Genomic DNA, 57,361 nt, shown 5'->3' on the forward strand with positions numbered 1-57,361 from the left:
GGGCACGGGCACGGGCACGGGCACGGGCACGGGCACGGGCACGGGCACGGGCACGGGCACGGGCACGGGCACGGGCACGGGCACGGGCACGGGCACGGGCAACGACACCATGCGGAGCGCGGCTCCCGGCGGGCTGTCGGCGCTCGCCGGGCATCCCGAGGCGTACGAGAGTCTGCGGGCAGCCTATCCGGGCCGGTGACGAGGTGGTCGTCTTCCACGCTTCCGCCCACCGTTCGGCGGGATCAAGTCCCCTCATGTCCGCCTGACATGAGAACCTGAAGACCTGAGAGGGTTCGGACGTAGCCGTCGAGGTATGTGCCGACAGGGGGTCCTCGTTGTTCGGGCCAGAGTTGTTCACCCAGACCGCTGCCGCCGCCGCGGGCACGATGGTCGGGCTGATGACCACGGATGCCTGGCAGGCTGCCCGGCACCGGATCGTGCGGTTCCTGCGGCGGGAGGACGTGGAGCGGCTGGACCGGGCGCGGGCGGCGCTGGACGCCGCGCCTCCCGGTCGGCAGGAGATCATCCTCCGGCAGCAGCGGGAGGAGTGGGACACGACCCTGCGCGGTCTGCTGGCCCAGCAACCGGCACTGTCCGATGTGCTGGCCGAGTTCGTCCAGGAGTTCTCCGGTCTGGCGCGGCCGATCCTCATCCAGGTCCAGCAGACCCCGGTGCTGGAGGCCGCCCGCACCCCGGGCGCGCTCACCGTGGCCCCGCCGCTGGGCCGCCTCGACCGCCGGGTGCGCGGCCGTGAACCGCTGCTCGGCACGCTCAAACAGCTGGTGGGCAAGCCGACTTCGGGTGTGCAGGTGCTGCACGGCATGGGCGGGGGCGGCAAGACGACCGTGGCGCTGGAGATCGCCGCGTACGCCGCCGCCCTGAACGTCGACGTGTGGTGGGTGACCGCGAAGAACCCCGCCACGCTGAGCGCCGGAATGCGCGAGGTGGTGGCCGCGCTCGGCACCCCCGCGGATCTCATCGACCGTGCCTGGTCGGGGCGTTCGAGCGCGACCGACCTGCTGTGGCGGCGGCTCTGCGACACCGCGAGCCCCTGGCTGCTGGTCGTGGACAACGCCGACGAGCCCGAACACCTTGCCCCGCACGGCCGGTTGGCGGAGGGCACGGGCTGGATCCGGCCGGCCGCGGAGCTGCCCGGCCTGGTGCTCATCACCAGCCGGGACAGCAGCCCGACGACCTGGGGACCCTGGGCGAAGCTGCACCCGGTGGACGCGCTGGAGGAGCGGGACGCCGCCGAGGTGCTGTGGGACCTCGCCGGGGAGCGGGCCGGCTCCCGCGAGGACGCCCGGCTGCTGGCCCGGCGGCTCGGCGGGCTGCCGCTGGCGTTGCGTATCGCGGGCTCGCATCTCGCGGCGGCCTCGGCGTTCCCCGCCTGGCCGGGCACGACGACCGTGCGGACGTACGCCGACTATCGCGCGGCCCTCGACGAGCGCTTCACCGAGCTCCTCGACGCGAACCCGCCCGGGCGGCCGGGCAGCGACTACTCCGTCCCGGTGACCGGCACATGGGAGCTCTCCCTGGACCTCCTGGAGCGGCGGGGCATCGGCAAGGCCAGGCCGCTGATGCGACTGCTGTGCTGCCTGGGCGAGGCTCCCGTGCCGCTGGTCGGCCTGTTACGCCCCGACCGGCTGGCGGACTCCTCGCTGCTGCCCGGTGTCACGCCCCAGGAGCTGTTCACCGCGCTCACCTCGCTCGCCGACTTCGGGCTGATCGAGCTGCACACCCCGCGCGGCGGCGACGACCACACGCGCACCCTGCTGATGCACCCGCTCGTCCGGGACGCCGGCCGGCTCCAACGGGACCTCGCCGAGCACATGGCGGAGTACGCGGCGGTCGTCTCCGACCTTGTCGTCTCCGCCACCGCCGAGCTGAGCGAGGACGATCCGCGGGACTGGCCGCGATGGCGGCTGCTGCTGCCGCACTGCGACGCCCCGCTGGCCCTGATCGGCGACCCGTACGAGGCGGACGACGACCTGGTCTCGAAGGCGCTGCGGGCGGCGGCCGCCGGGGCCCGGCATCTGATCCGCAGGGGCTGGCTGGACCGGGCGGAGGAAGTGCTGGAGGCCTGCGAGCCGATCGTGCTCGCCTGTGGGCCGCGCGATCCGGACGCCCTCGAAGTCCGGTCCGCCGCCGCCCACTTGCTCCACTTGCGGGGCCGGTTGCCGGCGGCCGAGTCGCTGCTTCGTTCCGTGCTGGAGGACACGCGAGCCCTGTTCGGTGACGCGGCCGGTGAGACCGCCGACGTCCGGTACGCACTCGCGAACCTGCTCAACGGCCGGGGCCGCCCTGTCGAGGCGGCGACCGAGTACCGCGCGGTCCATGCCACACGCCGGACCCTGCTGGGCGAGCGCGACCCCCGGACCCTCGCGGCCCGCAAGGGCGTGGCCTGGATGGCGCGCTACCGAGGGTTGCTCGCGGAGGCCGAGGAGGACTACCGCCTGCTCCTGGAGGCCTACCGGCAGACCCTCGGCGCAAACCATCCCGACACCCTGGTCACCCGGCACGAGATGGCCCAAGTGCTGCACGAACGCGGCATGTTCCGGCAGGCGGAGGAGGAGCTGCGGGAGACGCTCCGGGTGTGCGCGGACGTACTGGGCGAGCGCCACCCGAGCACCCTCGCCGTGCGCCACGACCTCGCGGACGTCCTGCGCGACCGCGGCCTGCTCGTGGAGGCCGAGCACGAGTTCCGTGCGGTGCTCGGGATGCGCGCGGACGCCTACGGCGAGGACCACCCGGAGACCGTGGCCGCCCGGCACGGCCTGGCCACCGTGCTGCGCGACCGGGGCTGGCCCACCGACGCGGAGACCGAGTTCCGGGAGGTCTTCGAGGTCCAGCGCAGACTGCTCGGCGACATGCACCCGCACACCCTGGTGGTCCGCCACAACCTGGCCGACCTGCTGATGGAGCGCGGCCAACTGGAGGCGGCCGAGGCGGAGTTCAGGGAGGTGTACGCGGCGCGCCGGACCGTTCTCGGCGAACAGCACCTGCTCACCCTCTCGGTACGGCACGGCGCCGCACACGTGCTGCACCTGCGGGGCCGCACGGACCGGGCCGAGACCGAGTACCGCACCGTCCTGGCGGACTGCGTCGACACCCTCGGCCCCCGCCACCCGGGCACCCTCGCGGTCCGCCACAACCTCGCCGACCTGCTCAAGGACCAGGGCCGACTCGCCGCGGCGGAACAGGAGTTCAGAGAGGTCTACGAGGCCCGGCGGACCGTCCTCGGCGAACAGCACCTGCTCACCCTCTCGGTACGCCACGGCGCCGCGCACGTCCTGCATCTGCGCGGGCACGTCGAACAGGCGGAGGCGGAGTACCGGACGGTGCTCGCGGACTGCGTGGCGACACTGGGCCCCCGGCATCCGGGGACGCTCGCGGTACGGCACAACCTGGCCGACCTGCTGTGCCTGAAGGGCGAACTCACGGCCGCCGAAGCGGAGTTCACGGAAGTCCGGGTTGCGTGCGAGGAGGTCCTGGGGCTACGGCATCCACGCACCCTGGCCGCCCAGAACGCCCTCGCCCGCCTGCGCTCGGAGGATCAGGCGCCCAGTGATCCCGACTCGGCCGCCGCCGGTTCGTAGCCCGGGAAGCGGGCCGGGATCTGCCCGAGGTCCCACAACGCGAGCGACTTGTCGTCGTAGAAGTCGTCGGACTCGTCGTCGCCGATGACCTGCAGCGGTTCGGGCAGCCCGAAGGGGGCGAGCCGGAGGTTGATCGGCCGCCACCAGCCGGTGACGATGTCCGTGTTGGCCGGCGTCCGGGAGAAGGTGGTGGTGAGCAGATAGCGCGAGCCGCTCTCCCGGAACCGGGTCAGCGCCTCCACCACATGCTGGTAGGAGAAGTGCACGAGGGCGTCCCGGCACACGATGAGGTCGACGCGCGGCACCGGTTGCGCGGTGAAGTCGAGTAGCTGGAACTCCCGCCCGGACCCCGGGTGGTTGGCCCGGTTGGCCTCGACGAGCTCCGCGACGACGTCCCCGCCGAGGTAGGAGGCGCCGTCCAGTTCGACATACCGCATCCAGTTGAAGTCTCCGCACGGCGCGTCCAGCACCGACCGGACACCCAAGTCCTTGATGAGACCGCCGAGTCGGGCGATCACCCGCTTCATGCGCTGCAGCTCGGAGCCCGGTCCTGAGCGGGTCTCGTCGGAACCCCAGCGGTTGGTGCGGTAGATGTCCGTGAACACGTCGTGCAGGTCCGCGTCGTCACGGGCGTCCGTGACATCGACATAGCGCCGTGCGTCCACGTCGTAGACGGGCTCCCCAGGATTGCTCAGGTACCGCGGGGTCAATGACGTCCTCTTTCGCTGCCCGTCGGCGGGACGTATGGCAGCCCACCGGTACAAGTCGGCAGCATAACGCTCCTCAGGGCCGGACCTGGATGAGCGCGTGGGTCCCACCGGTCCGCCAGCGCTGCCCCTCCGCGGCGACCAGCGCGGCCTCCGTACGATCGTCGAGCCCGGTGATCACATCCGACTTCAGCGTGCGCAGGGCGGCGACCGGCCCCGGGAAGTACGCGGTCACGTCGGCGAAGGACGTGGTCGGCGCCCACCACCGGTCCCCCACCAGCCGCCGGTAGTTGAGGTCCCCCTTCAGCACGGTCAGTGCGGCCCCGCCGATCTCCGTACGAAGGTCGTCGGGCATGTCCGAGTACGGCAGCGGAGCGCAGGAGTACGGGTGCGCACGCACTTCGAGCCGCCCGTCGGCCATGGCCTCCCACAGCCGACGCCCGTACGCCGCGGCCTCTCCCGGGGCCCGCACGAGCCGGCGCAGCGCGTCGACCACGTCGGCGGTGGTCGCGTCGGAGACGTAGTAGGGGTAGGGCTTCACGTGCAGAACGGCCCGGTCGATACGGGCGTGTTCGAGCAGGTGGGAGATGAGCAGCAGATCGGGAATCAGCTCCCGGCCGGCGTTGTCGGCGATGACACAGAGGGTGCCTCCGCCGTCGAGCAGCGACCAGAGCCGGTCACTGTCGTCGGCGACCAGATCGGGTACGGCGTCGCGCCCCTCGGCCTCACCGTCGGAGAGCCGGAACCCGAGGTCGGCGCGGTTGCCCCACAGCGACCCGTGCAGCAGGGCCGCGCCCCGCTCCTCGACCGACCGCGAGGCGAGCTCGTCCAGCGCCTTCAACTCCTCGTCCGTCTCCGGGGATTCGAGCTCGGCGAGCTTGGAGGGCCGGAACGGATCGATTCCGCGCCAGGGTCCGTCTCCGAAGTACCCCACGGCGTCCAGAAGCCGCCGATAGAAATAGCTCTCGGACCACAGCCAGGGCACGTCGAACCAGGGCTGCCCGACGTAGGTGTCGATCCCCCACTCGTCCCACGCCCCGCCGGGGAGCGGTTCGATCACACCCTTGGTACAGCTGTCGAGCAGTGCGTCGAGCGCACGGTGCTGTTCGGGACCGTACGGAAAGCTCTCCCGCACCTGCCGGATGATCGCGGGATGCCGCTCGGCAAGCACGCTGTACGGAAAGGACCCGGGTTCATTGCCGAAGATGACATCCGCACGGAAGGACATGCGCCGACTGTAACCACCTCAGGGGCGCGGGGCCGTATCGATCTGCGGCTACCGCCGCGCGGGCGCGACCGGCCACAGCGAACCCGCACCCCGCAACGGCGCTCACCCACCGCCCCGGGACTCCTGCTCCAGCTGGCTGACCAGCGCCAGATACCGCGCCCGCCGAGGCACCGGCACCAGTCCCCGGATCATCACGTGCCACATCTCCGCGAGCCGCCGCGGCTGCCGCCCCACCGGCTCCAGATGCCGGCCCACCACCCGCGTCCCGACGAAGAAGCACACCAGCGAGTGGGCAACCGCGTCCACATCGGTCTCCGGATGAAGGTCGGCCTCCTTGACCGCCCCCGACAACTTCCCCGTGGCAAGCTCCAGCCACTCCGTGAACGGATGCCGGAGCGGCGGCCGCACCTCCACTCCGCCCGTGGCGAGCCTGAGCCCGGCCCGAAGCACGGGCCCCTCGACCGAGAGGCGCGCTATCTGGAAGGTGATCCGGACCAGCGCCTCCAGCGAGGTGTACCCGCGGGCGTCCATGTCCCCCGCCACCTGTCGCGACGCCCGCGACTGGATCTCCATGATCGCGTGGGCGAGATCGTCCTTCGCGGCGAAGTGGAAGTACAGCGCGCCTTTGGTGACCTGAGCATGTTCGACGATGTCGCTGAGACTCGTCGATTCATAGCCGCGGCGGTCGAACAGATCGGCGGCGGCGCTGATGATCGTCGCTCGGGTCTGTTCAGCGCGTAACTGCCTCGGCATCGACTGCACACTCCTGGTACGGAAAAGAACGGGTCATGCCGTTTGTTTCTTACTCCCTGTACACGATATCTCACCCTGCGACGGCGCCCACACGGCACTCGAAGGCCACCGATTCCCCTTGCAGCGCGACGACTTGTACGTCTGCGCCGTCCTCGTCGCTCACCTCGATCCAGACCGGTCGGTCGAGCTCGGCGTACTGGTGAAACATGGCGCGGAAGGACACCGGCACCCGCCCGGCTCCGCCTTCACGGGCCCGCACGGCCTGCCGGGCGGCCTCCAGGAGGAGCATGCCGGGGATGTGGTCCAGTGGATGATCGAAGAAAACAGGATGCGCGGTATCGACCCGAAGACGCCAGCGGCCCGGGCGGGTGTCGGGCGCCAGGAGCACGTCCACGCTCAGGGACCGTCCCACCGTGTCGGCGGGTAACACCTGCGGCAGCGGCCGCGGCAGCCGCAGGGCACCGACGTCGGCGGTACGGCCCCCTCGTAGTCGGCGGTAGACGGACTCGTTCGTCCAGCTCACGGCGATGCGGCCGGTCGCCACGCGTTCACCGCCCAGGTGTACGACAGCGTCGTAGCGGAGTGCGACCGGGCGGCCGGCCCGGCGGCGGACCTCTGCGACGGTGATGTCGACGACGGGTTCCGCGGGGGCGGCACCGACTGCGAGGTGCTCGGGACGGGTGTCGATGCACAGCTCCTGGAGGACGAACTGCTGACCGAGCGGGACCTGGTAAGCGGCGTGGGCGAGAAGCGCCCCGCACTGGCGGACCGTTTCTGCAACCAGCAGCGGCTCATAGGCGGAACGGTCTGCGGACACGTGTAACTGGTGGGCGCGCGGCCACTGTGCGGTGATGGTGAATCGGTCGGTGTCCGTCCTGGTCCAGCCGGTGAGGAGGATCTCCGCGACGGCCACTCGGTGCACGAACTCACGCGGGACGGTCGCCGTCAGCGGCCCTGGCCCGGCCGGGGTCTCCGTGAACGGCCGCAACTCTGGCATGTTTCCCCCTCGTTCCTCCGAAGCGATGACGGACGGCGAGGTGCTCGTGCCGGTGAGCGATAGAGTACGAGGGATTCCGGTCTGTTTTCAATGTGACCTGATCGAGACCGGACTGGATCCGACTCGGCTCATGGGAGGGGTTCTTGTGGCGAGACAGGAGCGCGCCATCAGGACACGCAGAACGATCGTGGAGGCCGCGGGCGCCGTCTTCGACGAGCACGGGTACGCCGCGAGCACCATCGCGATGGTGCTGGAGCGGGCCGACGTCACCAAAGGTGCCCTGTATTTCCACTTCCCCTCCAAGGAGTCCCTCGCCCAGGCGGTGCTCGACGAGCAGTTGTCGCTGGGGGCGGTCCCGCCGCATCCGTGCAAGTTGCAGGAGATCGTGGACATCACGTTCGTCTTCGGGCAGCGGCTGCGGAGCAACTCCCTGCTGAAGGGCAGCGTGCGGCTGACGGTGGAGCAGTGCGCGCCGCCCGGTGTCGATCACACAGGACCGTTCCGGCAGTGGAGCGAGCATCTGAGGTCGATGCTGCAAGAGGCCGGGGAACAGGGCGAGTTGCTGCCGATGGTGGAGCCGCGGGACACCGCGGATCTGCTGGTCGGGGCGTTCGCCGGGGTCCAGCTGATGTCACGGGCGCTCAGCGGGCGGGAGGATCTGGGGCACCGGATCTCCGTCATGTGGGCCCATGTGCTGCCGAGCATCGCGGTGCCGGGGCTGCTGATCGGCCTCGACAGCCGTCCCGACCGCGGGGCACGTGTGCTGGCGTCGGTGGAGAGCGGCGAGCTGGTGGGCGCGCAGTCGTGATGCGGGGCACCACACAACACGATGGGCCGGCCGGTGCCCTAACGGCACCGACCGGCCCATCTCCGTGGGGAAGTTGACTCAGAAGGTCAGCTTCCAGCTGTTGAGCGTGCCCGTGTCCTGCGCCGCCGTGTCCTGGACGCGGAGCTTCCAGGTGCCGTTGGCGGTCTCGGAGGAGGCGTTCACGGTGTAGGTGGTGTTGACGTTGTCGGCGGAGTCCGAGGAGCTCGCCGCCTTCAGGCTGTACACCGTGCCGTCCGGGGCGACGAGGCTGATCACCAGGTCGCCTCGGTAGGTGTGGGTGATGTCGACGCCGACCTGGAGCGTCGAGGGGGCGTTGCCGCTGCGGCCGCTGACGGCGATGGAGGACTCGATCGCGGAGGAGTTGTCCGGGATGGAGACGGCGGTCGAGTTGGAGAACGTCGTCCCCGTCGTCGTACCGCCGCTCACGGCCGCCACCGTCTTCGCCGCGTCCGCGAGGCCCGCGCCGCAGCCACCCGAGCAGGCACCCGGCAGAGCGCGGGCGTTGTTCTTGATGGCGGTCTCGATCTGCGCCGGGGTCAGCGAGGAGTTGGCCGACTTCACCAGCGCGACCAGGCCCGCGATGTGCGGGGTGGCCATGCTGGTGCCCTGGTAGTAGGCGTACGACTCCGAGGACGGCGTGGAGGCACCGGAGTTGAGCGTGGACAGGATGCCGTTGGCGGTGCCGGTGCTGGTCTGGCCGCCGGGGGCCGAGATGTCCACGAGGGAGCCGTAGTTGGAGTAGGAGGCCTTGGCACCCGCGCGGTTGGTCGCGGCGACCGAGATGATGTTGTTGCAGTTGCCCGGCGAGTGGCCGGAGACGTTCTCGTTGTCGTTGCCGGCGGCCACGACGACGGTCGTACCGCGGCTGACGGCGTTGTTGATGGCGGTCTGGGTCGCCGAGGTGCAGGCTCCGTCGCCGCCGAGGCTCATGTTGATGACCTTGGCCACATTGGAGTTGGCGGGCACGCCGGAGACGGTGCCGCCGGACGCCCAGGTGATGGCGTCGATGATGTCGGAGTCGTAGCCGCCGCACTTGCCGAGCACACGCACCGGGGAGATCTTCGCGCCGTACGCGATGCCCGCGACGCCCTTGCTGTTGTTCGTGACCGCGGCGATGGTGCCGGCGACGTGCGTGCCGTGCCAGGAGGAGCTGGAGGCCGGAATCCCGGAGCCGCACTCGTTGGCGGCGTAGTAGTCGCCCGGGTCGGCCGGGTTGCTGTCGCGGCCGTTGCCGTCGACGGAGACCGCGGTGTCGGAGATGAAGTCGTAGCCGCCGACGATGTTCGCGGCGAGGTCGGAGTGGGTGACGTAACCGGTGTCGATGACGGCGACGGTGACGCCGGTGCCGGTGGACTTGGTCCAGGCGCCGGGCACGTTCATGCCGGCGGTCGTCTCGAACAGGTCCCACTGCTTGGCGTACTCGGTGTCGTTCGGGTCGGCCTGCGGCTTGTTCAGGCGGTCCGGTACGACGTAGGCGACCTGCGGGTCGGCCTTGAACTCGGCGACGGCGTCGGCGACTTCGGTCTTGCTGGGGTCCGCGCCCAGGTCGACGAGGGCGGCACCGGTGCCGAGGCGGCGCTCGAAGTCGGCGTCCTTGGCGGCGGCGTCGGCCTCGGCGGCCTTGTTCGACGTGGCTTCGGCGGCGCCGGATCTGTAGCCGACGATGAGGCGTTCGGCCTGGATGCCGGGAGCGGCCTCGGTGAGTGCGGCCGGGACGGCGGCTTCCCGGACGGGGGTGTCCTGGGCGACGGCGACGGAGGCCGTACCGACCGAGAGCAGGGCGGCGGAGACGGCGGCGACGGATATCAGCTTCCGCCGGAGGGAGGGGGAGGTACGCAAGGGCTTGCCTTTCGTGGCCGTGCTCCGGGCAGCGCGGAGCGGCAGTCGAATCGCTTCGTCGATGAAGCGGCGGGGGGTGAAGCCAAGAGCGCAACGGCCGGCCAGACGGGGAGCATGACCCGTTCGGGGTTGCCTGTGGGTCAGCTGTGGTCGAACGATAGGCAAAGAGCAGGTCATGCGGATACAGGGGAAACCCTTGATCCGGCCGGGAACCCACCCTCTGCGATGGCCGGTTGACCGATGGCGGCTGCTTTGCCCTCGTCTGCGCGGAGGCGGGCACCTGGGTGCTCCGGTGAACGCGTGGGGCCCGTGTCCCGTACTGCACGGAAGCCCGTCTTTCCCGCGTCGCCCGAGGAGGCGTTCCGGATGGCCCGGATGCCCTGGACCACAGCCCGCCGTACGAGTGCGGCGGTCGCCGCCGTGACGCCCTTCCTGCTGACCGTGTTCGCGGCGGCGCCCGCGCAGGCCCATGGCGCCCCCACGGATCCGGTCAGCCGGGTCTTCGCCTGCTCCCCCGACGGCGACTCGTCGGGGACCGCCGCATGCCGGTCGGCCATCACGGCGAACGGCTCGCCCTTCACGGCGTGGGACAACCTGCGGGTCGCGAACGTGAACGGTCGGGACCGGCAGACCATCCCGGACGGCAAGCTGTGCAGCGGGGGACTTCCCGCCTATCAGGGCCTCGACCTGGCCCGCGCCGACTGGCCGTCGACACGCCTGTCCCCCGGCGCGACGCTGACCATGAAGTACGTCTCGACGATCCCGCACACCGGCACGTTCCGGATGTACCTCACCGAGCCCGGCTACGACCCCTCGAAGCCGCTGAAGTGGTCGGACCTGCCGGAGCAGCCGTTCGCTCAGGTGAAGGACCCGGCACTGACGAACGGCGCGTACCGGATCAGGATGACGCTGCCGAAGGACCGCACGGGACGGCAGGTGCTGTACACGATCTGGCAGAACAGCAGTACGGCGGACACGTACTACTCGTGTTCGGACGTGGTGTTCCCGGCGGCGGCCGAGGAGGACGGGAGCGGTGCGAGTGCCCCGTCGCCGACCCCGACGAAGGCCGTGAAGGAGGCCGCGAAGAAAAAGCCGGGGAAGAGTCCGTCGCCGACCGCCTCCGCCGCCGCTCCCACGCCGAGTCCGTCCGTGGCCCGTTCGGCGGGCACCGCCGCGGACTCCGCTCCGGTGGCCGCCGACGCCGAACCCGCCTCCGGCCCTTCCGCGCCCATGCTTGCGGGCGGCGCCGCCGCGGTGCTGGTGCTCACCGGGGGCGCCGCCCTGGCGCTTCGTCTGCGCCGGCGCTGAACTACCGCTTCACGCGGGTCAGTTCACGTAGACGGCCTCGCCGCCGGTGGTCACCTGGGCGTACTTCGCGGTCCAGTAGCCGCTGCTGGGGCACAGCGAGGAGCCGGACGTCCGGGTGAACTGCTGGTTGGTGAAGGCGATGCTGTTGTCGGTGTTGGAGGCCGTGCCGGCGAGGCTGCCGTTTGTCGCCTGGTAGACGCAGGTGACGCTGCCCAGCAGGGTGCTCAGCACGACGGTGGTCTGGATCGTGGAGCCGCTCGCCGGGGTCACGGCGACGGTGCCGTCGGAGGCCACGGTGGTGGTGTACGGCAGGTTGTTGACCGTGACGCTGGTGACGCCGAGGACCCCGACGTTGTTCGAGGTGCAGTTGGCGAAGGTGTGCGCGGTGAGCGACTCGGTGGCCGTGCCGGGAGCGGTCGGGTTGCCGCCCGTGCCGACCGTGGCGGTGAACTGCGAGGTGGTGCAGGTGATGCCGGTGGTGCCGGTCGAGCTGGAGTAGAGGGTGGCGGTGGTACCGCTGGCCAGGGGCGCGGTGATGGTCGCGCCGTCGGCGACGTTGGTGCCACCGACGCCGCCGGTGGTGAGGACCGCGATGTCGGCCGCCGCGGCGGGGGCGGACGCGGCCACGGCCACGGGCAGCGCGAAGGCGGCGGCAGCGGCGGTGAGGGAGACCAGGGAACGCATACGCATGCGGGATTGCCTCTTTCGTGAGGTGGGGGTGCGAGGGTGGGTGTGGGGGAGCGCGGACGCGCCTCGGCGTCCGCCGTTGCCGCCCCGTCACGCCTTCTCCGTACGTGACGGACCGGCAACGGCAGCCGGCCGGTGACCGGCCGGAGGCCCAATGGGGGAGGGCTCCGGCCGGGCCGGGCGGGAGGTGGCGAGCCCGCTACGGCCCAGGGGGGAAGCGGCCGTTTCGGGTGCCGTGGAAGATCGGACTCGAACGGTGAAGAGCCCGTGACGGACAGACGGTCCGGGAATGCGGGCAGGTGCCGCCCGGCGGCTTGGATCCGGCGCCACGGATCCGAAGAAGCCAGGGAGAGTTGTAGACCTGATCATCCGTCAACGTCAAGGCGCAGTAAGGCAGTTGATCTTCGAACGGCGCATTTCCACAGCCTTTTCCGACCGGCCGAACGTTGTTGATCACAACTGGAACATAATCAACACCCTTTACTCACAACTTGCTTGACCCATGGTCGTAACCGCCGGTAACTTCCGAGGCGTTACTGCGGAGTACGGGAAAGCCCTTGCACCCGCCGGGAGTTGCCGGGAGCTGTGCGCCGCAGCCACTGTCCGCGCCAGGACAACAAGCCAATGAAGCCGCACAATCCGCACGTGAGCCCCACTTGCGTTGACTATGCCCCTGGGAGCAGCACATGGCCTCGTCCGTCGGCACCACCTCTGAGACCCCCGACAGCGGTTCCGCACCCGAAGCCCCCGACGGCTCCGCGAGACGCGGTCGGGTCCGGGGGCGCCGGGCCGCGATCATGGCGGTACCGGCCGTCGCGATCACCGCGGGTCTCGCGATCATGACCGCCGAGGGCGCGCTGGGCGTCCAGTTCGCCATCTCCGGCATGCCCTTCACGGTCACCGCGACACAGCTCGACGGCACCGGGTTCGAGCAGTTCGGCGGGCTCGACAACATGGCCGACAACAGCCCGAACGCCGGCGACACCGGTGGCCAGGTGCTGGTCGTGACCTCCGCCATCAAGAACGCGACGCTCACCAAGCTGTGCCAGAGCGTCGACCTGGGCGGCACCAACCTGCTCATCAAGGCGGGCGGCGGGGACAAGAAGGTCGAGGCGACCGACCTGACCACGGACTCGACCGAGCTGACCGGTGACGCCTCCTTCGACAACATCGAGATCGGCAACGACGCCAGCACCCTCACCAAGGCGGGTGTGAAGGGTCCCCTCGGCGTCTTCAGCCAGCAGGCCGACACCGTGCACATCGCCAACCTGCGGCAGACCAACTACGCGACCACCGCAGCGGTGTTCAAGCTGCCCGGCCTCAAGCTCAGCTTCAGCAGCACGGGTTGCTGATGGAGGGCCAGGAGCCGGAGGGCGGGCACGGGACTCCGGGCGAACAGCAGTCCGTGGGCGGCCAGGACGGCTTCACCCGCTGGGTGTACGGACGGCCCTTCTGGGGCGGGCTGTGGCTTACCCTGGGCGGTGCGTTGACCCTGCTCACCATGAAGGCCTCGCTGAAGGTCGTCCTGCACGTCGGCATGCAGGGGCTGGCGGGTTACCTCCTGCCGACCCTGATGATCGTGCTGGGTCTGCTGATCCTCTTCAGCCCGGCCCAGCGCCTGTTCTACTCGATCGTCGGTGTCCTGCTCTCCCTGGGCACCTGGGTCACCTCGAACATGGGCGGCTTCATGATCGGCCTTCTCCTGGGGGTCGTGGGCAGTTGCCTGACCTTCGGCTGGATGCCCGACCAGGATCCTCATGTGAGCCGCCGGGAGCGGCGCAGGACGGCAGAGCGGGCGGCGCAGGACGGGCCGGCGACCGACACGGGACACCCCGGCACCGGAGCCGACACGGCCCAGGCCGGAATGACCGCCGGCACACCGCAGACCGCCCAGTGACCCGACTGCGCGGGCCGCTCTCGCAACCGGCTCGCGCACCCGCCTCCCGAGGCACGGACCGCGCAGGCACCGCCCGCTACACGCCGGGCAGCCTGCGCGGTTCCACGCGTTCCTCGACCGCCGTGTCGCCCTCGCGTGTGACGACGTAGGCACCCTTCCCGGGCAACTCGCTGACCGCCTCGACGAGTTCGGTGCCGCGGTACACCAGTCCCACCCCGTCGTCCGTGCAGTGGGTGACGGGCAGGGTGCCGTCCGCGACCAGCCGGTGGACCAGCGGGCGGCGGCCCGGATCACTGTCGTAGTGCACGCCGTTGCCGTACGGCAGAAAGCCCAACGCGTCGGTCAGCGGGCGGAGTTCGGGGCCGTACGAGTCGGTGGTGCCGCCCTCGAACCAGCACAGGGAGCCCGCGCTGACCCCGCTCAGTACCACGCCGGACTCCCAGGCCGCCCGCATGATCCGGTCGAGTCCATGGACCCGCCACACGGCGAGCAGGTTGGCCACCGAGCCGCCCATGACCCACACCACGTCCTGCTCACGTACGGTGCCCTCGATGTCGTCCAGGTTGGGCATGGGGAAGAGCTGGAGCGGGGTGAGGTCGAAGCCGGCGACCCGCGCCGCCTCGTGCATCCGCGCCGTGAAGTGCTCGGCGTCCCCGATGGCCGTGCCGACGTACATCACGCGCGGCCTGCGGCCGTGGGCGCCCGAGAGGTCGACGGCGTGGTGGACCAGGGCGTGGAACGACACCATGGTGCGACCGCCGGTGCGGTGTCCTCCGGAGGTGGCGACGATCGTCGGTTCTGGGGCCATTCGCGTGATCCTAGCCAGCGCTCGCGCGAGGAGATGCCGTACCCGCGGTCGTGCGCGGAGGCCGCGCTGCGGGTGGTGGGCCCTCATCGGGCGGCCGGTCACGGACGTGGTATCGGGGATTTACACCATCTCCGGCGCCCAGGCCGCGGAAAAACCCGCACCGTCTGGGCGACCCCCGGGTCGGAACAGAGTTGTCGGTGGGACGGTAGGTGCATGGAGTCAGACATCGACACCGGGAGCGCGCACTCCGCGCGGATCTACGACTACATCATCGGCGGCAAGGACCATTACCCGGCGGACCGTGAGGCGGGAGACGCCATGGTCCGTGAGTGGCCCGCGCTGCCGGTCCACATGCGGGCCAACCGCGACTTCATGAACCGCGCGGTGCGCCATCTCGCCGAGGCGGCGGGCATACGGCAGTTCCTCGACATCGGGACCGGCATCCCGACCTCCCCCAACATCCACGAGATCGTGCAGTCGGTGTCGCCCGACTCGCGCGTGGTGTACGTCGACAACGACCCGCTCGTGCTGCGCCTGTCCCAAGGACTGCTCAACAGCACACCCGAGGGCCGGACTTCGTACATCGAGGCGGACATGCGGGACCCGGCGGGCATCCTCGACGCGCCGGAGTTGCGGGCGACGCTGGATCCGGCCGAGCCGGTGGCGCTGTTGGTGATCGCGATCGTGCACTTCATGATGGACGAGGACGACGCCGTGGGAATCGTGCGCCGGCTCCTCGACCCGCTGCCGTCCGGGAGTTACCTCGCGATGTCCATCGGCACCGCGGAGTTCGCCCCGGACGAGGTCGGCCGGGTGGCCCGGGAGTACGCGGCGCGGGGCATGCCGATGCGGCTGCGCACCCACGCCGAGGCCGAGGAGTTCTTCACGGGTCTTGAACTCGTGGAGCCGGGCGTCGTGCAGGTGCACAAGTGGCATCCCGACGGCACCGGCACCGAGGTGATCCGGGACGCGGAGATCGCGATGTACGGGGTGGTGGGGCGCAAACCATGACGCATGCCGCGACACAACCCTGCTACCGTCACCCCCCACTGCCCGCTGACCTGGAGATCATTACGATGCGGAACCGAGAACTCACTACAAGGGGCTGATCACTTGACTACCGGCGGTCACACACGGTTGGCTCCTGGCAAGTGAAAGTTCAATCGGCCGACGCGCCCGCGTTCCGGCCACACTTTTGTGTTCCGCCTGCTCGGCCGCACAGCGAGGTGCCGCACCCATGAACACTCCTCCTCCACCTCGGGCTTCCTCCAGATCCGTACGCGTGACCGCCCTCACCGCCGTCGCCCTTCTGCTGCTCGTCGGCTGCTCCGGTACCGGCGGCGACTCCCGGCTCAGTACGGGCGCGGGCGCGGCGGACGGCGCGGGCACCGCCGGGCTGAAGATCGCCCTGATCACCCACGGCGGCGAAGGTGACGCCTTCTGGGAGCTGGTGCGGAAGGGAGCCGAGGCCGCCGCCGCCAAGGACGGTGTCGAGCTGTCGTACGCGAACGACTCCGACCCGGCGGGGCAGGCCCAGTTGGTGCGTGACGCGATCGGCGACCGGGTCGACGGCATCGCGGTGACCCTGGCCAAGCCGACCGCGATGAAGGCGCCGGTGGCCGCGGCCCGCGCGGCGGGCATCCCGGTGGTGGGCCTCAACTCCGGTATCGACGCCTGGAAGTCGCAGGGCCTGCTTGAGTACTTCGGCCAGGACGAGAGCGTGGCCGGCGCGGCCGTCGGGAAAAAGCTGAACGAGCTGAAGGCCAAGCACACGCTGTGCGTCATCCACGAGCGGGGCAATGTCGCCCTGGAGGCGCGCTGCGCCGGGGTGAAGAAGACGTTCGGCGGGGAGACCGAGAACGTGTACGTCGAGGGCACCGACTCCGAGGCCGTGAACACCGTACTCACGGCCAAGCTGCGCCAGGATCCCGGGATCGACGAAGTGGTCACCCTCGGCGCGCAGTTCGCGCTGGGCGCCGTGGGATCGGTGAAGGCGGCCGGCAGCAAGGCCAAGGTCGCCACCTTCGACCTCAACAGCGACCTGGTGAAGTCGGTCCGCGCCGGGAACGTACAGTTCGCCGTGGACCAGCAGCCGTATCTGCAGGGCTACCTCGCGGTGGACTCGCTGTGGCTGTACAAGACCAACGGCAACGTCAGCGGGGGCGGTGTGGCTCCGGTGCTGACCGGGCCCGCGTTCGTCACCCGCACGAATGTCGCCGCGGTTGCGAAGTTCGCCGCCGCCGGCACCCGTTGACCCTTTCCCAGGAAAACCGCTTCTCAGGAAAACCGCTCGCCAGGAACCACTCCCCCTGACCGCCCAAGGACGACCATGCCCGACCGGAAAGGTGCCCGGCGCCGCCTCGGCTCCATACGGCTCTCCCTCATCCTGCTGGCGCTGGTGCCCAGCGTCACCCTCGCCGCCATGTGGGGTGTGACGACCATGCAGTTGTTCTCGGAGGGCCTACGGCTGCGCTCGCAGACCGAGTTGAGCAAATCGACCGGCGCGATGGGCACCGAGACCACGCTCGCCCTCCAGGGGGAACGCGCGGTGTCCGCCGCCTGGCTGGCCAAGGTGCCCGGTTCCCGGGCCGCCCTGGACGAGAAGCGGGCGGCCACGGATGCGGCGGTCGCCAAGCTGGTCCAGCAGTCCGACGAGATCAAGCGGGCGCCCGCCCGCATCGCCGAGCAGTTGTACTCGGTCCTCGGCTCGGTGGGCAGCCTGGAGTACTACCGCGATCAGGTGGACCGCCCCACCGACATCACCGCCCAGCAGGCGCTGGACCAGTACACGTCGATCATCGACGACCAGATACACGCCTTCCAGCAGCTCTCGCAGGTCGACGACGGCGACCTCACCTCCCAGGCCGGGCCGCTCGTCGCCATCGAACACGCGGCGGAGCTGACGTCCCAGGAGGATGTGCAACTGACCCTGGACTGGCCGTCCGGGCATCTCGACGAGAATTCCTGGACCCAGTTCGTCCAGCTGGTGAACACGCGCCGGTGGCTCGTCGAGGACCAGATCGTGCCCGCGTTGAGCGGCAACGCGAAGACGCAGACCGAGCGGATCCTCGCGAGCGAGGACTGGCAGAACCTGATGGCCGTCGAGGACCAGGTGCTCGCCGCGCGGCCCGCCGACGGCACCGGGCAGGTGGCCCTGCCGGACGCGCGAAAGCGGTGGGCGGCCGCGATGCAGAAGGTGTCCGTCCGCTACACCACCCTGATCCGCCAGCAGACCTCCGAGTTGCTGACCCGCAGCGCGGACAAGGCGCACGAGCAGCTGCTGACGGCCGCGTGGCTCAGTGCGGGCGGGTTGATCGCGCTGCTGATCTGCCTCGTGATGTCCTGGCGGATCACCCGCTCGCTGTCCCAGCGGCTGCGGGGCCTGCGGGTGGCCACACTCAGTCTTGCCCAGGAGCGGTTGCCGGACGTCGTCGCGAGGCTGGAGCGAGGCGAGAAGGTCGACGTGGACAAGGCCGCGCCCGAGCTGGACTACGGCTCCGACGAACTCGGGCAGGTGGCCCAGGCATTCAACACGGCACAACGGACGGCCGTGGTGACCGCTGTCGAACTCGCCGACACCCGACGGGGTTTCCAGAAGGTGATCCTCGGGATCGCCCGCCAGAGCCAGAACCTGGTCAACCTGCAGCTCAGCCGCCTTGACACGCTGGAGCGCGAGCACCAGGACCCGGACGTGCTGGCGGGTCTGTACGAACTGGACTCCACGGCCAGCCAGTTGCGGCGGTACGAGGAGAACCTGGTCATCATCAGCGGCGGCAATCCGCGGCGCAGCTGGACCGAGCCGGTCGCGCTGGTCGACATCCTGCGCGGTGCGGTGGGTGAGGTCGCCGAGTACCAGCGGGTGGAGGTGCACACGGAGGAGGAGGTCTGTCTGGCGCCGCCCGCGGTGGCGGACGTGATCCATCTCCTGGCCGAACTGATCGAGAACGCCACCCTGTACTCCCCCGCGCCGAGTCCGGTGAGCGTACGGGCCGCGCTGGTCGCCAAGGGGCTGGCCGTAGAGGTCGAGGACCGTGGCCTTGGCATGTCGGAGGACGAATACTCCTCCATCAACGCCCACTTGGCCGAGGCCCCCAAGTTCGACGTGGTCGCCCTCGCCGACGACCTCCGCCTCGGCATGTTCGTCATCGCCCGCCTCGCCAACCGCCACGGCATCCAGGTGACGCTGCGGTCCTCGCCGTACGGGGGGACGACGGCGATCGTGCTGATCCCGCACGAGGTCGTGGTTCGGGACGAGGTCGCGGCGGAGGGCCTGGGCGGCGCGACGGGCTCGGTGGGCACGGGACGTGCGACCGACTCGAACGGCACCCTGAGCATGACGGCGGGCCCGGGCCACGGGGAGCACTCCGACGGCACGGGCCGCGTGGGCGGCGCGAGAGGTCTGGCAAGTGCGGGACTCGGCGCGAGCGCAAGGGGCGCGGGGCGCGCGGCGGGATCCGCGGACGCGGGTGACTCGAGAGGCGGCTCCACAGGCACGGGCGACTCCACAGGCGGTCCCGCAGCCGCGGACGACTCCGCAGGCCCGACGGGCACGCGAGGCGCGGGAGATTCGGCGGATACGGCGGCTACGGCAGCCCCGGCGGGGTCCGCAGGAGCCGCCGACGCGACGGCGTCGGAAGACGCCCGGGGCGCCGGGGACCTGGCGGGTTCGGCGGATGCCCGGGGCGGGGCGCCAAGTACCCGGGGTTCTGGGGACTCAACAGACCCGTCAGATGCCCGGGACGGGGCACCGGCCCGAGCGGCCCACGCCCGGGGCCCTCAGGGCCCAGCGGCCTCGACGACCGCCCGGAACGGCATCGCTGGTACCCAGGACACCGGCGACCCGGCAGATACCCGGAATGGGGCACCCGCGGCCGGAGCAGCCCGCACCCGAGGCACTCAGGGCTCGACGACCGCCCAGGACAGCACCGCGAGCACCCGGGGCGCAGGCGACCCGGCCAATACCCGGAGCGCGGAGTCCGTGGCCGGGCGGACGGGCTCCCCGGCCCGGACCCAGGGCCGCGGCAGCGGTACCGGCACCGGCCGTCCCGGCGGGCTCGCCCCGCTCCCCCGCCGAGTACCGCAGACCAGTCTGGCCGTGGAACTGCGCGAGGACGCTCACGCCGTCGACGAGGCGGCGGACGCCCACGAGTTCACCGCCGATCACGCGGCCTCCTCGCTCGCCGGATTCCAGCGCGGCACGCTCCGCGCGCGGGACGAGGACGACCTGGTCGACACCCCGGGGGACCCGGCCGCGGAGTCCGCCCCCATCGCCGTACCGAAGGAAGCGACCGGACATGGGACCGGCGTGACCCCCGCCGCCCACGCTCCCGGCCCCCTGAGCGACCCGCACGACCCGGCCGTCGCCTCCCAAGCTCCCCACACCGATCGCTCATGAAGGACACCGCCATGACACGCCCCATCCCCGCCACGCACACCCAGCTGGACCAGCTGCTCACCGGACTCGTGGAGCGGGTCGCCGACGTGACGCAGGCTGTCGTGCTCTCCGAGGACGGGCTGGTCGTCAGCAAGTCCACCGGGTTCCTGCGCGACGACGCCGAGCGGCTGGCGGCGACCGCGTCCGGTCTGATGAGCCTGAGCAAGGGCGTCAGCATGGACTTCCGCGGCGGCCCGGTGCGCCAGGCGCTCATCGAGATGGCCAACAGTTTCCTCATCCTGACGTCGGCCGGTCCCGGCGCCCACCTCGTCGTCCTCACGGGACCGAACGCCGACGTCGGTGTCGTGGCGTACCAGATGAACATGCTGGTCAAGAAGATCGGTGAGCACCTCAGCGCGGCACCGCGGGCCGGCATCGGCCCCACCGGCGGGTGAGGTGACCGACAGCGAAGCGGCGGGCAGACTGGTGCGACCGTTCGCCCTGACCGGCGGACGGACCCGGCCCAGCCGCGCCGACTTCACCCTCATCACCACGGTGACCGCGGTGGACCCACCGCCGGAGCAGGCCCCGCGGCAGCAGCCCGAGCAGACCCGCATCCTGCGCCGCTGCGCCCGTCCGCTCGCCGTGGCGGAACTGGCCGCGCTGCTCGACCTCCCGGTCAGCGTGATCGTGATCATGCTCTGTGATCTGCTGGAGGCGGGCCTGATCACCGCGCGTCCGCCGCGTCCCGTCTCGCCCCGCTCCCCCGACCTGGACCTGTTGCAGAAAGTGAGGGATGGCCTTGGCCGGCTCTGACGCGCTCGCCACCGAGGCAGCCGACACTCCCGCCGCACCCGACACCGTCAAGATCCTGATCGCCGGGGGCTTCGGCGTCGGCAAGACCACCATGGTCGGGTCGGTCAGCGAGATCGCCCCGCTGCGCACGGAGGAACCCCTCACCGTCGCGGGTCTGGGCGTCGACGACCTCGCGGGGATCGAGCAGAAGCGGGCCACCACCGTGGCCATGGACTTCGGCCGCATCACCATCACCGACGAACTGGTGCTCTATCTCTTCGGCACCCCGGGCCAGCAGCGGTTCTGGTTCATGTGGAACGACCTCGCGGTCGGCGCCCTGGGCGCGGTCGTCCTCATCGACGTCCGCCGCCCGGAGGCGAGCTTCGCCGCCGTGGACTTCTTCGAACGCCGCCGTATCCCCTTCGTCGTCGCGGTGAACGGCTTCGACGGCCAACACCCTTATCCGGCAGAGGACATCAGGGAGTCCCTCGCCCTGCCCGAGGACGTCCCGGTGATGCTGTGCGACGCACGGCGACGCGAGTCGTCCCGGGACGTACTGATCGCCCTCCTGGACCTGCTGATCGCCGCGGCCGTCGACGACTAGACCCGGGCCGGGGAGAAAACGTTCACTCGTCGGGCCCGGTCGAGTGAGGGCCATCTTCCCGTCGGCGGCCATCGCGAACAGCTCCGGTTCCGGAGAGCCGCCCTCGACGAGCACGACGTTCGCCTTCCGCGGCCTCAACTCCAGGTCGGTGAAGTCGAGTTCGTGGTGGTACGGCTTCCTCAACCGGGTCAGGATCTCGCCGGCGTGGTGATCTGTCCTACCCGTGTGTCAGCCGAGGCCGTTCGTCTTCAGCCAGGCCTTCGCCACGTCCAACGGGTCCTTTTCCTCCAGCTGGACCTGGGAGTCCATGTCGAGGAGCGCCTTCGTGTCCAACTTGGCCGAGACGGCGTTGAGGGCGGCGACGCCCTCCGAGGAGAGGCCGGACTTGTAGACCAGCGGGGTCACGTTCGCGAAGCCGAAGAGGTTCTTCGGGTCCTGGAGGGTGACGAACTTCTCCGCGGTGATGGTCGGGTCGGTCGTGAAGATGTCCGCGGCCTGCACGGTGTTCTTCTTCAGCGCGGACTGGGTCAGCGGGCCGCCCGCGTCGAGCGCCTTGAAGGACTTGAACTTCAGACCGTACTCGGACTCAAGCCCGAGCAGACCCTGCTGCCGGGTCTGGAACTCCGGGGAACCGCCGATGACCAGGTCGGGGGCGATGTCCTTGAGGTCGGCGAGCGTGGACTCGGAGGTCAGGTCGTACTTCTTCGCGGTGTCCGCGTTGACCGTGACCGAGTCCTTGTCCTCCGCCGGCGCCGAGTCGAGCAGCGTCAGCTTGGAGTCGAGCTTGGCCTTGACCGCGGCGTCCACGGCCTCGGCGGACTCCTGCGCCGCGTCCTTGTCCAGGTACGCGAGGAGCGAGCCGTTGTATTCGGGCAGGACGGTGATGGAGCCGTTCTTCAGCAGGCCGTAGGTGGTCTCGCGGCTGCCGACGTTGGGCTTGTAGGTGACCTTGACGCCCTTGGCCTTCAGCGCCTCGCCGTAGATGTCGGCGAGGAGGATGCTCTCGGCGAAGTTGTTGGAGCCGACGACGACGGTGTCGCCGCTGCCGGCTCCCGCGGTGTCGTCGGAGAGCGGGTCGGAGGTGTCGTCGGAGGACCCGCATCCCGCCAGCAGGACCGTGGCGGCGGCGAGCGCGACAGCGGCCACGCCGGGGTTCTTCCTGATGGACCTGTGGTGTGCGGCGGTAGAAGTCACGATTCCCGTTCCGGAACTCTGGGGATTCAAGGTGGTTCAAGGGCGTTCGAGTGGGAAGCCCTTGCACTGATCCAATCCACCCAGTTCTCGGTCAGTCAAGAGCGGCCTGGTCACAATTGGCGTCAGTCCGCGGTCGGTTGTGAAGGAAGCTCGGTGAGGGACGCCCTGGGGGTCGTACTCGAACAGCCCTTGGAACGCACAGGGGCTGAAGCGCCCCTGCAAGGGGCGCGGGGAACCGCGCGACAAGCCACAACGATGCCGCGGCCGCCGAACAGCGGACCGCGGCACCCCGTCAGGCGGCCCTTCGCACTCCCCGGGAAACCGTCAGCCTGGTGATCCCCCAGAACACCGCCAGCGTGGCCAACGCCAGCGCAGCGACGAGCGTCGCCCCGCCCACCACCTTCTCGTAGTTGCGCTGATAGAGCCCGTCCACGATGTACCGCCCGAGCCCCCCGAGTGAGACATACGCGGCGATCGTGGCCGTGGACACGATCTGGATCGCCGCCGACCGCACCCCGCCGAGGATCAGCGGAAGGGCGACCGGCAGCTCGACCCGGAAGAGGACCTCCGCCTCGTGCATCCCCATGCCCCGCGCCGCGTCCACCGGCGCCGGGTCCACCGAGCGCATCGCCTCGTACGTGGTGACCAGGATCGGCGGTACGGCCAGCACGACCAGCGGGATCATCACGTTCACCAGCCCGAACCCGAGCGACAGGGTCATCAGCACCAGCAGACCGAAGGTGGGCAGCGCCCGCCCGGCGACCGCGATGAGCGCCAGCGTGTTGCCGCCCCGCCCGAAGTGCCCGGTGACCAGACCGACCGGCAGCCCGATCGCCACGGCGATGGCGAGCGCCTCCAGGGTGTACTGGACGTGCTCCCCCATCCGCGTGGGGATGCCGTCGTAGCCCTGCCAGTGCGCGCTGTCGCTGAAGAAGGCGTTGATGAAGTTCAGGACGTTCACAGGGCCGCGCCCTCCGGTTCGGGCCGTGCCGCGCGCCGCTCACGGGTGCCGCTCGGCATCCACGGGGTGAGCAGTCGGCGTACGACCACCAGCAGTCCGTCGGCGAGGATCGCAAGCCCCGCCATGCTGACCACGGCGTTCACGGCGAGTTCGGGCCGGTTGTAGATGTTCGCGTCGTTGATCAGGTTGCCGAGCGCGCCCTGGTTGCCGATGAGGGCGCCGACGCTCACAAGGCTGATGCTGGACACGGTCGCCACCCTGAGTCCCGCGATGATGGCGGGCACGGCGATCGGCAACTGCACCTGGACGTAACGGCGTACGGGCCCGAAGCCCATCGCGGTCGCGGCGGCGAGCGTCTCCTGGGGCACCGAGCGGACCCCGTCCACGATCGCCGGGACGAGCACGACGAGCGTGTAGACGGTGAGCGGGATCATCACCGTGAGTTCGGTCTGGCCGGTGTAGTCGATGAGGACGACGAAGAAGGCCAGCGAGGGGATGGCGTACAGCACGGTCGTGACCCACAGCACCGGCGGGTACAACCAGCGGAAGCGCACGCACAGTTGGGCCAGCGGCAGCGCGACGACCAGTCCGGCCAGGACCGGCAGCAGGGCTTCCCTGAGGTGCAGGCCGACGAGCCCGAGCCAGCTGTGCTGGAGGTCGCTGGGGATGTCGAAGAAGCCGTTCATCCGGCGACCTTGGAGGCCTGGTCGCTCGCGGGCCCCTCCGCCTGATGCGCCCCGCGGATCGCCTCGCCGATGGCCTGCTGGGAGACCACTCCGGCCACCCGTCCGTCGGCGTCGACACCGACGGCCCACCCGGTGGGCGAGAGCACCGCACCGTCCAGCGCGGCCCGCAGGGAGTCCGTACCGGCCACGAACGGCCTCCCGTACGGCAGCAGTTGCCCGACGTCGACGCTCCCCGCGGTCAGGTCAGCCGGCTCGCTCCACCCAAGGGGCTTGCCGTCCACGTCGGTTACGAGGAGACAGGGGGCCTCCGCCGTGTCGCGCGCGGCGATCTGCTCGGCGGTGGCGTCGACCGCGACCACCGGTCCGGTGAGCAGCCTCAGGCCCGCGGAGGTGAAGAAGGAGAGCCGCCGGATGCCCCGGTCGGTGCCGAGGAAGTCCTCGACGAACGCGTCGGCGGGGCTGGAGAGCAGTTCGGCGGGCGGCGCGTACTGGGCGAGCTTGCCGCCGGTGCGCATCACGGCGACCATCGTGCCCAGCTTGACGGCCTCGTCGATGTCATGGGTGACGAAGACAATGGTCTTGCCCAACTCGTCCTGGATACGCAGGAGTTCATCCTGCAGGCCCTTGCGGACGATGGGGTCGACGGCGGAGAACGGTTCGTCCATGAGCAGCACGGGCGGGTCGGCGGCGAGCGCGCGGGCGACCCCGACACGCTGCTGCTGTCCGCCGGACAACTGGTAGGGGTACCGCTTGGCGAGCGAGGCGTCGAGACCGACCCGCTCCATCAGCTCCCGGGCCCGGGCACGCGCCTTCTCCTTGCCCCAGCCCAACATCCGGGGCACGGTGGCGATGTTGTCGACGATCGTGCGGTGCTGGAAGAGACCGGCGTTCTGGATGACGTAACCCATGGACCGGCGCAGTGTGTTGACCGGCTGCTGCCTGCTGTCCTTGCCGTCGATCAGGATGGTGCCCTCGCTGAGCTCGACCATCCGGTTGATCATGCGCAGGGTCGTGGTCTTGCCACAGCCCGAGGGGCCGACGAGGACCGTGATCGAGCGGTCGGGTATCTCCAACGAGAGCCGGTCGACCGCCACCGTGCCGTCCGGATACCGCTTGGTGACTGAATCTATCCGTATCAAAACGCCGAACACCCTTCGGGTCTGGCAGAAGTTGTCCGCATTCGGCCGGTCCAGCAGGCCGTTCGGCAGAGTCTAGACCGCTTGCGTTACGGCCTTCCGATCGAGGTCTTCCACCTGTTCCGACCCCTTGAGCAGCCGCAGAGTGCCCTGGCCGTCGGCGGCTTCCGGCTCCACGCACTGGGCCGCGTCGACGAAGAGGGCGTAGTTCACACCGCTGTTGTGGGCCGAGTGGAAGCGGATGCCCTCGACGCCGAGTTCGGCGGACTGGCGGAAGTAGTCGGTCAGATACTGCGTGGGCCGGTAGTCGCGATGCTTGCGGCCGTCGTAGAAGACCGGCCTGCTGAGGTCCTTGGCGAAGTCCCGGAGGAAGAGGAGGGAGTCGCGGCGCGCGGCCTGTTCGCGATCGAACAGGCTCGGCAGCCGGGGGATGTCCGCGAGGTCGATCACCCTGATCGGCCGGATCACCTCGAAGGCCACCACGGCGGCGAAAGGCCTGCGCTCGTCACGCGCCGAGATCTCCGCCACGGCCGTGTCGATGTCGGCGGAGCCATAGAACAGAGGCACGCCGGCACGGCTCATGCGGTTCTCCGCCGCGCGATCGGGGGGTGCGGAGCCGATGTCGCACGCTCGGTACCCGGGGGCCCTGCGGTCCGGGCGCATCCGGCCTCGCCAGATCTTCTCCCCGGGCCCGACCGTGCTGATGAGGCGGGCCTCCCTGATCGTCCCGGCGATCCGGCCCATGAGGGACACCAGCTTGTCCCGGTCCGATCCGGGCACCTGGTCGCCGTCGGGTAAGTCCAGCTCGCGCTCCACCACGGTGCGGCAGAAACTGTCCCAGCTGTACCGCAGCAGTCCGACCCGCGGGACGAACGGAACCCGGTGCTCTCCCCAGTACTGCTGGTCGAGGTGGTCCCGGACCGACTTCAGCACCTCGAAGTCGAGCACCGTACCGCAGGCGTCGCCCACCACCTCGGCGGGGTTGGCGGGCGCCTTGTCCGCGTCGTCGTGCTCCCACTCCCCGGTGGCGTCGCGACGGCCGTCGGACAGCGCGGCCAGCACGGTCCTGGCGAGCAGACCCACCGGGACGACCGGCCGCTCTCCCCCGCTCTCGTGACCGAAGGCGCACACACCCGGGTACGCGGCGGCACGCAGTCGCCGGTCGAGAAAGCGGTCATGAACGTGCTCAAGGCACAGCGCCTCGGTGCCCTCGGCCGGTTCCGGGGACGCGTCGTCGCCGTCGGCGCTCTCCATGGGGCAACGGTACAACCGGAGAATCGGCGCGGCGGCGCGAACCACCGGCCTCAACCCACCTCGCTCTCCGCCCTCTTGGCCAGCAGCCGCTTCTTGAGGAGCTCGAAACTGCTCCTCCTACGGGCGGCGAAATGGATGCTCCACGAACTGTCTTCGGCCAGCTCGGTCATCAACGCCTCCCAGACCAGGTCGAAGCTCTTGTCGAGCGTGATGTCGCCACGACCGGACCCGAGCAGGGGCAGGCATATGGAGCTGAGGGGCAGATCCAGCTCGCGGCGCTCCTTGCGGGCCACCTCGAAGATGTTGTGCGTGGCCCGGGTGATGGCGTGCGGGTTGACGATGTACTCGCCGGTGCCGTCCACGGGGGTGACGACGGCCGCGTGGTAGATGCGGTGGACGTTGCGCTCGGCGAGCGCGCCCGAGGGGGTCGACGCGACCGTTCCCTCCCGGACCTGGAGGCCGTAGCGGGCGTTGGTCCGCAGCCAGGCGATGAGGCTGTCCCCGGCCACGTCCTCGATGATCTCGCCGCCGGCCCCTTTGACGGCGGCGGCCCGGCGCAGGCTGCCCGAGGTCGAGGATTTGAAGAACTGGGACATCTGCAAGTAGATGTTCTCCGACGACACCACGATGTCTATACCGGACAGCTGTTCCAGCGGGCCTCCGTGAATGAAGAACGGGGTGACGGAAGAGCCCGTCCGCACGACGACCGGCCCGAACATCTTGTGCTCGGCCAGAAACTCCTCGCCCCGCATTCCCGTCTGCGCGTTGGTGGGCTCACCCGAGACGGACTCCTCGGGAAAGGGCTCCCGCAGGGCCTTCTCCAGATCGTCGAGCAGGGCACGTGCGAGCCGCCCGTCCGGGCCGGGCTTGATGATGGAGAAATGGTCGCCGGGCAGCACACCGACCTCGGGGAAGACGCTCACCGCCGAGGAGTGCGGGACCACCCTGTCGCTCTCCCCGGCGTAGGACACGAAGGGGATCGGGCAACTGTCGCTCGACACATGCCGGGCGTGCACGACGCCCGTCATCACCCTGCGCTGGGCTTCCTGCACCGAACCCTGGAGCGGCCGCAGCTCGCGCTCCTGGCTGTTGCCCATGACCCCCATGAGGCTGCGGCGCGGCGACAGGAAGAGGTCCGAACCGTTGTTGGGGCAGGCGAACATGACCACCCGCCGGATCCTGGCGAGTTCCCAGCCCCGTCCTTCCTCAAGCATCCTCGACAGGTATCTCTGGGCCACGAGTCCGCCCTGGCTGTGGGTGACGAACACCAGTCGCTCGTGAGAGACGGGCTGGCCGTCGAGATAACTCCGGAGGCTCTCCGCGACGGTGTCGAGAGTCGGCATTTTGCGCAGCGGGTTCATCGACGTACGGGGCGACGCATAGTCGAAGGAAAGTAAATCGAAATCCTGTGCAATTCCGGGTGTCCCGGATAACTGCGCTCTGAGGTCGCGCCAGGTCTCGGACGAGGAGAACAGCCCGTGGACGAACACGATCGCGGCCCTGCCCATGTTTCCCCCCGTTACTGCATCCCCCGCCCCGGGCGGCCCGTCTCGGTTCCCAGGAATATAACCGTCGCGGTGCCGCGCCAACCGTCGTTCCTGGGTGCCGCATCCAGCCCCGCTATGGGCTTCCTGTGAGTTCCCTGATTCTCATCGTTCGTTCAGCGAAGACACAGAGATCACCCAGAACCGGGCCCGATGGTCATGACAACCACCGCTCGGAGACCTGGAGTACGTGCCATGACGACCCTCGCCCCACCGCCCGCGCCGACCACCGAGGACGGCCGGCACCGGGCCGCGCCGCCCGCCGCGAGCAGCCGGCTGCGCAGACTGTTCACCGGTGCCCCGGAGGACCCGCGCTGGGCCCGCCCCGCCCTCTGGGCGATCCTGGTCCTTGCCACGGCGCTGTACGCCTGGAACCTGTCGTCCATCACCGGCAACACCTTCTACGACGCGGCCGTCTACTCCGGCACCAAGAGCTGGAAGGCGTTCTTCTTCGGCGCCCTCGACTCGGGCAGCTTCATCACGGTCGACAAACCGCCGTTCGCACTGTGGGTGATGGGCCTCTCCGCCCGCGTCTTCGGGTACGGCACCTGGCAGTTGATGCTGCCGATGGTGGCCGTGGGCACCGGCTCGGTGGCCCTGCTGTACCGCATGGTCAAGCGGGACTTCGGTGCCGTCGCGGGCACGATCGCGGCACTCGCGCTCACCCTCACGCCGATCACCGTCGCCATCACCCGGGACACCAACCCCGACCCGATCCTGGTCTTCCTGATGCTGCTGGGCGCGGCCGCGCTGATGAAGGCCGTGCGCACCGGGCGGCTGATGCCACTGGTGTGGTCCGGCGTCGCGATCGGTTTCGCGTTCAACACGAAGATGATGCAGGCATACGTCGTCCTGCCGGCCTTCTTCCTCGTCTACCTGTGGGCCACTCAGCTCAGCCTGGGCAAGCGCATCCGCAACCTCGCCGTCGGCACCGTCGCCCTGGTCGTCTCCAGCGCCTGGTGGATGGTGGTCGTCGACCTCATCCCCGCCTCCTCCCGCCCCTACATCGGCGGCTCCACCGACAACACCGTGTGGGACCTGGTCATCGGCTACAACGGCTTCGGCCGGATCTTCGGCGCGAGTTCCTCGGTGGGTTCGCAGGGCAACGGCGCCAGCTTCGGCGGTGACGCGGGCCTGTACCGGCTGTTCAACAGCATCATGGGCGGCCAGATCTCCTGGCTGATCCCCTTCGCCCTGATCGCCCTGATCGGCGGTCTGGTGCTGCGCGGCCGGGCTCCCCGCACGGACGCCAAGCGGGCGGCGCTGATGATGTGGGGCGGCTGGTTCGTCCTGCACTACCTGACCTTCGCCCTCGCCGAGGGCACCTTCCACCCGTACTACGTCACCGCCATGGCGCCCGGCATCGCGGCCCTGGCCGGTATCGGCGCGGTGATGCTCTACAAGGCCTTCCAGGAGGGCTCGGCGGCCAAGTGGAGCTGGGTCCTGCCGGCGGCGATCGCGGTCAGCTCGGTGTGGGCGGTCGTCCTGCTCCAGCGGGTCTCCGGTTCCGGGACGCTGTACACGGTCGCCGAGGTCGTGGCCGGGGTCGCGGGCGCGGTCTCGGTGATCGGGCTGCTGCTCGGCCGGTTCACCAAGCGGCAGCGGCTGACGGGCCTCGCGGCCCTCGCGGCGGTCGTCGCCCTGCTCGCCGGACCCGCCGCGTACTCTGCGTCGGCGGCCACCTCCAGCACCAACGGCACCAACCCGACGGCCGGTCCGAGCACCGGCGGCATGGGCGGGGGCATGGGCGGCGGCGGTGGCCAGCGCCCGAGCGGCAGCGGCGGCCCGGGCGGCAGCACGAGCGGTTCCACCAACTCCAGCAGCTCCAGCAGCCAGTCCATGGGCCAGCCCCCGTCGGGCAGCGCCCCGTCCGGCAGCGGTTCCTCCACCGGTTCCTCGACGAGCGAGTCGGAGTCCAGGACGAGTGGTGGCGGCATGGGCGGCGAAAGCCAGGTCTCCTCCGCGATGATCTCGTACCTGAAGAAGAACCAGGACGGCGCCACCTGGCTGGTCGCGGTCGCCACCGACCAGACCGCCTCCTCGATCATCCTGGAGTCCGGTCAGCCGGTGATCTCCATGGGCGGCTGGTCCGGCTCCGACAACGCCATGACCCTCGCCAAGCTCAAGAGCCTCGTGAAGTCCGGCAAGCTGCACTACATCGTCATCAGCGACTCCGGCCAGGGCTCCTCGAACTCCGAGATCTCCACCTGGGTCAAGAAGAACGGCACGGCGGTCTCCGCCTACAGCGGTCTGTACCGCCTTGACGCCTCCGACGTCAGCTGACGAACACGCAGACACACAGAGGGCGGGCCGCCGGTGAACACCCCGGCGGCCCGCCCTCGTTCGCGTACGATCACGCCGCAGTGGGACGTCCTTCGGCGGCCGGGAAGCCAGGCGTACGCAGCACCCGGCGCCCGGCGTCCACCGCGAAGACCTCGCAGCCGTCCAGGGAGGCCGCCCAGTCGACGCCCTCGGCGCCCATGGCGAAGGCGGCCGTGGCGACCGAGTCGGCCTCGGTCAGCGTCGCCGCCACAACCGTCAGGCTGAGCAAACCCGTTGCCGCCCGCCCGGTCCGGCCGTCGACGATGTGGTCGCCCCGCTCATAACGCGCGGAGGTCGCCACCGCCCCGTCCGTGAGCGAGAGCACCGTGCACAGCTTGTCGGCGTGTTCGGGATGCCGTACGCCCACGCGCCAGGGGCCGCCCGCGGCGACCACGTCACCGCCGGCGTTGAGGACGAACCGCGTCGCGCCCGCCGCGGCCAACAGCCCCGCAGCGCGCTGCACCGACCAGCCCTTGACCACCGCGCAGGGGTCGAGACGGCGACCTGGCAGCCGTACGTCGAAGGCGCCTCCGGTGGCCTTCCGGTAGTACTCGCACAGGTCGAGGATCTCGGTGAGGTCCGTACTCAAGGCCGACAGCTCACCGCGGTCGTAGCGCGACACCTCGCTGTCCTCCTTGAACGGGCTGAACCTGGCGTCGGCCTCGCGCAGCCACGCGAAGACCGCGTCAGCCGCCGACTCGGGGACGCCCTCGTCGTCGACCCGCAGCGAGACGGGGAAGCCCATGACGTGTTCGACGCGGTGCATCAGTGGATCAGCCCTTCGCGTCGATCGCGGCCTGGAGGGACTCCTTGTAGCCGTCACTGGTGATGGTCGCACCGGACACCGTGTCGATGTCCGCGCTCTGCGCCTGAAGCGTCTCCGCGATCAGCTTCGGCACAGCCGCGGTGGTCTGCGGGTGGTTCGGCTGCTGGAGCATGGTGACGGCGCTGATCTCATCGCCCGCGAAGGTCACCTGGACCTGGACGGTGCCCTTCTCCGTGTTGACCGCGGTGCCGTCCACGGTCTTGGACGACTCCTCTGTGGCCGAGGCGGACGGGGAGGCCGAGGCCTCCGACGCCGTCTTCGCGTTGTCGTCGATCGTGGCCTGGAGGGACTTCTTGTAGGCCTCGCTGGTGATCGTCGCTCCGGAGACGGTGTCGATGTCCGCGCTCTGCGCCTCAAGCGTCTCCGCGATCAGCTTCGGGACGGCCGCGGTGGTCTGCGGGTGGTCCGGCTGCTGGAGCATCTTCACAGCCGTGATCTTCGTACCGTCGAAGGTCACCTGGAGCTGTACCGGGCCCTTCTCCGTGTTGATCGTCGAGCTCGTGACGACGTTCGAACCGGAGGACTCCGAGGACGAGGAGGACGACGACGTCGAAGAGGTCGCCGGTGTGGTGGCCTGGACGGTGGAGGTGGCAGCCGACGGCTGGTAGAGCCACACGGGCACCAGGCCCGCGATGCTCAGGACGACGACGGGTATGGCTCGTTTCACGGTCTGTTCCTCATCCCGCCAGGCTGAAGCGCTCGAAGTGGATCTGCGGCTTGGGCACGTCCAGCTCGCGGAGGCTGCCCAGGACCGCGTTCATCATCGGCGGCGGTCCGCACAGGAAGACGTCCCGCTCGGCGATGTCGGGCACGAGGCGGGCCAGCTCGCCCGCCGCCAGCTTGTCGGGCACCGGCGGGCCGGTGACCAGGTGGAGTTCGGCGCCCTTGGCCATCGCGAGGTCGCGCAGCTCGTCGTAGAGGACGGCGTCACGGTCGGAGCCGACCCGGTAGATGACGACCGCGTGGCCCTGCACCTCCTCCAGGAGGGCCCGGATGGGGGTGACGCCGACACCGCCGGCGATGAGCACGGACTCGGGCCGGGTGCGGTGCAGGGCGGTGAAGGCGCCGTAGGGGCCCTCGGCGAAGACGCGGGTGCCGACCTTCACATGCCGGAGGGCGGCGCTGCCCTCGCCGGCCGCCTTGGCGGTCAGACGCAGGGTCTTGCCGTCGGGGGCGGCGGAGAGCGAGAAGGGGTTGGCCTGCCACCAGCGGTCGGCGGTCAGGAAGCGCCACAGGAAGAACTGTCCGGCACGGGCGGGGAGTTGGTCGAGGTCCTTGCCGCTGATGTAGATCGAGACGACGTTGTCGCTCTCGGGGACGACGGCGGTGACCCGGAACTGGTGGCGCCAGTTCCGCCACAGCGGGAGCACCGCGCGGCCCAGGACGACCGAGCCGAGGGCGACGCCCCAGAGGCCGTACCAGTAGGCGGTGGCGACGGACGAGGAGGCGAAGGTGGTGCCGACGGCGACCTGGTGGGTGAAGGCCAGCACCACGGCGACGTATGTGTACAGGTGGATGAAGTGCCAGGTCTCGTAGGCCAGGCGGCGCCGGGCGTAGCGGGCGGAGACCGCGCCGACCACGAGGATCAGGCAGAACGCGACGACCGCGCGCAGCACTCCCTCGGTGGTCTCGGCGAGGTCGACGATCTCGCCGATCGGGCCCACGTCGGTGCCCTCGGCGTAGCCGAAGGCGATGAAGACGACGTGTCCGAGCAGCGTCCACAGGAGGGTGAAGCCGGTCCAGCGGTGCCAGGAGGTCAGCCGGTCCATGCCGATGCGGCGGTCGAGCCAGGGCAGCCGGGCCACCAGGACGAGCTGGAAGGCCATCACGAGCGCGGCGTACAGGCCGGTGAGGCGGCCGAGCACGATGAGCGCGTTGGAGGCGAAGCCCGCCTGGGCGAAGAAGAAGGCGACCACGGCCGCGTTGGCGGCCAGCACGGCGTAGAGCCCGGTGCGGGCCACCACCCTGGGGCGTTTTATCGCCGTGGGGGGCGCAGGGGGCGATTGGACGGTCGTCACGGGAGGGAGCTCCTTGATCGGGGCCTGGGTGACGAGCTTCTCCGGCGGGAGCTGTCGATCAGCTGTCGTACAACTTTCAAGAGGTTATCGATATGTTCTCCGAGCCCACCCCGCTCTGGCTTTCCGGCCGCTGTGAAGCACTATGAGCAGGTGGAAAAAGTTCGACTCCTCGTCGTGGACGACGACCCGCCGATCGCCGATCTCGTGGCGACGGTCGCCCGCTACGAGGGCTGGGAGGCGGTCACCGCGAACTCGGGCGAGGAGGCGCTGAGCCGCGCCGCCGAGTTCCGTCCCGACATCGTGGTGCTCGATCTCATGCTGCCCGACATCGACGGGTTCGGTGTCCTGGACCGGCTGCGGCGCTCGGGGACGATGGTGCCCGTGGTGTTCCTCACCGCGCGGGACGCGGTCGCCGACCGGGTGGCCGGGCTGACCCGGGGCGGCGACGACTACCTGGTCAAGCCGTTCGCGGTGGAGGAGCTGATGGCCAGGCTGAGGACCGTGCTGCGGCGCAGCGCCGGGCCCGGCTTCCAGCGCTCGGTGCTCAGCGTCGCGGACCTCACGATGGACGAGGACACCCGCGAGGTGCGTCGCGGCGACAAGCTGCTCACGCTCACCCCGACCGAGTACGAGGTGCTCAGGTACCTGATGCGCAAGTCGCCGACCGTGCTCACCAAGGCGCAGATCCTCGACCATGTGTGGGAGTACGGCTTCGGCGGGCGGTCCAACGTCGTCGAACTGGTCGTCAGCCGACTGCGCCGCAAGCTGGACGACACCGGCGATCCGCTGATCCACACCGTGCGGGGCTTCGGGTACGTGATCCGGCAGGCGGCCGGATGATCCGGCGGATGCACTCCGGGTACCGGCGGATGCGCTTGGGAACCCGGCTGGCGCTGGGGCTCGGTGCGCTGGCCCTGCTGGTGTTCGGCGTCGTGGGCACGGCCCTGACGACGTATATGCGCGACTACCTGTCGGCTCAGCTGAACGAGCAGCTGTCGCTGGCCCAGGTCGGACAGTCCAAGAGCATCGCGGACTCCGGGACCCTGGCCGGCAAGAAGTACTACCGCTGGTACTACGCGGTGTACGACATCAAGGACGGCACCCCCGAGCTGCGCAAGCCCGAGGACCCCACCGACCTGCCGAAGGACGTCGACGAGTTCACCTCCGTCGCGAAGGCGCAGGCCGCCGCGAACACCGAGGTGCTGGCCACCGGGCACCTCCAAGGCCAGGGCGAGTACCGGCTGCGGGCCTGCGAGGTCGAGCCCGGGGTGGTCCTGGTCAGCGCGGCCCCGATGGACGACATCGACGCGACCGTACGGCGGCTGATCACGGTCCAGGTCGTCGCGTTCGGGCTTGCCCTGCTGGTGCTCGTGGTGATCGGGCGGAAGCTGCTGCGGCGCGGGCTGCAGCCGCTGAGCGACATGGCGCACACCGCGCACGGCATCGCCTCCCATGACCTCACCGAGACGGCGGCCCGGCTGCCGCTGCGCGCCGACAAGCGGGGCGGCGGTCCGGAGGTCGAGGAGCTGCGGACCGCGTTCAACACCATGCTGGAGCACATCGACGACTCGCTCGCGGTCCGCGCGGAGGCCGAGCAGCGACTGCGCCGGTTCGTCGCGGACGCCTCGCACGAGCTGCGCACGCCTTTGATGTCCGTACGGGGCTATGCGGACCTCTTCCAGTACGCCGCCGCGAACGCCCCCGAGGAGCGCGACAAGCACCTGGCCCGGCTGCGCGCCGAGGCCGCCCGCATGGGCTTCCTCCTGGACGACCTGCTGCTGCTCGCCCGTCTGGACGCGGCGGAGGTCGAGACCCCGCTCAGGCCCGTCGAGGTGGACCTGGTGGAGCTGTTGGAGCAAACGGCCGACGCGTTCCGGGCGAGCCACCCGGACCATCCGTTGACGGTGACGCCGGGCCCCAAGGCGCTGAAGCTTCGGCTCGACCCGCAGCGCGTGCGGCAGGTCCTCGACAACCTCCTGGCCAACGCGGCCATGCACACCCCGGCGGGCACGGCGGTGTCGGTCGGGGTACGGGTGCGGGACGGCCACGCCCGGGTGCGGATCGCGGACGCGGGCCCCGGCATTCCGGCCGCCGACCAGGAGCGGGTCTTCGACCGCTTCTACCGTGTCGACAAGGCCCGCAGCCGGGACCGGGGCGGCAGCGGGCTGGGCCTCGCGGTGGCCGTCTCACTGGTTCGGGCGCACGGCGGCACGATCGAGCTGACCAGCCGGCCCGGTTCGACGGAGTTCACGGTGTCGTTCCCGTTGGGTCTCACGAAACCGTGAGCCCTGCCGGGGCCAAGGGTCTTACAAAGCCGTGACGTGACGGCGCGGAGCGGTCCTCCCGGCTGGTCACGGCCCTAGCTTGGGCGCATGCGTGTACTGGTCACCGGCGGCGCCGGTTTCATCGGGTCCCAGATCGTCGAGGCGCTCACGGCGCACGGCCACGAGCCCGTCGTGTACGACGTCCGCACCGACCCGGCGTCCGACGTACGGGACTCCGCAGCCGTCCGGCGTGCCCTGGTCGGCGTGGACGCGGTGTGCCACCAGGCGGCGATGGTCGGCCTGGGCGTGCACTTCGCCGACGCCCCGGAGTACGTCTCCCACAACGATGTCGGTACGGCGGTGCTGCTCGCCGCGCTGGCCGAGGCGGGGGTACGGCGGCTGGTGCTCGCCGGGTCGATGGTGGTGTACGGCGAGGGCCGCTACACCTGCGCCCGGCACGGCACCGTACGGCCGGGTCCGCGAGCCGTCGCCGACCTGGAGGCGGGGCGCTTCGAGCCACCCTGCCCGGAGTGCGGCGCGGATCTCTCCCCCGGCCTGGTCGGTGAGGACGCCCCGGTCGATCCGCGGAACGTGTACGCCACGACCAAGCTCGCCCAGGAGCATCTGGCGGCGTCCTGGGCGCGGGCCACGGGCGGCTCTGCGGTGGCGCTGCGCTACCACAACGTGTACGGCCCCGGGATGCCCCGCGACACCCCGTACGCCGGTGTCGCCTCCTTCTTCCGCTCGGCGCTCGCCCGCGGTGCGGCACCCCGGGTCTTCGAGGACGGGTGCCAGCGCCGGGACTTCGTGCACGTACGGGATGTGGCCGCGGCCAACGTGGCGGCGCTGGAGGCGGGTTCGTGTCCGGGTGCCCTCACGTCGTACAACACCGGAAGCGGCGAGCCGCACACGGTCGGCGAGATGGCCCAGGCGCTGGCGGATGCCTACGGTGGCCCCTCGCCGGTGGTCACGGGGGAGTACCGTCTCGGGGACGTACGGCACATCACGGCGGACTCGGCGCGGCTGCGGGCGGAGCTGGGGTGGAAGGCCGAGGTCGGATTCGCCGAGGGAATGCGGGAGTTCGCGGGCGCGGGCATGCGGGGCGCGTAGCCCGCGGTGGACCGGTGGTGCCGCCCGCGAAAGAAAGCGGCCGCGGGCGGCACCACCCTTGACTCGCGGAGCGGCCAGGAGGCCAGGAGGTGACACCTCCCGGCCGAGGAGGCGCCACGGACAGCGACACCTCCGGCCCGCGAGGCGGCTGCGGCAGCAATGTGGCTGGTCGCGCCCCCGCGGCGGCAGCCGCATATACGACACAGCCCCGCGCCCCTGAGTGGATGCAGGCGGCCTGCGCCAGGAAGGGACCCCTTGTCCGGCTCAGGAAGCCGTTGCGGGCAGCAGCACCTCGAAGCGGCAGCCGCCGGGGACGTTGCATACGGTGGCCCGGCCCTCGTGGGCCTCCACGATGCCGCGGACGATGGCGAGGCCGAGGCCCGCTCCGGCGGGCGGGGTCCGGGCGTGGGTGCCGCGCCAGCCGGTGTCGAAGACCCGGGGCAGGTCCTCCTCGGGGATGCCCCCGCAGCCGTCCGTGACGGACAGGACGACCCCCTCGGCGCGGTGCTCGGCGGCGATCGCGACGGTGCCGTCGGCGGGTGTGCGGCGGATGGCGTTGACGAGCAGATTGCCCAGCACCCGGCTCATCTCCTTGCCGTCCACCTCGACGGGTACGGCCGCCACCCGGTCGCCGACCAGCCGTACGCCGTGCTCGCGCGCCAGTGGGTCCACGCCCGCGAGCGCGTCCGAGACCAGGTCGTACAGGGAGATCCTGCTGGGGCTCAGCGCCAGTGTCCCGGCGTGGATGCGGGAGAGTTCGAAGAGGTCGCCGACCATGTCGTTGAGGCGTTCGACCTCGGTGCGGATCTGGCGGAGATAGCGGGCGGGGTCGGCGGCGACACCGTCCTCCAGGGCCTCGGACATGGCGCGCAGACCGGCGAGCGGGGTGCGCAGGTCGTGGGAGATCCAGGCGACGAGTTCGCGCCGCGAGGTCTCCAACGCCCGCTCCCGGTCCCGGGATTCGGCCAGCCGGGCGCTGGTGGCGGCCAACTCACGGCTGAGCGCCTCCAGTTCGGCGGTGGCCGGGCCGACGGGCGCGGTGAAGTCGCCGCCGTCACCGAACGAACGGGCGGCCCGGGCGAGTTCGCGGCCCCGGGCGACGACCCAGCGCCCCAGCAGCAGGGCGGTGACCAGGGAGACGACGGCGGCCATGAAGACGACCGTGGTGACCACGCTCAGGTCGTGCCCGGACAGGAACATGGCCTGGGCGACCGCGAGGGTGCCGGCGAGCATCGCGGTGACGGCGACGGCGGCGATGACGGTGAGGTGCAGGGCGAGCGAGCGGCGCCGGATCAGCAGCAGCACGAAGGCGCCGAGGAGACCGGCCGCGACGGCCCCGAGGAAGGCGTAGAGGGCGATGAGGAAGGTGTCGCTCACGGTCGGACCTCCGCTTCCGGGCCGTCGAAGCGGTAGCCGACGCCCCACACGGTCTGGATCAGCCGCGGCCGTGCCGGGTCGTCCTCGACCTTCCCCCGCAGCCGGCGCACATGGACGGTGACGGTGGACAGGTCGCCGAAGTCCCAGCCCCACACCTCGCGCATCAGGTCCTCACGGCTGAACACCCGGCCGGGGTGCCGCAGGAAGAAGGAGAGAAGGTCGAACTCCCGGATGGTGAGGGCGAGTTCGACACCCTCCTTGAGGGCGCGGCGGGCTCTCTGGTCCACCGCGAGACCGGCGGCGCTCAGGTGGCCGGAGGGCTGGGAAGGCCGGGTGCGGCGCAGCACGGACTCGACGCGCAGGACCAGTTCGCGGGGGCTGAACGGCTTGGTGACGTAGTCGTCGGCGCCGACCTCAAGGCCCAGGATCCGGTCGTCCTCGTCACCGCGGGCGGTGAGCATGATGACCGGGACGGGCCCGTTCCCCCGCATCCGGCGGCACACCTCAAGTCCGTCCATGCCCGGCAGCATCAGGTCCAGGACGACGAGGTCCGGGCGGTGCGCGGCGGCGCGGGCGAGGGCGTCGGGGCCGTCGCCGGCCCGGTCCACGGCGTATCCGGCCCGGTCGAGGTACCCCGAGACTACCTCGGCGACGGTGGGATCGTCGTCGACGACGAGTACCCGGGGCCGGGTCTGTGCGTACTGCTGCTGCTCCATGCCGCCAGCCTCGCACCACGCGTGCGACTGTGCCGTCCTCGGCCCCCGACGTCCTTGTTTCGTAAGGAGCCCTAGTCCACTATGCCCCTTTTGCGCTCGTAGGGTGAAAGCTGTGACGACCCCTTCCCCAATCGAACCGGCGGCGTCCGTGGACGTCGTGCTCCCCTGTCTCGACGAGGCCGAAGCCCTGCCCTGGGTGCTGGAACGCATCCCGCCCGGCTGGCGCGCGCTCGTCGTGGACAACGGCTCCTCGGACGGCTCGGCCCGTATCGCCCACGCCCTCGGCGCGACCGTGGTCCGCGAGGAGCGGCGCGGTTTCGGCGCCGCCTGCCACGCGGGGCTGACCGCGGCCACGGCCGACATCGTGTGCTTCTGCGACTGCGACGCCTCACTGGATCCGGCGGACCTGGTGCCGTTCGTGCACGAGGTCCTGAGCGGCGAGGCGGACCTGGTGCTAGGCCGCCGCCGCCCGCAGGCGCGTGGCGCCTGGCCGCCGCACGCCCGGGCGGGCAACCTCGCCCTCGCCCGGCTGCTGCGCCGCCGCACCGGTCTGCGCCTGCACGACCTGGGCCCGCTGCGCGCCGCCCGCCGCGAGCCGCTGCTGGCCCTCGGCCTGACGGACCGGCGCAGCGGCTACCCCCTGCAGATGGTGGTGCGGGCGGCCGACGCGGGCTGGCGGATCGCCGAGCACGACGTGCCGTACCACCCGCGCACCGGCGCCTCCAAGGTCACCGGCACCTGGCGCGGCACCTGGCAGGCGGTGCGGGACATGAGCCAGGTCCTGAACGAGAAGGGAGCGCACGCGTGACCACGCTGCTCGTCATCGCCAAGGAGCCGCGGCCGGGACGGGTGAAGACCCGGCTGACCCCTCCCTTCACCCCCGAGGAGGCGGCCGCGCTGGCCGAGGCGGCCCTCGCGGACACCCTAGACACGGTGGCCCGCACACCCGCCGAGCGCCGGGTGCTGGTCCTGGAAGGCTCTCCGGGGCCTTGGCTGCCGCCGGGTTTCGAGGTCGTACGACAGTCCCCGGGCGGCCTCGACGAACGGCTGGCCGCGGCCTTCACGGGCTGCGACGGCCCGGCCCTGCTGATCGGCATGGACACCCCTCAGGTGACTCCGGAGCTGCTCACGGTGGACTTCGCCGACTGCGACGCGTACTTCGGTGAGGCCGAGGACGGCGGCTTCTGGGCCCTCGGCCTGGCGGCACCGGACCCCTCGCTGCTGCGCGGGGTACCGATGTCGACACCCCGCACGGGAGCGGCCCAGCGGGCCCGTCTGGCCGGGCTGCGGGTGCGGGACCTGCCCGCCCTGCGGGACGTGGACACGGCGTACGACGCGGCACTGGTCGCGAAGGCGGCGCCGGGCGGGCGGTTCGCGGCGGAGTGGGGGCGGCTTCAGGTGGTGGGCCGGTGAGGGGGGTCACAACGGGGGTGGGGCGGCAGCGGGGTGCCGACGGTACCGCCGACCACACCTGGTCGGCCGACGACGACACATGGTCCGCCGACCCCTACGCCCACGCCCTCCGCACCGGCCAGGGCCCTCTGTTCCTGCGCCGCGCCGACGGCTGGCTGCTCCTGCTCGAACTGGAACGCTGGTGCGCGGCGGCGGACGCCGCGGATCTGGAGGTGCTGCGGCGCTGTGAGGGTGCCGTGCTGGACGTGGGGTGCGGGCCGGGGCGGCTCGTCGCGGCGCTCGGCGCGCGCGGAACGAAGGTGCTGGGCATCGACGTGAGCGAGGCGGCGGTCGCCCGGACCGTCGCGCTCGGCGGACCGGCCCTGCGGCGGTCCGTGTTCGAGCCGCTGCCCGGTGAGGGCCGCTGGGGCACCGCGCTGCTGATCGACGGCAATGTGGGCATCGGTGGCGACCCGCACGCCCTGCTCGACCGGATGGCCGAACTCCTCGCCCCCGGTGGTCTGTTGATCGCGGAGACGGTCACCGGACCCGACCTCGACGAGCGGGTCCTGGTGCATGTCACGGACGCCCGGGGAGCCACCGGCAGGCCATTCCCGTGGGCCCGGCTCGGCACCCCGGCCCTGCTGCGGCACGCGGAGCGCGCGGGCTGGCGGGCGGTCGGTCAGTGGACGGCGGGCGGCCGTTCCTTCGTCGCCCTGCGCCGCCCGACGACCGCCGCCCTTCGCCGTCGTACGACGAACACCACCGCTGAACCGCCGAAGAGCACCGCCGTCACCAGCAACCAGCGGGTCAGGAAACCGTCCGCGGACAGGCCGGTCGCCACGGCGTAGCGGTCCGTCACCCGCCCGCTGATCAGCGGGAACCACACGAGCAGGAGCAGCAGGGAGAGGGCGGCGGGGACCCGGACGTACAGAACGTGCCGGCCCGCCGTCTTCACCAGGGCACGGTCCGCCGCCGCGTACAGCGGCAGCAGCACCAGGTCGTGCAGGACGGCGGCCCCCACGAACCACAGCGCGACGCCGAACCAGTCGTCGGCCAGCAGCCGTACACCCGCGTACCCGGCGAGCGCGAACGAGCAGATGAGCAGCAGGAGTTGGAGAGGGCTCCCGAGAGGAACGCGCATCACAGGTCTCCGAAGGTCAGCCGGGCCACCCACTTGGTGTTGAGCACACCGGGTGCCGCGGGCACGATGATCCGGGCCGGGTGGCCGTGGTCGGGGGTCAGGTCCTCGCCGTTGACGGACAGGGCGAGCAGGGAGCGCGGGTCGGCGACCTGGTTGGCGCGCAGGGCGGCCCGCCGGAAGGCGCCGTGTCGTTGCAGCGACTCCACGAAGACGTCCGGCGGATCGTCCTCGTAGCCCACGAGCGCCGCTAGGTCCCGCAGCCGCACCCCGCGCCACCACTGGTCGGAGGTGGACCAGCCCTCGACGCAGGCGATGGGCAACGCCGAGCTGTGCAGCGGGAGTTGGAGGAGCTGCGGGCGGCTGAGGCGGACGGTGCGGCCCTCGCGGCCCACGACGACGAGCCGCCAGGCTTCCGCATTCGTCTCGGCAGGATCGATGCCCGCGTAGGCGGCGGTCTTGTTGATCTGGAAGCCGCCCGGCCCGGAAGTCGGTTCAGCGCCACCGTGCGGGGCGAGCAGGGCGGTCCTGCGGAGCACGCCGTCGAAGTTCTGCCCGACCGTGGTGAGGAACAGCAGCAGCGAGCCGCTCCCGACGAGCCAGAGGGCGCCCCGCCGGGACACGGTCGGCTCGGCCGGGTCCGGTGACACCAACTCGGTTTTCTCTTCCCGGAGTTGGCGGAGATTGCGCAGCGCGAGCGGCATCTTCAGCACGGCGTGCGCGACGAACGCGCTGAAGAACACCCATGCTCCGTAGAAGTGCAGCGGGTAGAAGGAGCCCGGAAAGACGTAGTCCAGCTGGACGTTGAGGACCCCGGTCACGAACTCGAAGAGCGCGCCGCCTACCAGGAGCAGCAGCGAGATCCGCTCCAGGGCGTGCGCGAGCGAGCGGGCCGGCGGCAGGGTGAACAGCCTGGGCACGACCGACCACAGCTTGGCCAGCAGGACGGGGATCAGGGTGATCCCGAGGGTGACGTGGACGCCCTGGGTGAGCCGGTACAGCCAGTGCGGGTCGGTCGGCCAGGAGAAGAGGTAGAAGCCGAGGAGCCCCTTGTCCGGGGTCTTGTCGTTCACCCGTGCGAGGTCCGGGTTGTAGGCGGCGTAGGACAGCAGCCCCGTCACGAACAGGACCGTGATCCCGCCGAGGAGCACGACCCCGAGGACCGAGGTGAGCCAGGGACCGCGCAGCGGGCTGCGCCAGAAGGAGGGGGAGAAGGGAGACCGTGCCATGCCCCGACCGTAGGCCTGCGCCGCCCCGGAAACGGGTCCGCGAACCATGACGAAACTCTGACGTCGTCGCATGTCAGCCGTCCGGAGGGGGTCGCGCGGCCTAGCGTCTTCGGCGTGAACCGGGACCTCCTTCGTGATCTGTACGCGGCCGTGTGCGCCGCGCTCCTCGTGGTGACCGCCGTACTGGTCGGCAGGACGATCCAGCACCGGGACGGCTCGCTGCGCGTCGACTGGCCGCCGCTGCTGGCGAGTTGGGATCCGCACGTCGGTCCCGGCACCCCGGCCGCGGTCGTCGTCGCGGCCGCCGCGGTGGTGTACGGCCCCTCGCTCGCCGCCCGGCTGCCCTGGCGCCCGCTGCTGCTCGCCGTGTGGGGCGCGGGGATGGCCTGGACCTGGTCCCTGGCCCTCGTCGACGGCTGGCGCCGGGGCGTCGCCGAGCAGCTGACCACCAGGAACGAGTACCTGACGGTCGTCGACCGCTTCCACGACATCCCGGCGGCCCTGCGCGGCTTCACCGGGCACATCCTGATCGACTCCCCGGACAACTGGCCCGCGCATGTCGCCGGGCATCCTCCGGGCGCGACGCTCACGTTCGTGCTGCTGGACCGGGTCGGGCTGGGAGGCGGGGGCTGGGCGGGGGTCTGGTGCATCACCGTCGGTACGACGGCGGCGGTCGCGGTCCTCATCGCCGTACGGACCCTCGCCGACGAGTCACTCGCCCGCCGGGCCGCGCCCTTCCTGGTACTGGCACCGGGCGCGGTGTGGGTGGGGACCTCCGCGGACGGGTACTTCGCGGCGGTCGCGGCGTGGGCCGTCGCGCTGCTGGCACTTGCCGTACGGGGGGTCCGGCCGGGGCTGAACGGCTTCTGCTCGGGCCTGCTGTTCGGGGTGACCGTCTATCTGTCGTACGGCCTGACGCTCATGGTCGTCGTCGCGGGGGCGGTGCTGATGCTGGGATCCCGGCGGCCGCTGATCTTCGTGGCGGCCGGGTTCGTGGTCGTGCCGGTCGTGTTCACCTCGCTGGGGTTCGACTGGTGGGAGGCGTATCGGTTGCTCGTGACGCGGTACTACCAGGGGGCCGGTGGGGTGCGGCCGTACTGGTACTGGGTGTGGGCGAATCTGGCGTGCGCGGTTTTCATCGTGGGGCCGGCGACTGTGGCGGGGATGCGACGGGTCATCGGCCGAGTGCGCCTGCGCGGGGGCTGGTCGCACAGTTCGTCGCGCGCCTTCGGGGTGCTGGTGCTTGCCGCCCTGCTGGCGCTGCTCATCGCCGACCTGTCCGGGATGAGCAAGGCCGAGACCGAGCGGATCTGGTTGCCGTTCGGGGTGTGGTTGTTGCCTGTCTGTGCGTTGCTGGGCCGGGCGCGGGGGTGGCTGGTCGCGCAGGCCTCGCTCGCGCTGCTCGTCAACCATCTGCTGCTCACGGGGTGGTGAGGCGCGTCGGCTTCCGTACGGCGGCTGCCGGTGACCGGGCGAGGCGGGTCCCGCGATGTCCTTCAGGGCAGCGGTAGTTCGGTCCAGATGGTCTTTCCCTCGGCGGTGTGGCGGGTGCCCCGGCGCTCGGCGAGCTGGGCGACGAGGAAGAGGCCGCGGCCGCCCTCGTCCTCGGTGCAGGGCGCGGCGCAGCCTGGGCGAGGTGCCGCTGCCGTCGGAGACCTCGACCACCACCACCGGGGCCGCCGGCCGACGCGATGGCGCCCGGAGTGCGGGCGGTGATCGAGGACTTCGCCCCGGATGTGGTCGTGGCCGGCCAACAGGCCTCGCCGGTGGACTGGTGGCCGAACGGCTGGGCCTGCCGTGAGCCACCTCGGCGACCACGTCGGCCGAGTTCACCGACCCGCGCAGGCGGGCATGCCCAAGGTCGCGCTCTGTCTGGACGAGGTCGTCCGGGAACTGTGCGAACGCGTCGGTGACCCGTCCTGTCCGGTCAGCAGGTGGCCACGCCGTCCAGCCAGGCCGGGCCCTTGATGTAGATGTTCGTCATCCACGAGCCGTCGGTCAGCTTCGACCAGGCGTCGTTGGTGTAGCCGTCGGCCGTGACCTCCTGGGCGTGGGCCTGGCAGACCACGTTGACCGTGGTCGGCTGCGCGAAGTAGTCGACCACGGCGGCGTTGACGTTCGGCTCGCTGTGGGTGCGCACCCCTGTGCCCCAGGTCTGGAACGCCGTGCTGCCGCCGGACGGCGGCGGGGTGCTGCTGCCACCGCAGTCCGGGACACCGGGCAGCCAGGCCGGGCCCTTGACGTAGATCACGGTCATCCACGAACCGTCGGCGAGCTTGGCCCAGGCGTCGTTGGTGTAGCCCTCGGCGGTCACGGTCTCCGCGTGCTGCTGGCACTGGACCGACACCTGGGTCGGCCCGGGGAAGGTGTCGACGACGGCGGAACCCACGCTCGGCGTCCGGTGCGTGCGCACTCCGGTGCCCCAGGTCTCGAAGACCGTGCCGCCGTTCGCGGGCGGCGGGATCGGGGTGCCGGAGCCGTTGATCCGGACGGCGCCCGCGTAGTCGCCGCCGGTGCGGACGGGCGCGACTCGGATGTGGGTGCCGGACTCGTACGCCTCGACCATCTGCCCGTTGCCCAGGTACATGGCGACGTGGTGGATGTGGCCGCTGCCCCAGAACATCAGGTCGCCCGGCAGCAGCGGGGCGGTGCCCTGCCCGGCGGAGAACCGGGCGGCGGCCTGTGAGGTGTGGTACTGGTCGTCGGCCGTGCCGTTGAGCAGGTCCTTGCCGGTCGCCCGGTAGTAGGCGTACCGCATCAGGCCCGAGCAGTCGAAGCCCTTGCGCTCTCCGTCATGGAGGCTGTCCGGGTCTGAGCCGTCGTAGAAGCCGTAGCTGGCACCGGGCGTCGCGGCGTGGCCGCCGCCCCAGCTGTACCAGACGCCGATCTGCGAACAGGCCGCGTCGACCGCGGCCTGGGCGGTGGCCGAGGCGCCGGGTGCGAGGACACCGCATGTGGCGTCCTGGGCGGCGTGGGCCGGGGCGGAGAAGAACGCGGTGAGGGCCAGGGCCGAGGCGCCCAGGATCGCGCCGCTGGTCCGGCGGCGCGTGCTGATGGTCTTCAAGGGACTCTTCCTTCGTCGACGTGGTGTCACCGGGGTGCCGGTGACGCGGGTGGCAGGGACCGGTGACGCACCCACCCCCGTGGGGTGCGTCACCGGCGGCCTAGTGGTGGAGCGCGGCGCGCATCTTGGCGAGGCCCCGCAGACGGTTGCGCTGGACGGTCCCGCGGTGGGCGCCGAGGCGCTCCCCGGCCGTGTCGTGGGTGAACCCCTCCAGATCCACGAGGATCACCGCGGCCGCCTCCTTCTCGGAGAGCGTGCTCAGCAGTTCGAGCGCCGTGGCGGAGGCCTCGTAGGAGGCGAGTCCGCCGTCCCAGCCGGCCTCCGGAAGCTGGTCGGTGGTGCGTTCGCGGCGGGAGGGGTGCTGCCAGGAGTCGCGCAACAGGTTGAGGGCGACGGCGCAGGTGTAGGCGTACGGATGCTGCTGCCGCGTCAGGCTCCGGTCGCGTGCCCGTCGGGAGAGCCGCAGATAGGTCTCCTGGAGCAGGTCGTCGGCGTCGTGCGGATTGCCCGTCAGCGCCAGCAGGCGTCTTCGCAGGCGTGGCATGTCGGCGGTGAAGGACGCGTCGAAGTCCCCCGGGCTCAGCCGGTCACCGCCGGCCTCGCGCGACGGTGGCGGACAGGTGGCGTGACTGTGGTCCATTTCTTTCCCCCTTGCGGTGATCCCGAGCCGTTTTCTTCGTCTCGCCGCCCCGCTTCCGGTGGTCAGGCCGGAGCGCGGGGCGGGTCGGCGGGGCCGTAGCGGGCGGCCGGCACCCTGCGCAGCAGGGCCCAGTACCGGTCGCCGTACGACCAGTGCCACCACTCGGTCGGGTAGTTGACGAAACCCGTCGCGGTGAGCACATGGCCCAGCAGGGCCCGGTACTCACGCGCCTCCGTGCCGATGCCGGGCGCGTCGGTGCGGCAGGCGCCCCCGCTCTCCTCCGGGGTGGCGTTGACCTCCGTGCCGAGCGGCAGTTCGCGGCCCGAGTGGTCGCACAGGGTCAGGTCGACCGCACCGCCGCTGACGTGCGGGGCGACCTCCGGCGGTGAGATGTACGCGCTGGCGAGCTCACGGATCCGCGCGTCGGAGGCATCCGGGTGGGCCCGGCGCATCGTCGCCGCGTACTGCTCGAAGTACCGGCGCTGGAGTTCCGGCGGCCGATACCCCTCCACCACCAGCAACCGCACCCCCGCGGGCAGCAACCGCTGCGCCCGCACGAGCCGCCGCAGCGCACCGGCCCTCAGGTGCGCATAGCTCCCCTCGTCGTCGGCCTGCCGCGGATCAAGCAGCAACTCCCCGTCGGCCCGCAGATCGACAAGCGGTTCGCCGCATTCGTACGGTACGACGGCGGCGACCCGAGGATCGGCGAGCGTGATGATGTCGGTCACGGGAACAGAGTCGCGGGGCCCTCTGCAATTCCTCTGCAGATCGCCTGCAAGCACATGACCAGGGGCTATGCAGTGCCCCGTCAGGGGCGCGGGGAACTGCGCGACAAGCCACGACGAAGCCGCACGCGCGCGGGAACCTGACGCGGCACCCCCTTAGGCACCGTCATCCCGCTCTCGTGCTTCCCGAGCCCCCAACTCCCGGAAAACAACCATCGCTTCAGCCCGCGCCCCCGAAGCCACCCCCAACTCCCCCTCGGCCTCGAACACCTCCGCCAGGTCCCACAGGGTCCGCGCCCGCCACAACGGAAGCCCCAATGCCTCCCAGCCCGACAACGCCCGCTCCAACGGCTCCCGCGCACCCTCGGAGTCACCGGCCGCCAAGTGCCATTCCCCGAGCGTCCGCAGCACCAGCGCCTCACCGAAGCGGTCCTGCCGGTCGCGCGCCACCTCCAGACAGCGTTCGAGCCGTTCCCGCGCCTCCCTGAGGCGCCCCTGCCGGAGCTCCACCTTCGCCAGCGACTGCTCCGTGTACATCAGGCCGAAGGTGTCGTGGAGGTCCGCGAACCCCCGCAGCGCGTCCCGCAGCAACCGCTCGGCCTCCGGCAACGCGCCCTCCGCCCGATGGCACAGGGCCAGCGAACGCACGGTCAGCGCCTCACCGAACCGATCGCCTTCCGCCCGGTACAGCTCCAGGGCCTGCGCAAGGGCCTCGTGGGACTCCGGTCCCCGCCCCTGCTCCCGGTGCACACAGCCGATGCCGTACAGCACCTGGGCCCGGGCACCGCTGTCGCCGTCCGGTCCGTACCGCTCCAGGGCCGCGCCGAGCAGTTCCAACGCCTCCGGGAAGCAGGCCTGTTCGCGCCGGGCCGTGGCCATCCCGACGAGGGCCTGGGCCATCCCCTGCGGCACGTCCTCCAGCCCGTCGAACAACCTCAGGGCGTCCCGGAAATACTCGTACGACTCCTCGAACTCGTCCTGCTCGTAGCGCAGTTGCCCGAGCCCGGTGAGCAGCCACGCCTCCCCCTCGCCGTCCCCGCTGCGCCGCACCGCCGCCATCGCCGCGGTGTGCGAGCGGGACCAGGCGTCGAACTGGTTGTACAGCGCGACCGAGCTCGCGATCAGCGCCCCGGCGAGGTCCCGTGCGGCGCGGTCCATCCCGTGGTCGGCGCAGTACTCCACCGCCGCCAGCAGACCGGCCTGTTCGGCGGCGAACCAGGCGGCGGGCCGCCTGAGCAGGTCCTCGTCGGCCTCCGGATCGAGTGGGTCGACGGGCCGTACTTCCGCCGGTTCGGGAAAGTACCGTGCCGCGCCGCCGGGGCCCCGCGCCGCGGCCTTCTCGGCGAGTCCCAGCCAGCACTCCACCAACCGCCCTACGGCCGCCGCCCGTTCCTCGGCGCTCTCCTCCGACAGACAGCGTTCACGGGCGTGTTCGCGGGCCAGGTCGTGGATGCGGTAGCGGCCGCGCCCCGTGCCGTCCATGCCGATCACGTCGATGAAGTGGCAGTCCACCAGGCGCTCGACGGCCTCCTCGGCCTCCTCCGTGCCGATGTCCAGCAGGGGCCCGGCGATCCAGGCAGCGAAGTCGGGCAGGTCGAGCAGGGCCAGCCGGCGCAGGGCGCTGCGCTCCTGCGGATCGAGGTCGGCGTAGCCGAGTTCGAGGCTGGTGCGCAACTCCAGGTCACCGGCGCGCAGTTCGTTGAGCCTGAGTCGTTCGTCGCGCAGGCGGGCGGCGAGTCTGCCGGGCACCCAGTGCGGTCGGGCCGCGAGCCGCGCTCCGGCGATGCGCACGGCGAGCGGCAGCCGTCCGCACAGGGAGACGATCTCGGCGGTCTCCTCCGGCTCCGCGCGGACGCGGTCCCCGCCGGCCACACGGCGGAGGAGTTCAAGGGCCTCCTCCTGGTCCGGAACGGTCAGATCGAGGTGCGCCGCGCCCTCCAGCGCGACCAGCCTGCGGCGGCTGGTGACGAGCACCGCGGAGCCTGGCCCGGCCGGCAGCAGTGGCCGTACGTGCGCCTCGCCGGCGGCGTTGTCGAGGACCAGCAGGATGCGGCGATGGCCGGTGTGCGTGCGGTACAGGCCCGTCAGGTCCTCGACCGAGCCGGTCAGCGCCTCCGGTTCGGCACCCATGGCCCGCAGCAGCCGGGCGAGGGCGTCGGCGGGTTGCAGCGGCGCGGTGTCGGCGGCTCTCAGGTCCACGAACAGGCGGCCGTCCGGGAAGAGTTCGGCGGTGCGGTGGCCGACGTGCACGGCGAGCGCGGTCTTGCCGGTGCCGGAGCGGCCGGAGATCACACCGATGGGCGGGGCGGTGCGGCCCGGGTCGTCGACTCCGCCCAGCAGCGAGACGGCCCAGTCGATCTGGTCCGTCCGACCGACGAAGTCGGCTATGTCCGGGGGGAGATGGGACGGGGCAGGTCGCGTGGCCATACCAGGGCCGCCGGCGTCGGCCACCGTACGGCGCGTCGCCGCGCGCCTCATGACCCGCCCCCGGGGTGCCGTGGAGCCGCCCGCTTCCCAGGCCGACGGCCGGGGACCGGCACGGGTCGGCGAAGGCTCCTGGGACCGGGAACCGGCACCGGACGACGAGGACTCCTCGGACCCAGGCCCCGTACCGGACGGCGAAGACTCGCGGGACCGAGAGCCCGCACCAGGCAGCGAAAGCCCACGCGGCCCAGAGCCGGCACCAGACGACCAGGACTCCTCAGGCCCAGGCCCCGTACCGGACGGCGAAGACTCGCGGGACCGGGAACCGGCACCGGACGGCGAAGGCCCGCGGGACCCAGAGCCGGCACCGGACGACCAGGACTCTTCGGACCCAGGCCCCGTACCGGACGGCGAAGACTCGCGGGACCGAGAGCCCGCACCAGGCAGCGAAAGCCCATGCGGCCCAGAGCCGGTACCGGACGACCAGGACTCCTCGGACCGAGGGCCGCTGCCGGGCGGCGGGGACTCCTGGGGCCGAAGGCGGGTGCCGAACAGTGGGGCCTCGCCGGTCCGGGGGCCGTTGCCGAGCAGCGCCGGGTCGTTGGTGAGCACCGCCTTGTGCAGCGCCCGCAGCTCCGGCCCCGCGTCGATGCCCAGCTCCTCCCGCAGGACCTCGCGGCCCTCCTGGTAGGTGTGCAGCGCGTCGGAGACCCGACCGGTGCGGAACAGGGCGGTCATCAGCTGGCCGCGCGGCCGTTCCCGCAGGGGATGGGCGGCGACATGGGCGAGCAGGGGCGCGATCGTGCGGTCCGCCCGGCCGAGCTCCAGCTGCAGGCCGAAGGACTCCTCCTGGGCCACCAGCCGCAGTTCCGCCAGCCGGGCCGCCTCGATCCGGGCGAACGACTGGTTCAGCCCTTCCAGGGCTTCCTGGCCCCGCCACAGTCCGAGCGCCTCCGACAGCAGGTCGGCGGCCTCGTCCGGGCGCCCCCCTGCGGCCTCGGCACGGCCCGAGGCGAGCAGTCCCTCGAAGCTGCGGGCGTCGACCTGGGAGGGGTCGAGCTCGGCGACGTATCCCGGCGGCCGGGTCCGGATCACCTCGGCCGCGCCGACGCGGACCAGTGCGCGGCGTACCGCGGAGACATGGGTGGCGACGAGGGCACCGGCGGTCGCCGGCGCCCGGTCGTCCCAGACGGAGTCGACGAGCCGGTCCGTGGAGAGCACTTCGCCCAGGTTGACGACGAGTGCGGACAGCACCGCCAGGGGTCTGATCCCGCCGAGCGGGGCCCTCTGGTTGTCCTCCCACACCTCCACCGGACCGAGAAGACGTACCTGGAGCATCGTTCCCCGATCGCCGTACCGCCCGCCCCACGGATGCGCGTTCGACGATATCGACGGGCGGTGCCGGAGAAGGGCGAGCCGTGGTACGCCGTGGCCGGATCCAGCCCGTCCGCCAACAAAGCACGGGCCCCTGGTGCGGTCTTGCGCCCGGCGCGGAGGAAATGTCCCCAGGCCTCACCTCCCGACGGCAGTTGGCCGGATTTCGACGAACTCGCACAGGTGCCCCTCAGCTGAGGGACAGCCGACCGGAGGCGTTCGTATGAGTCGTCCCCGAAGTCTCCCGCGCCGGAAATTCTTCCGCGCCCAGCTCATACGGATGGGTCACGAGAGGCGTCAACGGCCTGAAAGCACAAGCCGTTCCCACCGCGCCCAGGGAGTCGCCCGATGCCACGCCGGACCTTGCTCCTCCTGACCGCCGCGCTCCTGGCGGCGACGCTCACAGGGTGCGCGGACGGTACGTCGGCGGCACCGGCCACCGCCCGAGGCACCGCACCCGCCCCCGGCACTGGCACCGGCACCGGCACCGGCACCGGCCGACACGTCTCGGACGACCCCGAGCAGACCCTCCACCTCGCCGAGCAACTCCTGATCAAGAAGTGCATGGAGAAGCGGGGATACGAGTACTGGGTCGAGGAGTACCGCGCGGCGGACGGGGCGAGCCGGTTCCCCTACGTCGTCGACGACCCGGCCTGGGCCGCCCGGCACGGCTACGGCACCGACCTGTACCGCGAGCGGCAGCAGGAGGCCCTGCGCGACCCGAACCAGCGCTACTACCGCTCCATGCCCGCCGACCGCGCCCCCGAGCTGGTGAGCGCCCTCAACGGGGCCGAGCCGAAAGGACTCTCCGCCCGCCTGCCGAACGGCATCCAGGTCACGCACAGCGACCAGGGCTGCGTAGCCGAGGCGGAACGGACCCTGTACAAGGACCTGCCGGCCTGGTTCCGGGCCACCCGGGTCACCGACAGCCTCGGCGGCATGCGCGTCGGCATGGTCCTCACCGACAAGCGCTACCGAACGGCCGCCAAGCCGTGGGCGCGCTGCATGAAGGCGAAGGGCTACACGTATCCGAGCCCGGCCGAGGCCCGTGCCGCGGCCACCCGGCCCGACAAGGAATGGCCGCACGCCAGGGAAGTACGGCTGGCATCGGCCGAGGCGGCCTGCGCCAAGTCCGGTGACCTGGCGTCCGTGGCGAAGGCCCTGGACACCGAGTACCGGGCCGAACTGCGCCGGCGCCACCCCGGAGCGACGAACGATCTCGACCGCCTCAAGCGCGAAGCGCTTCCCCGCGCCCGGGCGATCGTCGCACGCGGCGACTGATCCCCGGCCGCTCCCCACAGACCACCACGGCACCGGTCCGTGGTCGCACCACCCCACCACCTCACCCATCACGAAACGAGGGAACCCCCATGTCCATCAAGCGTGTCCTCACCCTGGCGGCCTCGGCCGCGGCCGTCACCGTGCTCCTCTCCCCGGTCACCAGCGCCAGTGCCCTGGAGTCCGGCTCGCAGGGCACGAAGTCGGCCCGGCTGGCCTCCGCGGACGGCTACCTCCACGTGTACACCCAGCCGTACGGCGGCGGCCGGGAGTGCAAGTGGGCGGGCAACTCCAACGACTGGGGCTCCTGCCGCAACCTGACCTCCGACATCTGGAACAACGGCTACGCGGGCGGCCTCGACGCCGTCGACCTGTACACGGCCCCCAACGCCGGCGGCGCACACGCCTGCATCAGTCAGGGCGACCGGTGGTGGGACACCACCACCGGCAACTACCGCTTCACCTACGGCGCCGGCCTGGAGGAGTTCGGGCAGAGCGTGAACAACAACATCTCCTCGCACCGCTGGGTGGACTACTGCAGCCAGGGCTGACCGGCCCGCGAGGTCGCCCCGGCACCCCGACACGGGTGCCGGGGCGACCTGTTTCCACCACCGAGGACCCACCCCGTTTCGCCCACCCGCCCGCGCTCCTTCGGCTGCCGGACATTTGAACGTCATACCGAGCGGGAACGTTTCCCTCGTCCCCTCTGCATCGCCTTGCCTCCGTCATGCCCCGTGTCCCGCACGGGGCATGACGCGAAAGGACGACGTGCGCCGTGTCCCTGCTTCCGCTGGACGGCCCTCCGGGCCCGCTCCCCGCCGCCGCCCCCGCCTCCGTCACCGCCGGGTCCCTCCCCGCCCCGGCGCCGTGTGCCGCCATCGCCGATCCCCAGCCGACGGGCGGCCACCGGGCGGCGGCCGGACCACCCCGCTTCCTGACCCGTATAGGCCGCCCGGCCCGCCGTCTGCTCACCCTGCTCCCAGTCCTCCTGATAGGCGTCTGGGCGGTACTGGACTGGCGTGCGCTGTACGACGGCACCGCCCGGCTGGCCACGGCCGACCCGTGGTGGCTGCTCGTCGGGCTCTTCTACACCTGCCTGGGCTGGATCTCCGCCTCCGTCGTACGGCAGGGCGCGCTGCCCGAGCGGCTGCCACCAGGGCTCCTGGTGGCCTCGCAGTTCGCCGCCGGTGCCGCCAACCACGTTCTGCCGGCGAGTCTCGGCGCCCACGCCGTCACCCTTCGCTTCCTTCAGGGGCAGGGCATCCCGCTGGCCCGGGCCACCGCCTCGCTCGCCCTGTACGCACTGGTCAGGCCGATCGCGAAGACGCTGGTGCTGCTCGGTTTCCTGGTCACCCTGCCTGGTCTGCTGCGGCTCGGTGAACTCGTCCCGGACGGCCGCATGCTGTTCCTGCCCGCGGTGGCCGCGGGGCTCGGACTCGGCGTCACACTCCTGCTGGTGACCGTCGTACGGCCGCTGCGCCGCCCCGCGGCCAGGTTCGTGCGCACCGCCCTGACCGACGCCCGCCGACTGCACACCATGCCCAGCCGGATCCTCGCCCTGTGGGGCGGCGCGGCGGCCGCACCCCTGCTCCAGGCGAGCGTGATCCACGCGGTCGGCAGCTCGCTCGGTATGACGCTGTCCTGGGCGCAGGTCGCGTTCGCGTACCTCGCCGCGAGCACCGCGGTCGGCTCGGTGCCCGCGCCCGGCGGCATCGGCCCGATCGACGCGGCCATGGTGTTCACCCTCGCGGTCTACGGCGTCCCGGTGAGCCTCGGCACGGCGGTCCTCATCGGCTATCGCGTGCTGACGGTCTGGCTACCCCTGCTGCCGGGCGTGCTCTGCATGTCGGCCCTCGTGCACCGGAAGGTTCTTTGAACGTTCGCCCCATTGAACAGCTCGCGCCGGCCTAATTGGTGATCGTAAAGATCGCCTGGCCGCTCGCACCGCGAGTGTGCCTTTTGACGCTCGTGACGATCACGTCCAGCTTTCCCCCGGCACAGCAGATTTCACGGGGAACTGTGAGCGATGCCGTCACTGTGCCGTTTGAATCGGCAGACCACGACTTTTCCTCTCCGTATGGCCCTTCAAACTTCTGAAGGTGCCCGCCATCGGCCAACTCCACTGTGACCGCTTCGTCATCTAGAAAACCGGTCGCCGTCACATCAATGGTTGTGCCTACTGCCCCAGAAGACGGCTCGATCCTCACCGCCTGGCCTCGAACGACTTCCGGAACGACAGGACGGCACCGGGGACCATCACCCGGGCGAAGGGGTCGCTTCTTTCGACGTCTGCGTCCAGGACGGCGGCGTAGAAGGCGGCGAGAGCCGGAACATCATCGGTGATCAGGGCGGTGCCGGTGAAGTGTGGCTGCATCCGGGCATCGTAGGTCGAGGGTCGGACACCGGGCCGTGGAACAGGAAGAAGTCCGCCGGTCATGGACAGTCCACGTCTCCAACTTCGGCGGCTCGGCGGTGACTCCCATCGACACGGCCACCCACGACACCCACAGGCCAGGCCTACGGCCTCGGTCTGTCCCCGGACGGCCGCACCCTCTGGGTCAGCCCGAGCAACGGCGACACGATCACCCCGGTGGACACGGTCACCGGAGCCCCGGGCCACACCGTGAACGTGGGCAAGTCCGCGTTCGACGTGGCCTTGGACTGGAACGGCACCACGGCCCACGTCACGACGGCGGGAGCGGCACCCGCTTCACCACAGGTGCCTGCCGGTTCGGTCGTTCATCGATTCAGATTCCGGTGGCCCGGGTGTCCCACCCCAGCCCGTCGGCGGAGGCGACGAGCCGATCGGAGTCCGCCGGCCGGCTGTCGTCCAGCGGGCCGCCGTAGAGCGCCTGCTCCTGGAGGTCGTTGCCGGTCCGGAAGGTCTCGCCGACGACCCTCGTGGACAGCAGCGGGTTCACCCGGTCGTCGGCGGTCGCCAACCGGCCCACCGCACCGTCCAGTTCGGCGGACGCGGCGCTCCACTGGGCCCCCAGCACCACCGTGTCGCCAGAGACCAGCCCGCCGGCCAGCTCGGCGAAGGCGGCCGCCTCGGTGCTGTCGACCTTGGTGACCTTCTTCGCCGACCAGAAATAGGACTCGTCGTTGCGCTCCATGTCGTAGAAGGCGATGAGGAACTCGTAGAACACGCCGTACTCACGCCGGTAGCGCGTCTCGAACTCGGCGAAGCCGCGCTCCTCGGGCACGCTGCCGTCGAGCGCGGAGTTGACGGCCCGGGCGGCCAACAGGGCGCCGTAGGTGGCCAGATGGACACCGGAGGACAGCACCGGGTCCACGAAGCAGGCGGCGTCACCGACGAGCGCCATACCGGGCTTCCAGAGGGACTTCTTCCAGTACGACCAGTCCTTGCGCACCCGCACCCGGTCGTACGGCGGCTCGGTGGCGACCGGTACCCCGTCGAGCAGTTCGGCGACCTCGGGGCAGGCCCGGATCATGTCCTGCCAGGTGGCGCGCGGATCGCGCTGGACGGAGGGGTTGTTCTCGGGTGAGATCACGGCGCCGACGCTGGTCAGGTCGTCGCGGAGCGGGATGTACCAGAGCCAGCCGGCGTCGAAGGCCGCGCAGAAGATGTTGCCCCGGTTCGGCTCGGGCAGCCGGCGTCCGCCCGCGAAGTAGCCGAACACGGCGAGGTTGCGGAAGAAGTCGGAGTACACGCGCGTACCGCCCACGCCGGAGTGGATGCGGCTGGTGTTGCCGGACGCGTCGATGACGTAACGGCCGTGTGCGGTACGGGTGTTGCCGTCTGCGTCGGTGTACTCGACCCCGCGCACCCGCTCGTCGTCGCCGGCGACCACCCGGCGCACCGTGCTCCCCTCGCGGACCTGGGCGCCGACGCGGGCCGCGTTGCGCAGCAGGATCTCGTCGAACCGGGAGCGCTCCACCTGGAAGGCCGTGGCCGTGGGTTCGGGCAGGCGGGGCGTCATGGCGAAGGAGAACTGCCACGGCTTCGGGTCGCGGCCCCAGCGCAGCGTGCCGCCGCGTTTGAGGGTGAACCCGGCTTCGGCGACCTCGTCGGCGACGCCGAGGATGCCGCACAGGCCGTGCACGGTGGCGGGCAGCAGCGACTCGCCTATCTGGTACCTCGGGAAGGTCTCCCGCTCCAGCAGCAGCACCCGGTGTCCGCGCATCGCGACGGCGGCCGCGGCGGTCGAGCCGGCCGGCCCGCCACCGACGACGATCAGGTCGTACTCGGGGTCCATCGGGAACCCCCTTCCGTTCGTGGGACGGTCAGTCGGTCAGTGGGTCAGCCAGGCTCGGATCGCCGTGGCGGTGGATTCGGCGTCCTGGTGGACCACGGAGTAGTGGTCACCGGGGACGTCGACGCCGTCGTGCGGCAGCGGCCAGCGCGGTGCCCAGTCCCCCGCGGGGTCGGTCCGTCGCATCTCGGCGGTCGGCCGGCCGCGCAGCAGGAGGGTCGGCACCGGTGACGGCCCCGGGTGCCATCCCTCCAGCACGCGCGCGTAGCCGCCGCCGGCGATCAGCAGCGAGTCGTCGAACTCCTCGACCACGTCCTCCGGCAGAGCGGCACCGGCGGCCATCAGGGCGAGTGCGCGCGCGTCGCCGCGTCGCAGTACGCCCGCGTGGGAGTCGATCAGGACGACTCCGGTCGGGGGCTCTCCGCCGGTCGCCAGGTGACGTGCCACCTCATGGGCGATCACCCCACCGGCGCAGTAGCCGACCAGCACCACTGGGCCACCGCCTCGCGCGATCCCGCGCACGGCATCGGCGTGCGCCCGCACCAGCGTCTCCATCGAGTCCGGAACCGCCCTGCGGAGCCCGAACCCGGGGTGCTCCAGCAGGAACAAGTCCCGTTCCCCGTCGAACTGTTGGGCCAGGCCGGTGGGGACACGGTGGAAGGGGGCGAGGTAGTCGGGGAGATACACCAGCGCCGCGGCCGTACCGGTGTCGCCGCCGCCGGCGAGCCGGACGGGCTCCACCGTGTGACCGGCGCGGTCGGCGGCGGTGAAGGACGGCAGCGCGTACGAGGACACGTACCGGAGGGTCATCGCCTCCAGCGGGCCCTGCTCGCGCAGGACGCGGTGGTAGAGGGTGGTGAACCGGTAGGGGGACGGGGGGACTTCGGCCACCGTCTCGGTGACCGGAGTGTCCCGGTGGACCTCGGGCAAGGCCCCCGCTTCCCGCAACGCGGCCAGGATGTGCGCCGTCAGCCCCTTCAGGGTCGGGTGTTCGAGGACGACTGTCGGCGCCAGCCGCACCCGCGTGAACGCACTGAGCCGGTT

General features: G+C 71.1%; 49 protein-coding genes and 3 pseudogenes (1 of these 52 only partly in view). 23 read left to right on the forward strand and 29 right to left on the reverse strand.

Annotated features, from left to right (window positions below; all coding sequences use genetic code 11):
• Nucleotides 1–199: hypothetical protein (locus tag ACI2L1_RS13830; protein WP_404739544.1), on the forward strand; the 199-nt coding region annotated here is incomplete at its 5' end.
• Nucleotides 200–398: 199 nt separating this feature from the next.
• A complete protein-coding gene (fxsT, locus tag ACI2L1_RS13835; RefSeq protein WP_404739545.1) occupies nt 399–3,599 on the forward strand; it encodes an FxSxx-COOH system tetratricopeptide repeat protein in 3,201 nt (1,066 codons plus the stop codon).
• Here fxsT and ACI2L1_RS13840 read toward each other — a convergent pair.
• The 4 genes from ACI2L1_RS13840 to ACI2L1_RS13855 form a co-directional block, all read right to left on the reverse strand.
• On the reverse strand, nt 3,557–4,309 hold the full coding sequence (locus tag ACI2L1_RS13840; protein ID WP_404739546.1) for a class I SAM-dependent methyltransferase: 753 nt from the start codon (nt 4,307–4,309) through the stop codon (nt 3,557–3,559). The two genes, fxsT and ACI2L1_RS13840, sit on opposite strands and share 43 nt — an antisense overlap.
• 73 nt (nt 4,310–4,382) lie before the next feature.
• Nucleotides 4,383–5,534 carry a damage-control phosphatase ARMT1 family protein gene (locus tag ACI2L1_RS13845; RefSeq protein ID WP_404739547.1) on the reverse strand — a complete coding sequence of 384 codons (1,152 nt, stop codon included), beginning with the start codon at nt 5,532–5,534 and terminating at the stop codon, nt 4,383–4,385.
• 102 nt (nt 5,535–5,636) lie between these two features.
• Complete coding sequence (locus tag ACI2L1_RS13850) at nt 5,637–6,287, reverse strand: ScbR family autoregulator-binding transcription factor (RefSeq protein WP_404739548.1); 651 nt, start codon at nt 6,285–6,287, stop codon at nt 5,637–5,639.
• A 70-nt stretch (nt 6,288–6,357) separates the two neighbouring features.
• Nucleotides 6,358–7,284: a ScbA/BarX family gamma-butyrolactone biosynthesis protein gene (locus ACI2L1_RS13855; RefSeq protein ID WP_404739549.1), complete on the reverse strand. Its 927-nt coding sequence runs from the start codon at nt 7,282–7,284 to the stop codon at nt 6,358–6,360.
• Nucleotides 7,285–7,429: 145 nt separating this feature from the next.
• On the opposite strand from ACI2L1_RS13855, the gene ACI2L1_RS13860 reads away from it, so the two are divergent.
• Entirely contained in the window at nt 7,430–8,092 is a 663-nt protein-coding gene (locus ACI2L1_RS13860; protein ID WP_404739550.1) for a ScbR family autoregulator-binding transcription factor, read from the forward strand.
• Between the two features lie 78 nt (nt 8,093–8,170).
• Here ACI2L1_RS13860 and ACI2L1_RS13865 read toward each other — a convergent pair whose 3' ends face one another.
• Complete coding sequence (locus ACI2L1_RS13865) at nt 8,171–9,952, reverse strand: S8 family peptidase (protein WP_404739551.1); 1,782 nt, start codon at nt 9,950–9,952, stop codon at nt 8,171–8,173.
• Between the two features lie 366 nt (nt 9,953–10,318).
• Between ACI2L1_RS13865 and ACI2L1_RS13870 the strand changes: the two genes are divergently transcribed.
• Nucleotides 10,319–11,260: a lytic polysaccharide monooxygenase gene (locus tag ACI2L1_RS13870; protein ID WP_404739552.1), complete on the forward strand. Its 942-nt coding sequence runs from the start codon at nt 10,319–10,321 to the stop codon at nt 11,258–11,260.
• Between the two features lie 18 nt (nt 11,261–11,278).
• On the opposite strand, the gene ACI2L1_RS13875 is transcribed toward ACI2L1_RS13870, so the two are convergent.
• Entirely contained in the window at nt 11,279–11,950 is a 672-nt protein-coding gene (locus ACI2L1_RS13875) for a Tat pathway signal sequence domain protein (RefSeq protein WP_404739553.1), read from the reverse strand.
• A gap of 683 nt (nt 11,951–12,633) precedes the next feature.
• Here ACI2L1_RS13875 and ACI2L1_RS13880 point away from each other — a divergent pair.
• Nucleotides 12,634–13,299 (forward strand): DUF6230 family protein, encoded by a 666-nt coding sequence (locus ACI2L1_RS13880; RefSeq protein ID WP_404739554.1) that lies wholly within the window; start codon nt 12,634–12,636, stop codon nt 13,297–13,299.
• Entirely contained in the window at nt 13,299–13,844 is a 546-nt protein-coding gene (locus tag ACI2L1_RS13885; protein WP_404739555.1) for a DUF6114 domain-containing protein, read from the forward strand. Before ACI2L1_RS13880 ends, ACI2L1_RS13885 begins: the two co-directional genes overlap by 1 nt.
• A 76-nt stretch (nt 13,845–13,920) precedes the next feature.
• On the opposite strand, the gene ACI2L1_RS13890 is transcribed toward ACI2L1_RS13885, so the two are convergent.
• Nucleotides 13,921–14,652 (reverse strand): Type 1 glutamine amidotransferase-like domain-containing protein, encoded by a 732-nt coding sequence (locus tag ACI2L1_RS13890; protein WP_404739556.1) that lies wholly within the window; start codon nt 14,650–14,652, stop codon nt 13,921–13,923.
• 213 nt (nt 14,653–14,865) lie between these two features.
• On the opposite strand from ACI2L1_RS13890, the gene ACI2L1_RS13895 reads away from it, so the two are divergent.
• The 6 genes and pseudogenes from ACI2L1_RS13895 (at nt 14,866) to ACI2L1_RS13920 (ending at nt 21,425) form a co-directional block, all read left to right on the forward strand.
• Nucleotides 14,866–15,663 carry an SAM-dependent methyltransferase gene (locus ACI2L1_RS13895; RefSeq protein ID WP_404739557.1) on the forward strand — a complete coding sequence of 266 codons (798 nt, stop codon included), beginning with the start codon at nt 14,866–14,868 and terminating at the stop codon, nt 15,661–15,663.
• A 226-nt stretch (nt 15,664–15,889) separates the two neighbouring features.
• Nucleotides 15,890–16,906, forward strand: a complete 1,017-nt coding sequence (locus tag ACI2L1_RS13900; RefSeq protein WP_404739558.1) for a substrate-binding domain-containing protein — start codon at nt 15,890–15,892, stop codon at nt 16,904–16,906.
• A gap of 75 nt (nt 16,907–16,981) precedes the next feature.
• Nucleotides 16,982–18,908 (forward strand): annotated as a pseudogene (locus ACI2L1_RS13905) (nitrate- and nitrite sensing domain-containing protein); the annotation flags it as partial.
• A 1,150-nt stretch (nt 18,909–20,058) separates the two neighbouring features.
• Nucleotides 20,059–20,481 (forward strand): roadblock/LC7 domain-containing protein, encoded by a 423-nt coding sequence (locus ACI2L1_RS13910; protein ID WP_404739559.1) that lies wholly within the window; start codon nt 20,059–20,061, stop codon nt 20,479–20,481.
• 1 nt (nt 20,482) lies between these two features.
• Entirely contained in the window at nt 20,483–20,842 is a 360-nt protein-coding gene (locus ACI2L1_RS13915) for a DUF742 domain-containing protein (RefSeq protein ID WP_404739560.1), read from the forward strand.
• Entirely contained in the window at nt 20,829–21,425 is a 597-nt protein-coding gene (locus tag ACI2L1_RS13920) for a GTP-binding protein (RefSeq protein WP_404739561.1), read from the forward strand. Before ACI2L1_RS13915 ends, ACI2L1_RS13920 begins: the two co-directional genes overlap by 14 nt.
• 27 nt (nt 21,426–21,452) lie before the next feature.
• Here ACI2L1_RS13920 and ACI2L1_RS13925 read toward each other — a convergent pair.
• From ACI2L1_RS13925 to ACI2L1_RS13955, 7 genes and pseudogenes are all read right to left on the reverse strand, one after another.
• Nucleotides 21,453–21,620, reverse strand: a pseudogene (locus tag ACI2L1_RS13925) (MlrC C-terminal domain-containing protein); the annotation flags it as partial.
• Between the two features lie 33 nt (nt 21,621–21,653).
• Nucleotides 21,654–22,619 (reverse strand): ABC transporter substrate-binding protein, encoded by a 966-nt coding sequence (locus tag ACI2L1_RS13930; protein ID WP_404739562.1) that lies wholly within the window; start codon nt 22,617–22,619, stop codon nt 21,654–21,656.
• A 292-nt stretch (nt 22,620–22,911) separates the two neighbouring features.
• On the reverse strand, nt 22,912–23,580 hold the full coding sequence (locus ACI2L1_RS13935) for an ABC transporter permease (protein WP_404739563.1): 669 nt from the start codon (nt 23,578–23,580) through the stop codon (nt 22,912–22,914).
• On the reverse strand, nt 23,577–24,266 hold the full coding sequence (locus tag ACI2L1_RS13940; RefSeq protein WP_404739564.1) for an ABC transporter permease: 690 nt from the start codon (nt 24,264–24,266) through the stop codon (nt 23,577–23,579). Before ACI2L1_RS13940 ends, ACI2L1_RS13935 begins: the two co-directional genes overlap by 4 nt.
• Nucleotides 24,263–25,405, reverse strand: a complete 1,143-nt coding sequence (locus tag ACI2L1_RS13945) for an ABC transporter ATP-binding protein (RefSeq protein ID WP_404739706.1) — start codon at nt 25,403–25,405, stop codon at nt 24,263–24,265. Before ACI2L1_RS13945 ends, ACI2L1_RS13940 begins: the two co-directional genes overlap by 4 nt.
• 72 nt (nt 25,406–25,477) lie before the next feature.
• Nucleotides 25,478–26,656 (reverse strand): RES domain-containing protein, encoded by a 1,179-nt coding sequence (locus ACI2L1_RS13950; RefSeq protein ID WP_404739565.1) that lies wholly within the window; start codon nt 26,654–26,656, stop codon nt 25,478–25,480.
• Between the two features lie 50 nt (nt 26,657–26,706).
• Nucleotides 26,707–28,164 carry an alpha/beta fold hydrolase gene (locus ACI2L1_RS13955; protein ID WP_404739566.1) on the reverse strand — a complete coding sequence of 486 codons (1,458 nt, stop codon included), beginning with the start codon at nt 28,162–28,164 and terminating at the stop codon, nt 26,707–26,709.
• Between the two features lie 231 nt (nt 28,165–28,395).
• Between ACI2L1_RS13955 and ACI2L1_RS13960 the strand changes: the two genes are divergently transcribed.
• Complete coding sequence (locus tag ACI2L1_RS13960) at nt 28,396–30,483, forward strand: ArnT family glycosyltransferase (protein WP_404739567.1); 2,088 nt, start codon at nt 28,396–28,398, stop codon at nt 30,481–30,483.
• 70 nt (nt 30,484–30,553) lie between these two features.
• Here ACI2L1_RS13960 and ACI2L1_RS13965 read toward each other — a convergent pair whose 3' ends face one another.
• From ACI2L1_RS13965 to ACI2L1_RS13975, 3 genes are read right to left on the reverse strand one after another with little or no spacing between them, the layout of a single operon-like run.
• Complete coding sequence (locus ACI2L1_RS13965) at nt 30,554–31,288, reverse strand: FAD:protein FMN transferase (RefSeq protein WP_404739568.1); 735 nt, start codon at nt 31,286–31,288, stop codon at nt 30,554–30,556.
• Between the two features lie 7 nt (nt 31,289–31,295).
• Nucleotides 31,296–32,015, reverse strand: coding sequence for an FMN-binding protein (locus tag ACI2L1_RS13970; RefSeq protein ID WP_404739569.1), 720 nt, complete (start codon nt 32,013–32,015; stop codon nt 31,296–31,298).
• 10 nt (nt 32,016–32,025) lie between these two features.
• Entirely contained in the window at nt 32,026–33,366 is a 1,341-nt protein-coding gene (locus ACI2L1_RS13975) for a ferric reductase-like transmembrane domain-containing protein (RefSeq protein ID WP_404739570.1), read from the reverse strand.
• 150 nt (nt 33,367–33,516) lie between these two features.
• Between ACI2L1_RS13975 and ACI2L1_RS13980 the strand changes: the two genes are divergently transcribed.
• The 3 genes from ACI2L1_RS13980 to ACI2L1_RS13990 all read left to right on the forward strand — a co-directional run bounded on the left by ACI2L1_RS13980 (nt 33,517) and on the right by ACI2L1_RS13990 (nt 36,740).
• Complete coding sequence (locus ACI2L1_RS13980; RefSeq protein WP_404739571.1) at nt 33,517–34,206, forward strand: response regulator transcription factor; 690 nt, start codon at nt 33,517–33,519, stop codon at nt 34,204–34,206.
• Entirely contained in the window at nt 34,203–35,651 is a 1,449-nt protein-coding gene (locus ACI2L1_RS13985) for a sensor histidine kinase (RefSeq protein ID WP_404739572.1), read from the forward strand. Before ACI2L1_RS13980 ends, ACI2L1_RS13985 begins: the two co-directional genes overlap by 4 nt.
• Nucleotides 35,652–35,738: 87 nt before the next feature.
• On the forward strand, nt 35,739–36,740 hold the full coding sequence (locus ACI2L1_RS13990) for an NAD-dependent epimerase/dehydratase family protein (protein ID WP_404739573.1): 1,002 nt from the start codon (nt 35,739–35,741) through the stop codon (nt 36,738–36,740).
• A 264-nt stretch (nt 36,741–37,004) separates the two neighbouring features.
• Here the strand turns inward: ACI2L1_RS13990 and ACI2L1_RS13995 are convergent, their stop codons facing one another.
• Both ACI2L1_RS13995 and ACI2L1_RS14000 read right to left on the reverse strand, forming a co-directional pair.
• Entirely contained in the window at nt 37,005–38,117 is a 1,113-nt protein-coding gene (locus ACI2L1_RS13995) for a sensor histidine kinase (protein ID WP_404739574.1), read from the reverse strand.
• A complete protein-coding gene (locus tag ACI2L1_RS14000) occupies nt 38,114–38,833 on the reverse strand; it encodes a response regulator transcription factor (RefSeq protein WP_404739575.1) in 720 nt (239 codons plus the stop codon). The genes ACI2L1_RS13995 and ACI2L1_RS14000 overlap by 4 nt, the downstream gene beginning before the upstream one ends.
• 103 nt (nt 38,834–38,936) lie before the next feature.
• Between ACI2L1_RS14000 and ACI2L1_RS14005 the strand changes: the two genes are divergently transcribed.
• The 3 genes from ACI2L1_RS14005 to ACI2L1_RS14015 are packed head-to-tail and all read left to right on the forward strand — an operon-like array spanning nt 38,937 to nt 41,076.
• A complete protein-coding gene (locus ACI2L1_RS14005) occupies nt 38,937–39,641 on the forward strand; it encodes a glycosyltransferase family 2 protein (protein ID WP_404739576.1) in 705 nt (234 codons plus the stop codon).
• On the forward strand, nt 39,638–40,246 hold the full coding sequence (locus ACI2L1_RS14010; RefSeq protein ID WP_404739577.1) for a DUF2064 domain-containing protein: 609 nt from the start codon (nt 39,638–39,640) through the stop codon (nt 40,244–40,246). Before ACI2L1_RS14005 ends, ACI2L1_RS14010 begins: the two co-directional genes overlap by 4 nt.
• Complete coding sequence (locus ACI2L1_RS14015; protein WP_404739578.1) at nt 40,243–41,076, forward strand: class I SAM-dependent methyltransferase; 834 nt, start codon at nt 40,243–40,245, stop codon at nt 41,074–41,076. Before ACI2L1_RS14010 ends, ACI2L1_RS14015 begins: the two co-directional genes overlap by 4 nt.
• A 292-nt stretch (nt 41,077–41,368) precedes the next feature.
• Here ACI2L1_RS14015 and ACI2L1_RS14020 read toward each other — a convergent pair whose 3' ends face one another.
• Nucleotides 41,369–42,595: a molybdopterin-dependent oxidoreductase gene (locus tag ACI2L1_RS14020; protein ID WP_404739579.1), complete on the reverse strand. Its 1,227-nt coding sequence runs from the start codon at nt 42,593–42,595 to the stop codon at nt 41,369–41,371.
• Nucleotides 42,596–42,709: 114 nt separating this feature from the next.
• Between ACI2L1_RS14020 and ACI2L1_RS14025 the strand changes: the two genes are divergently transcribed.
• A complete protein-coding gene (locus tag ACI2L1_RS14025) occupies nt 42,710–44,029 on the forward strand; it encodes a hypothetical protein (RefSeq protein WP_404739580.1) in 1,320 nt (439 codons plus the stop codon).
• A 62-nt stretch (nt 44,030–44,091) separates the two neighbouring features.
• On the opposite strand, the pseudogene ACI2L1_RS14030 reads toward ACI2L1_RS14025, so the two are convergent.
• From ACI2L1_RS14030 to ACI2L1_RS14050, 5 genes and pseudogenes are all read right to left on the reverse strand, one after another.
• Nucleotides 44,092–44,263: pseudogene (locus ACI2L1_RS14030) on the reverse strand (ATP-binding protein); the annotation flags it as partial.
• A gap of 259 nt (nt 44,264–44,522) precedes the next feature.
• Complete coding sequence (locus ACI2L1_RS14035) at nt 44,523–45,659, reverse strand: C40 family peptidase (protein WP_404739581.1); 1,137 nt, start codon at nt 45,657–45,659, stop codon at nt 44,523–44,525.
• Between the two features lie 100 nt (nt 45,660–45,759).
• Entirely contained in the window at nt 45,760–46,299 is a 540-nt protein-coding gene (locus ACI2L1_RS14040) for an RNA polymerase sigma factor (RefSeq protein WP_404739582.1), read from the reverse strand.
• A gap of 62 nt (nt 46,300–46,361) precedes the next feature.
• Entirely contained in the window at nt 46,362–47,027 is a 666-nt protein-coding gene (locus ACI2L1_RS14045) for a M15 family metallopeptidase (protein WP_404739583.1), read from the reverse strand.
• A gap of 153 nt (nt 47,028–47,180) precedes the next feature.
• Nucleotides 47,181–50,786 (reverse strand): BTAD domain-containing putative transcriptional regulator, encoded by a 3,606-nt coding sequence (locus ACI2L1_RS14050; RefSeq protein ID WP_404739584.1) that lies wholly within the window; start codon nt 50,784–50,786, stop codon nt 47,181–47,183.
• A gap of 384 nt (nt 50,787–51,170) precedes the next feature.
• Between ACI2L1_RS14050 and ACI2L1_RS14055 the strand changes: the two genes are divergently transcribed.
• From ACI2L1_RS14055 to ACI2L1_RS14065, 3 genes are all read left to right on the forward strand, one after another.
• A complete protein-coding gene (locus ACI2L1_RS14055) occupies nt 51,171–52,103 on the forward strand; it encodes a hypothetical protein (RefSeq protein WP_404739585.1) in 933 nt (310 codons plus the stop codon).
• A gap of 89 nt (nt 52,104–52,192) precedes the next feature.
• On the forward strand, nt 52,193–52,651 hold the full coding sequence (locus ACI2L1_RS14060; RefSeq protein WP_404739586.1) for a hypothetical protein: 459 nt from the start codon (nt 52,193–52,195) through the stop codon (nt 52,649–52,651).
• Nucleotides 52,652–52,875: 224 nt separating this feature from the next.
• Nucleotides 52,876–53,976, forward strand: coding sequence for a YbhN family protein (locus tag ACI2L1_RS14065; RefSeq protein WP_404739587.1), 1,101 nt, complete (start codon nt 52,876–52,878; stop codon nt 53,974–53,976).
• Between the two features lie 31 nt (nt 53,977–54,007).
• On the opposite strand, the gene ACI2L1_RS14070 is transcribed toward ACI2L1_RS14065, so the two are convergent.
• The 4 genes from ACI2L1_RS14070 to ACI2L1_RS14085 form a co-directional block, all read right to left on the reverse strand.
• The gene (locus ACI2L1_RS14070; protein ID WP_404739588.1) at nt 54,008–54,262 is read right to left on the reverse strand and encodes a hypothetical protein; all 255 of its coding nucleotides are present in this window, start codon (nt 54,260–54,262) and stop codon (nt 54,008–54,010) included.
• Between the two features lie 41 nt (nt 54,263–54,303).
• The gene (locus ACI2L1_RS14075; RefSeq protein ID WP_404739589.1) at nt 54,304–54,474 is read right to left on the reverse strand and encodes a VOC family protein; all 171 of its coding nucleotides are present in this window, start codon (nt 54,472–54,474) and stop codon (nt 54,304–54,306) included.
• Nucleotides 54,475–54,847: 373 nt separating this feature from the next.
• On the reverse strand, nt 54,848–56,320 hold the full coding sequence (locus tag ACI2L1_RS14080) for a tryptophan 7-halogenase (RefSeq protein WP_404739590.1): 1,473 nt from the start codon (nt 56,318–56,320) through the stop codon (nt 54,848–54,850).
• Between the two features lie 36 nt (nt 56,321–56,356).
• A protein-coding gene (locus tag ACI2L1_RS14085) for an SDR family NAD(P)-dependent oxidoreductase (protein WP_404739591.1) crosses the window boundary here: on the reverse strand, nt 56,357–57,361 show its 3' end. Its footprint extends 6,690 nt past the window's final position; only the last 1,005 of its 7,695 coding nucleotides appear in the window; its start codon lies beyond the right edge, outside the window; it ends in the stop codon at nt 56,357–56,359.

Origin of the sequence: Streptomyces sp. NPDC019531, from assembly GCF_044903305.1 — a bacterium.
GTDB lineage: Bacteria > Actinomycetota > Actinomycetes > Streptomycetales > Streptomycetaceae > Streptomyces.

Bases quoted from the DNA above. Each gene is read 5' to 3' on its own strand.
- fxsT (WP_404739545.1), top strand. From the start codon at position 399: ATGACCACGGATGCCTGGCAGGCTGCCCGGCACCGGATCGTGCGGTTC.
- ACI2L1_RS13845 (WP_404739547.1), bottom strand. From the start codon at position 5,534: ATGTCCTTCCGTGCGGATGTCATCTTCGGCAATGAACCCGGGTCCTTT.
- ACI2L1_RS13850 (WP_404739548.1), bottom strand. From the start codon at position 6,287: ATGCCGAGGCAGTTACGCGCTGAACAGACCCGAGCGACGATCATCAGC.
- ACI2L1_RS13855 (WP_404739549.1), bottom strand. From the start codon at position 7,284: ATGCCAGAGTTGCGGCCGTTCACGGAGACCCCGGCCGGGCCAGGGCCG.
- ACI2L1_RS13870 (WP_404739552.1), top strand. From the start codon at position 10,319: ATGGCCCGGATGCCCTGGACCACAGCCCGCCGTACGAGTGCGGCGGTC.
- ACI2L1_RS13875 (WP_404739553.1), bottom strand. From the start codon at position 11,950: ATGCGTATGCGTTCCCTGGTCTCCCTCACCGCCGCTGCCGCCGCCTTC.
- ACI2L1_RS13880 (WP_404739554.1), top strand. From the start codon at position 12,634: ATGGCCTCGTCCGTCGGCACCACCTCTGAGACCCCCGACAGCGGTTCC.
- ACI2L1_RS13885 (WP_404739555.1), top strand. From the start codon at position 13,299: ATGGAGGGCCAGGAGCCGGAGGGCGGGCACGGGACTCCGGGCGAACAG.
- ACI2L1_RS13890 (WP_404739556.1), bottom strand. From the start codon at position 14,652: ATGGCCCCAGAACCGACGATCGTCGCCACCTCCGGAGGACACCGCACC.
- ACI2L1_RS13895 (WP_404739557.1), top strand. From the start codon at position 14,866: ATGGAGTCAGACATCGACACCGGGAGCGCGCACTCCGCGCGGATCTAC.
- ACI2L1_RS13900 (WP_404739558.1), top strand. From the start codon at position 15,890: ATGAACACTCCTCCTCCACCTCGGGCTTCCTCCAGATCCGTACGCGTG.
- ACI2L1_RS13910 (WP_404739559.1), top strand. From the start codon at position 20,059: ATGACACGCCCCATCCCCGCCACGCACACCCAGCTGGACCAGCTGCTC.
- ACI2L1_RS13940 (WP_404739564.1), bottom strand. From the start codon at position 24,266: ATGAACGGCTTCTTCGACATCCCCAGCGACCTCCAGCACAGCTGGCTC.
- ACI2L1_RS13950 (WP_404739565.1), bottom strand. From the start codon at position 26,656: ATGGAGAGCGCCGACGGCGACGACGCGTCCCCGGAACCGGCCGAGGGC.
- ACI2L1_RS13955 (WP_404739566.1), bottom strand. From the start codon at position 28,164: ATGGGCAGGGCCGCGATCGTGTTCGTCCACGGGCTGTTCTCCTCGTCC.
- ACI2L1_RS13960 (WP_404739567.1), top strand. From the start codon at position 28,396: ATGACGACCCTCGCCCCACCGCCCGCGCCGACCACCGAGGACGGCCGG.
- ACI2L1_RS13965 (WP_404739568.1), bottom strand. From the start codon at position 31,288: ATGCACCGCGTCGAACACGTCATGGGCTTCCCCGTCTCGCTGCGGGTC.
- ACI2L1_RS13985 (WP_404739572.1), top strand. From the start codon at position 34,203: ATGATCCGGCGGATGCACTCCGGGTACCGGCGGATGCGCTTGGGAACC.
- ACI2L1_RS13990 (WP_404739573.1), top strand. From the start codon at position 35,739: ATGCGTGTACTGGTCACCGGCGGCGCCGGTTTCATCGGGTCCCAGATC.
- ACI2L1_RS14000 (WP_404739575.1), bottom strand. From the start codon at position 38,833: ATGGAGCAGCAGCAGTACGCACAGACCCGGCCCCGGGTACTCGTCGTC.
- ACI2L1_RS14020 (WP_404739579.1), bottom strand. From the start codon at position 42,595: ATGGCACGGTCTCCCTTCTCCCCCTCCTTCTGGCGCAGCCCGCTGCGC.
- ACI2L1_RS14040 (WP_404739582.1), bottom strand. From the start codon at position 46,299: ATGGACCACAGTCACGCCACCTGTCCGCCACCGTCGCGCGAGGCCGGC.
- ACI2L1_RS14050 (WP_404739584.1), bottom strand. From the start codon at position 50,786: ATGCTCCAGGTACGTCTTCTCGGTCCGGTGGAGGTGTGGGAGGACAAC.
- ACI2L1_RS14055 (WP_404739585.1), top strand. From the start codon at position 51,171: ATGCCACGCCGGACCTTGCTCCTCCTGACCGCCGCGCTCCTGGCGGCG.
- ACI2L1_RS14060 (WP_404739586.1), top strand. From the start codon at position 52,193: ATGTCCATCAAGCGTGTCCTCACCCTGGCGGCCTCGGCCGCGGCCGTC.
- ACI2L1_RS14075 (WP_404739589.1), bottom strand. From the start codon at position 54,474: ATGCAGCCACACTTCACCGGCACCGCCCTGATCACCGATGATGTTCCG.
- ACI2L1_RS14080 (WP_404739590.1), bottom strand. From the start codon at position 56,320: ATGGACCCCGAGTACGACCTGATCGTCGTCGGTGGCGGGCCGGCCGGC.